The following is a 55477-nucleotide window of genomic DNA, read 5'->3' as shown; positions in this document are numbered from 1 at the left end:
GCGCGGCGACCTGGACGCCATCACCGGCTTCTCGTTCACGTCGATCCTGAACCTCAACGCGCGTGGCGTGAAGGATGAGGACATCGTCGTGCTGCCGTACCCGCAGTTCGGCGTGAAGCTGTACGGCAACGCCATCATCGCGTCCGAGCAGTTCCTGAAGAGCAACCCGGAGGCGGTCAAGGCGTTCCTGCGCGCGTTCTCCAAGTCCGCGCGCGACGTGATCGCGAGCCCCGAGGAGGGCATCAAGGCCGTGAAGGCCCGTGACGGCATCATCGACGAGAAGCTGGAAGTGCGCCGCCTTAAGATGGCGCTGGACAGCGTGGTGAAGTCGCCGGATGCCAGGGCCGAGGGCTTCGGCCGCGTGAGCAAGCCGCGCCTTTCGCTGATGGCGTCGCAGGTGGCCGACGCGTTCGGCACCAAGGGCCGGATCAACCCGGACACGCTCTGGACCGACGCCTACCTGCCTTCCGCTGCCGAACTGGACGTCCTGCGATGATGATGGCGCGAGACAACCTGTCTACCGCCTCGGGTGGGTCGGCTACCGGGGCCGCCGAGGCTCCCGAGGCTGCCCCCAAGCCGTTCGTCGATTTCAACCGCGTCTGGCTCGCCTATGACGACGAGCTGGCGCGGCGTGGCGAGTTTGCCGTGGAGGACATCTCGCTGCAGGCGGCGCCGGGCGAGTTCATCGCCATCGTCGGGCCGTCCGGCTGCGGCAAGTCCACGTTCATGAAGCTGGCCACCGGGCTGCGGCCCGCCACGCGCGGCTCGGTCAGCATCGCGGGCCAGAAGGTGAATGGGCCGCTCAAGCAAGTCGGCATGGCCTTCCAGGCGCCGACGCTGCTGCCGTGGCGCACCACGCTCGACAACGTGATGCTGCCGCTGGAGATCGTCGAGCCATACCGCTCCACCATGCGCGCCAGGCGCAAGGAGTACGAGGCCCGGGCGCGGGACCTGCTCAAGACCGTCGGCCTGGCCGGCTACGAGGACAAGTTCCCGTGGCAGCTGTCCGGCGGGATGCAGCAGCGCGCGTCGATCTGCCGCGCGCTGATCCACCAGCCGCGCATGCTGCTGCTGGACGAGCCGTTCGGCGCGCTCGACGCCTTCACGCGCGAGGAACTCTGGTGCGTGCTGCGCGACCTCTGGCAGGCCCAGCGCTTCAACGTCATCCTCGTCACGCACGACCTGCGGGAGGCCGTATTCCTCGCCGACACGGTCTACGTGATGAGCGCCCGCCCGGGTCGCATCCTGTTGCGCAAGGAGATCGACCTGCCGCGTCCGCGTCCGCTGGACGTCACGTATTCCGAACCGTTTGCCGAGCGCGTGCATGAACTGCGCGAGAAGATCGGCCACGTCCGCCAGCAATAAGAAGCGATCCACACCATGGCAACCATGACTTCCACCCAGGCAAAGCGCGTGCAGCGCGTGGCGCCGTGGCTCCTGCTGGGGGCTTTCCTGATGGTCTGGCAGGGCGCCTGCCTCGCCTTCCAGATTTCCGACTTCATCCTGCCGAGCCCGTCGGCCATCGTCGCTTCGCTGGCCGAGTACGGCGGCGTGATCGCCGGCCATGCCTGGCGCACGTTCTGGACCACGATGGTGGGTTTTGGGCTGGCGATTGGCGTGGGCGTGGTGCTGGGCCTGCTGATGGGCTCGTCGAAGCTGGCCTACGCGGCAACCTATCCGCTGATGACCGCCTTTAACGCGCTGCCCAAGGCCGCCTTCGTGCCGATCCTCGTGGTCTGGTTCGGGTTGGGCGCCGGGCCGGCCATCCTGACCGCGTTCCTGATCTCGTTCTTCCCAATCATGGTCAACATCGCCACCGGGCTGGCCACGCTGGAGCCGGAACTCGAAGATGTACTGCGCGTGCTCGGCGCCAAGCGCCGCGACGTGCTGCTCAAGGTGGGCCTGCCGCGCGCGATGCCGTTCTTCTTCGCCTCGCTGAAGGTGGCCATCACGCTGGCCTTCGTTGGCACCACGGTGTCCGAGATGAGCGCCGCCAACGAGGGTATCGGCTACCTGCTGGTCTCGGCCGGTTCGGCGATGAAGATGCCGCTGGCATTCGCGGGCCTGGTCGTCATCGCCGTGATGGCGATGGGGATGTACGAGCTGTTCGCGGTGCTGGAAAAGCGCATGACGGGCTGGGCGCACCGGGGCTGATGCGCGCTCGGATGGCGGTTAGGCGTAGTCCAGCGGCAGCGCCGTCGTGTACTTGATCTGTTCCATCGCGAAACTGGAGCTGACATCGGCCAGTTCCGCGCCCTGGATCAGCTTCTTGTACACGGCGTCGTAGGCGGCGATATCGGGCACCACCACGCGTAGCAGGTAGTCCGTGTCGCCGGCCATGCGGTAGAACTCGGTCACTTCCGGGATCGACGCCACCAGCCCGTGGAAGGCCTTGAGCCATTTCACGTTGTGCTGGTTGGTCCGGATCGACACGAACACGGTCACGCCCACATTGAGCTTGCCGGCATCCAGCAGCGCCACGCGCTTGCGGATCACGCCCGATTCCTCGAGCTTTTGCACCCGCCGCCAGCACGGCGTGGACGTGAGGCCGACCTGCTCGCCGATCTCGGCGACGGGTACGGTGGCGTCTTCCTGGAGGATCTCCAGGATCTGGCGGTCATAGCGGTCCATGAATCCTCAACTGACGATGGTATCCACCAGCAGGTTCACGCCGGTGGCGATGCGGTCCTGGTCCACGCCGTAGATATGCAGCGACACCGCCACGGCGTCGCTGGCATTGCCCAGCGCGTGGATGTGCTGCAGGCCGGCTGGCACGCTGAAGGTGTCGCCGGCCTCGCGCGTGACGGCGTTGACCTGCGTGGCGGTGCGGTCCTGCGGGTTCCAGCGGTAGTGGCGCTCGGCCAGCGTGCCGCGCAGCACGCGGTAGGCGCACCAGGTGCGATGGCCGTGGACCGGGCTGAACTGCCCCGGCCGCCAGACCAGCACCATCACCGAGAACCGTTCGAACGGATCGGCATGGACCAGATGCCGGGTGTAGCGGTCCGGACTGCCTTCGAGCGCGCCCGGGGGCAGGCTGGCGAGCAGGGTGTCGGCGTCCGGCAGGCTGGCCGCCACGTGCGTCGCTACCATCCGGGCGCTCTGGGCCAGCGTGGCCTCCATGCCAGTGGCGAGCAGGGAGAAGGACGAAGGGAGGACGGATGGCTGCATGGCGGGTGAGGGGGCAGGATGGGATCACATTCATCTTAGTCGGGCCTCCTGAGCAAGAATATCCAATCTGTCGTCCAAATTCCGCAGGAATTGTAATCCTGTTCCAATAATTCAAAAAAAATTGGAATGGATTTGCTTATCGTGCAGCCGGGCGGCCGGCAAGCGATAATCCGCGCCATGGAAATCAAATGGCTTGAAGACTTCGTCAGCCTGGCCGAGACGCACAGCTTCTCGCGCTCGGCGGAGCTGCGGCATGTCACGCAACCGGCGTTCTCGCGGCGTATCCAGTCGCTCGAGGCGTGGGTGGGCACCGAACTGATCGACCGCTCGAGCTACCCGACCACCCTGACCGACGCCGGCAAGGTGTTCTACGAGCAGGCGCTGGCCATGCTGGCCCAGGTCAGCGAGACCCGGGCCCTGATGCGCGGCCAGCGCTCGGCCAACGCCCAGGTGCTGGAATTCGCGGTGCCGCACACGCTGTCGCTGACCTTCTTCCCGGAATGGCTCAAGGGCGTGGAGCGCAAGGTCGGCACGCTGCCGTGCCGGCTGCGCGCGCTGAACGTCCACGATGCCGTGCTGATGCTGGTGGAGGGCGGCTGTGACCTGGTCATGGTCTACCACCACCCGCGCCAGGCCATCCAGCTCGATCCGGCCCACTACGACATGCTGGTGCTCGGCACCGAGCGGCTGTCGCCCTACAGCGTGCCCGACAGCGCCGGCCGGCCCGTGTTCCGGCTGCCCGGCACCGACAAGAAGCCGGTGCCGTTCCTCAGTTACACGCCCAATGCGTTCCTGGGGCGGATGGTGGACATGCTGCTGTCCGAGTCGGCGGACACCCTCAAGCTCGACAAATGCTACGAGACCGATATGGCCGAGGCGCTCAAGGTCATGGCGCTGGCCGGCCACGGCATGGCCTTCCTTCCCGAGAGCGCGGTCCGGGACGACGTGCACGCCGGCCGGCTGGTGCGGGCCGAGGCCGCGCGCGGGCTGCCGCAGTCCATCGACATGGAAATCCGGCTCTATCGCGAACGGCCCACCGATGCCGGCAACGACCGGCGCGGCGGCCAGAGCCGGCGCAAGCGCCAGCTGGTGGACAAGGTCTGGGCTTCGTTGACGACGCAAGCTTGAGGGCCGGGCCGCAAGGTTATGCAAGCCTTGCATAATGCTGCAGGGCGGGATGAGCAAACGGCATTGGATTCCGATATGGAGGCGCCGATATTCTGCGTGTCACCTTCACTCGGAACTCAACGATGTCTTCCGCAGCACCGTCCAAGCCGTCCATCGCCTCCCACACCCTGCCTTCGTACCTGAACGCCGACGCGCTCGGGCCCTGGGGCATCTACCTCCAGCAGGTCGACCGCGTCACGCCCTACCTGGGCTCGCTGGCCCGCTGGGTGGAAACGCTGAAGCGCCCCAAGCGTGCGCTGATCGTGGACGTGCCCATCGAGCTGGACAACGGCACCATCGCCCACTACGAGGGCTATCGCGTGCAGCACAACCTCTCGCGCGGCCCCGGCAAGGGCGGCGTGCGTTTCCACCAGGACGTGACGCTGTCCGAGGTGATGGCCCTGTCGGCGTGGATGTCGGTCAAGAACGCCGCCGTCAATGTGCCCTACGGTGGTGCAAAGGGCGGCATCCGCGTGGATCCGCGCACGCTCTCCACGGCCGAACTGGAACGCCTGACGCGCCGCTACACCAGTGAAATCAACCTGATCATCGGCCCGACCAAGGATATTCCGGCGCCGGACGTGAACACCAACGCCCAGGTCATGGCCTGGATGATGGATACCTACTCGATGAACTCGGGCAGCACGGCCACCGGCGTGGTGACCGGCAAGCCGATCTCGCTGGGCGGCTCGCTGGGCCGTCACGAGGCTACCGGCCGCGGCGTGTTCGTGGTCGGCTCGGAAGCCGCCCGCAACCTCGGCATGGACATCAAGGGCGCACGCGTGGCCGTGCAGGGCTTCGGCAATGTGGGCGCCGTGGCAGCCAAGCTGTTCCACGAGGCCGGTGCCAAGGTGGTGGCCGTGCAGGACCACCGTACCACGTTGTACAACCCGGCCGGCCTCGATGTGCCGGCGATGATGGAATACGCGTCGCACAGCGGCACGATCGACGGTTTCCAGGGCGAGGTCCTGACCACCGAGCGGTTCTGGGAAGTCGAGTGCGAGATCCTGATCCCGGCCGCGCTGGAAGGCCAGATCACGGCGGCCAACGCGCCCAAGATTACGGCCAAGCTGGTGATCGAGGGCGCCAACGGCCCGACCACGCCCCAGGCGGACGACATCCTGCGCGAGCGCAACATCCTGGTCTGCCCGGACGTCATCGCCAACGCCGGCGGCGTGACCGTGTCCTACTTCGAATGGGTGCAGGATTTCTCGAGCTTCTTCTGGACCGAGGAGGAGATTAACGAGCGCCTGGTACGAATCATGCAAGAGGCCTTCCGGGCGATCTGGCAGGTTGCCCAGGACAATAAGGTCACGCTGCGGACGGCTGCGTTTATCGTTGCCTGTACGCGAATCCTGCAGGCGCGCGAGATGCGCGGCCTGTATCCCTGATTGAAACGGGCAATGAAAGGGCATGGACATGCTGCGATGCAGCAATGATTCGTTCCCCGACATGAAAGGACGCGGCGGCCGGAGTTTTCCGGCAGCCGCGTTTTTTTGTTCTTGGAATCATTGCAGTTGTGTCGCATTTTGGCGCAATGCCGCGCAACCATGCCCGCACAGGCACCAGTTAGGGGAAAAACCCGTTGTCTTGGGTCACGAGCTAAGCAATACTGTTTCGCCGGTGGGGCGTTTTTTTGCTAGAGTCCCGCCTTTCTCTTCATGGTCAAGGAGATGTTATGAATGTAGCCAAGCTGGCTAGCCTGGCGGTTGCTGCGGGTATTCTGTGCGGTACCGCGCAGGCTGCAGAGCCGCTGACGGGCACGCTGCAGAAGATCAAGGACACGGGTGTTATTACGCTGGGTGTGCGGGATTCCTCGATTCCGTTCAACTACAACCTTGGCGGCGTGCGCCAGGTGGGCTATTCCTACGATATCAATATGAAGATCGTGGAAGCCGTGAAGGACCAGCTGAAGCTGCCGAACCTGCAGGTTAAGGAAATTCCGATTACCTCGCAGAACCGGATCACGCTGCTGCAGAACGGCACGATCGACATCGAGTGCGGTTCCACGACCAATAACCTGGAGCGCCAGAAGCAGGTCTCGTTCTCGACCAGCATCTTCATCATCGGCACCCGCATCATGGTGAAGAAGGATGGCGGCATCAAGGACTGGGCCGACCTGAAGGGCAAGAACGTGGTGACCACCGCTGGCACGACGTCCGAGCGCCTGCTGCGCAAGATGAACGACGAGCAGAAGCTGGGCGCCAACATCATCAGCACCAAGGACCATGGCCAGTCGTTCCTGACGCTGGAGTCGGGCCGTGCCGTGGCGTTCATGATGGACGACGCGCTGCTCTACGGCGAACGCGCCAAGGCCAAGAACCCGGCCGACTGGATCGTCGTTGGCAAGCCGCAATCGCGCGAGTCGTACGGCTGCATGATCCGCAAGGATGATGCCCCGTTCAAGAAGGTGACGGACACCGTGATCACCGGCCTGATGAAGGACGGCTCGATCAACACGATGTACACCAAGTGGTTCATGCAGCCGGTACCGCCGAAGGGCCTGAACCTGGACTTCCCGCTGTCCGAAGACATGAAGGCGCTCTTCAAGAACCCGAACGACAAGGCACTCGACTGATCCCTGTGATCAGAGCAGTGCGAAACGGAAGGAGAAGTCCTTCCGTTTCTTTTTGAAGGACGCACTATGGATTACATTTTTCACTGGGGAGTGTTCCTCGAGCAGGCCGCGCAGAACGAGACGTACCTGGACTGGATGATTTCCGGTCTCAAGGTGACGATCGCGCTGGGCCTCACCTCGTGGGCCATCGCCCTCGTCATCGGCTCGGTGCTCGGCGTGCTGCGCACGGTGCCGAACAAGCTGCTGTCGGGTATTGCCGCGACGTATGTCGAGATTTTCCGGAACATTCCGCTGCTGGTTCAGCTGTTCATCTGGTATTTCGTGATTCCCGAGCTGCTGCCGTTCGGCGACGCGATCAAGCAGATGAACCCATTCACCCAGCAGTTCCTGGCCGCCATGCTCTGCCTGGGCACGTTTACGGCCGCCCGGGTTTGCGAACAGGTGCGCTCGGGTATCAACTCGCTGCCGCCGGGCCAGCGCAACGCCGGCCTGGCGATGGGCTTCACGCTCGCGCAGACGTACCGCTTCGTGCTGTTGCCGATGTCCTTCCGCGTCATCGTGCCGCCGCTGACCTCCGAATTCCTGAACATCTTCAAGAACTCGGCGGTGGCCTCCACGATCGGCCTGCTGGAACTCGCCGCGCAGGGCCGCCAGCTGGTGGACTACACGGCGCGTCCGTATGAATCGTTCATCGCGGTCACAGTGATGTACATGCTGATCAATGTGACGGTCATGCTGATCATGCGCTGGGTGGAACGCCGGACCCGCGTGCCGGGCTTCATCGGCGGCAAGTAAAGGGGCGCACATGGCATACGAATTCGACTTCAGTTCCATCAACCCCGACACCCTGCGCGTGCTGGGCGAGGGCATGATGGTGTCGCTCAAGATCACCGTGACCGCGGTGGTGGTGGGCATTGTCTGGGGCACCATCCTCGCGATGATGCGCCTGTCCTCCTTCAGGGCGCTGAACTGGTTTGCCCAGGGGTACGTGACCATCTTCCGCTCCATCCCGCTGGTGATGGTGCTGTTGTGGTTCTTCCTGATCATCCCGCAGCTGCTGCAGAAGCTGTTCAACCTGTCGCCCGCGGCCGACCTGCGGATGACCTCGGCGCTCATCGCGTTCGCGCTGTTCGAGGCCGCTTACTACTCCGAGATCATCCGGGCCGGTATCCAGAGCGTGTCGCGCGGGCAGATGTTCGCCGCGCAGGCGCTGGGCATGACCTACGGCCAGACCATGCGGCTGGTGATCCTGCCGCAGGCGTTCCGCAACATGGTGCCGCTGCTGCTGACGCAGGGCATCATCCTGTTCCAGGATACGTCGCTGGTCTACGTGAGCGCGCTGGCTGACTTCTTCGGCCAGGCCTACGGCATTGGCGAGCGCGACGGCCGCATCGTCGAAATGCTGCTGTTCGCGGGCTTCGTGTACTTCGTTATCTGCTTCTCCGCTTCGCTGCTGGTCAAGCGTTATCAGAAAAAGGTGGCTGTATGATCGAAATTAATAACGTTTCCAAGTGGTATGGCACGTTCCAGGTGCTGACCGACTGCACCACCAAGGTTGCCAAGGGTGAAGTGGTGGTGGTGTGCGGCCCGTCCGGTTCGGGCAAGTCCACGCTGATCAAGACCGTGAACGCGCTGGAGCCGTTCCAGAAGGGCGACATCATGGTCGACGGTACCTCGGTGGGCAACCCCAAGACCAACCTGCCGAAGCTGCGCTCGCGCGTGGGCATGGTGTTCCAGAACTTCGAGCTGTTCCCGCACCTGTCGATCACCGAGAACCTGACCATCGCCCAGATGAAGGTGCTCGGCCGCTCGAAGGACGAGGCGATGGCCAAGGGCTTGAAGTACCTGGAGCGCGTGGGCCTGAAGAACCAGGCGTCCAAGTTCCCCGGCCAGCTGTCCGGCGGCCAGCAGCAGCGCGTGGCGATTGCCCGCGCGCTGTCGATGGACCCGATCTGCATGTTGTTCGACGAGCCGACCTCGGCGCTTGACCCGGAGATGGTCAACGAGGTGCTGGACGTGATGGTGCAGCTGGCTCAGGAAGGCATGACCATGATGTGCGTGACCCACGAAATGGGCTTCGCACGCAAGGTGGCCAACCGCGTGATCTTCATGGACGCCGGCAAGATCGTCGAGGACTGCCCGAAGGAAGAGTTCTTCGGCGATATCGCCGCCCGCTCGGAGCGCGCCCGCCAGTTCCTGTCGAAGATCCTGCAACACTGATCGGTGTAGCAGGTCGTCAGACCCCCTCTCCCCACGGGAGAGGGGCGCAGCATCCCTCCCGCTTCACCCCCCAAAGCCTAAAGCCTCAAGTACACGCCGTATTGGCCGCGTTCTTCGCCTGCACCTCGGGCGGGATCGGCACGGTCAGGGTCATCGTCGGCAGCCCATGTTCGAACATGATCAGCTCGCCCGGCATGAAGCGCGTCCAGGTCTCGTTGTCGGTCAGCGGCGCGGTGGCGATCACGGCCACGCGGTCGTCGGGCGTGGTCACCTGGGCGAAATCGATCGACAGGTCGGCATCGATCAGATGCGCCTTCGAGAACGGCCATTGCCGCACGATGTAGTACAGGTGCGTCGAGCAGTGCGCGAACAGTGCCTGCCCATTGCATAGTAGAAAGTTGAAAACGCCGTGCAGCGTGATGTCGCGCGTGATGTCAGCCAGCGCGTGGCCCAACTCGTTCAGCGGTGGCTGGGAGCCCGGGAACCGCTTGCGCAGCCCTTGCATCAGCGTGCAGAACGCGAGTTCGCTGTCGGTGTCGCCCACCGGCTGGTACACACCGGAGAGGAACGGCGCGAAGCCCTTCAGGTCGCCGTTATGGGCGAAGATCCAGTGCCGGCCCCAGAGCTCGCGCATGAACGGATGGCAGTTTTCCAGCAGCACCGTGCCCTGCGTTGCCTTGCGGATATGGGAAATGACGTTCTTCGACTTGATCGGATAACGCTTGATCAGCTCCGCCACCGGCGAGGTGCCGGCAGACTGGTTGTCGATGAACAGCCGGCAGGCCTTGTCCTCGAAGAACGCCACGCCGAAACCGTCGGCATGGTGGTCGGTCACGCCGCCACGGGCGGCAAAGCCCGTGAAGGAGAACGTCACGTCGGTTGGCGTGGCGCAGTTCATGCCTAGCAGCTGGCACATGGGGGCACCGGTGCGGCAAGGGGCTGCCGCTTTGCAATAGAATGCAGACATTATCCCGCGCGTGCGGGACGCTGCCAAGCGCGGCGCCCGGGCGCCCCCCAGTTGTTCAGCCCCAGCCCCTTCCCAGCTATGAGTCAATACAAGATCGCTGTCATTCCCGGAGACGGAATCGGAACGGAAGTGATGCCCGAAGGCATCCGTGCCATGGATGCCGCCGCGCGCCGCTTCGGCATCGACTTCCAATGGGACCACTTCGACTTCTCCAGCTACGACTACTACGCCCGCCACGGCAAGATGCTGCCGGACGACTGGTTCGACACGCTGGTCAAGTACGACGCCATCTACTTCGGCGCCGTGGGCTGGCCCGAGAAGATCCCGGACCACGTGTCCCTGTGGGGCTCGCTGCTCCAGTTCCGCCGCTCGTTCGACCAGTACGTGAACCTGCGCCCGGTGCGCCTGATGCCCGGCATCAAGAGCCCGCTGGCCGGCCGCCAGCCTGGCGATATCGACTTCTACGTGGTGCGCGAGAACACCGAGGGCGAGTATTCGAGCATCGGCGGGCGCATGTTCCCGGGCACCGAGCGCGAAATCGTGGTCCAGGAGACCGTGATGAGCCGCGTCGGCGTGGGCCGCATCCTGAAATTCGCGTTTGAACTGGCCCAGAAAAGGCCCAAGCAGCACCTGACCTCGGCCACCAAGTCGAACGGCATCTCCATCACCATGCCCTACTGGGACGAGCGCGTGGAGGCCATGGCCGCCAACTACCCCGGCCTGAAGGTGGACAAGTACCACATCGACATCCTGACCGCGCACTTCGTGCAGCATCCGGACTGGTTCGACGTGGTGGTGGCCAGCAACCTGTTCGGCGACATCCTGTCCGACCTCGGCCCGGCCTGCACCGGCACGATCGGCGTGGCCCCGTCGGGCAATATCAACCCGGACAAGACCTATCCGAGCTTGTTCGAGCCGGTGCATGGCTCGGCGCCGGACATCGCCGGGCGCGGCGTGGCCAACCCGATCGGCCAGATCTGGTGCGGCGCGATGATGCTGGAGCACCTCGGCCATGCCGATGCGGGCGCCGCCGTGCTGGCCGCCATCGAGAAGGTGCTGACCGCCGGGCCAGGCCACGCGCCGCTGACGCGCGACATTGGCGGCACCGCCGGAACGGCAGACCTGGGCCGTGCGATTGCGGAGGCGCTGTGAATACCGCGAACTCCCATATCGATCCCCGTACGCTGCTGCTGGAGAGCTTCCGGGCCGCCGTCGCCGCCGCAGACCCGCTCGAGATCGTCGCCGCCCACCTGCCGCCGCCCCACGCCGGCGGCCGCACGCTCGTGGTCGGGGCGGGCAAGGCTGCCGCATCGATGGCGCTGGCCGTGGAGCGTGCCTACGCGGGCCGCGCCACGCTCGACGGCATCGTCGTCACCCGCTATGCGCATGGCCTGCCGACCGACCATATCCGCGTGATCGAGGCCGGCCATCCCGTGCCCGACGAAGCTGGCGAACAGGCCGCGGCGGACATCCTCACCCGCGTGCAGGCGCTCGGGCCGGAAGACCGGCTGATCGTGCTGGTGTCTGGCGGCGGGTCGAGCCTGCTGTCGCTGCCGGCCGAAGGCATCGCCATGGCGGACCTCAAGGCCACCACGCGCGAACTGCTCCGGTGTGGCGCGCCGATCACAGAAATGAATGTCGTGCGCAAGCACCTGTCGCGCATCCAGGGCGGCCGGCTGGCGCAGGCGAGCAAGGCGCCCGTGACCACGCTGATCGTCTCGGACGTGGCCGGCGATGATCCCAGCGCCATCGCTTCCGGCCCCACCGTGCCCGATGCGAGCACTTATGCCGATGCGCTCGCCATCCTGCAACGCTATGGCGCGAAGGTGCCGGCCCCGGTGCAGTCGCACCTGGAACGCGGCGCGCGGGGCGAGATCGACGAGACGCCCAAACCGGGTGATCCGTTGTTCACCCGGGTCCAGAACCACATGATCGCCACCGCGCACGGCAGCCTGGAAGCCGCCGCCGCACTGTTCCGCAAGCAGGGCATCCAGCCCGTGGTCCTCGGCGACACCGTGACCGGCGAAGCCCAGGAAGTCGCGCGGGTCTATGCCGCGCTGGTGCGCGAGATTCGCGCGTACAATGCGCCGTTCGCGGCGCCGGTGGCACTGATTTCCGGTGGCGAATGCACGGTGACGCTGCCCGCCAGCGGCGCGGAACGGGCCCGGGGCGGTCGTTGCTCGGAGTTCCTGCTCTCGCTGGCGATCGAGCTGGGCGGGGCGGACAATATCCATGCGATTGCCGCCGATACGGACGGCATCGATGGCTCCGAGGACAACGCCGGCGCCCTGTGCTGCCCCGATTCGCTCCAGCGCGCCGAGGCCGCAGGGGTCTCCGCCCGCCAGCAACTCGACGCGCACGACGCCTGGGGCTTCTTCGATGCCATCGGCGACCTGGTCCATACCGGCCCCACGCGCACCAACGTGAACGATTACCGCGCCATCCTGATTCTTTGATTTTCCAGCTATGACCCAGACGCTCACCATCACCCGCCCGGACGACTGGCACCTGCACCTGCGCGATGGCGCGGCGCTGGCCGCCGTACTGCCGGACACCGCGCGCCAGTTCGGCCGCGCGATCATCATGCCGAACCTGAAGCCGCCCGTGACCACGGTGGAGCAGGCCGCCGCCTACCGGGCGCGCATCCTGGCCGCGCTGCCGTCCGGCATGGCGTTCGAGCCGCTGATGACGCTGTACCTGACCGACAACACGCCGGCCGAGGAAATCGTCGCCGCCAAGGCGAGCGGCTTCGTCCACGCGGTGAAGCTGTATCCGGCCGGTGCCACCACCAACAGCGATGCCGGCGTGACCGACATCCGCCGCTGCGCCGCCACGCTGGAGGCCATGCAGCGCGCCGGCCTGCCGCTGCTGGTGCACGGCGAAGTGACCGATGGCGACATCGACATCTTTGACCGCGAAGCCGTGTTCATCGACCGCGTGATGCGGCCGCTGCGCAAGGACTTCCCGGAGCTGAAGGTGGTGTTCGAGCACATCACCACCAAGGACGCGGCCGAGTACGTGGCCGAGGCCGAAGGCCCGGTTGGCGCGACGATCACCGCGCACCACCTGCTGTACAACCGCAACGCGATCTTCACCGGCGGCATCCGCCCGCATTACTACTGCCTGCCGGTGCTCAAGCGCGAGACCCATCGCGAGGCACTGGTCAAGGCGGCCACGTCGGGCAGCGCGCGGTTCTTCCTCGGCACGGATAGCGCGCCGCACGCCCGCGGCCTGAAGGAACACGCCTGCGGCTGCGCGGGCTGCTATACGGCACTGCATGCGATGGAGCTGTACGCCGAAGCGTTCGACGCTGCCGGCGCGCTCGACAAGCTGGAAGGCTTCGCCAGCTTCCACGGCCCGGCGTTCTATGGCCTGCCGCGCAACACCGGCACGCTCACGCTCTCGCGCGAAGACTGGGAACTGCCGGCTGAACTGCCGTACGGCGACACCACGCTGGTGCCGCTGCGCGCCGGCGAGACCCTGCGCTGGAAGGCGCAATAAGCGACTTGCCTGGCATCGACTGGACGCGGCCGTGGTTCCGGCCGTTCGCCGCGTCCGGGGTCGCGCTCTCCGCCGCCGCGCTTTCCGCCGCCGATTCGCGCGCGGCGCTCGACGAACAAGCCGCCGCTGCCGGGCTGGCGAACGCCAACGGCCAGCCGCTGCGCTTCGTGCCCCAATCCGATCTCCCCGATGGGGTGGCCTATGAGGCGCATATCCACGCCACGGGCCACGTCCCCACGCGCGACAATCTCCACGACGCGTTCAACGCGCTGATCTGGCTCCATTTCCCCGCGACCAAGGCCGTGCTGAACCGGCTCCAGTCCGAGGCCATCGCCCGTGACGGCGTGCTGCCCGTGCGCGGCGGCCTGCGCGATGCCGCAACGCTATTCGACGAAAACGCGGTGATTTTCCTGACCGAGGACGCCCGGCTGGCCCAGGCGCTACAAGGGTTTGCGTGGCGCACGCTGTTCGTGGAGGCGCGCGCCGCGTGGGGCAGCGCCTGCGCGGTCATCCCGTTCGGCCACGCCTTGCTGGAAAAGCTGGTGCAGCCTTACAAGGCGATCACGGCCCACGCGTGGTGGCTGCCGGTGCCGCCCGGCACGGCACTGCCGGTCATCGACCAGACCCTGGCCGCGTCGCTCGCCGAGGCAGCCGGGCAGGGCAGGCTGCGCGGTGGCCGCTGCTTCGCGCCGCTGCCGGTGCTGGGCATTCCTGGCTGGTGTGATGAGAACGCCGTGCCCTCGTTCTACGACGATACCCGCGTGTTCCGCCCCGGCCGCCAGATCCGCTGAGTTCGGTGGTAGACTGCGGGCCGCAAAGCAGGCCAGACAATCGCTGCTTGTCTCGCAAGGGGCAAGGGGAGGAAAGTCCGGACTCCACAGGGCAGGGTGTTGGCTAACAGCCATCCACGGCAACGTGCGGAATAGGGCCACAGAGACGAGTCTTGCCGCCGGGTTCGCCTGGCGGGAAGGGTGAAACGCGGTAACCTCCACCCGGAGCAATCCCAAATAGGCAGACGATGAAGCGGCCCGCTGAGTCTGCGGGTAGGGAGCTGGAGCCGGCCGGTAACGGTCGGCCTAGAGGAATGGTTGTCACGCGCAGCGCGCCGCAAGGCGGGCCGCGCGCACAGAATCCGGCTTATCGGCCTGCTTTGCTCCACCTTCCTGACGTCAGGGCGTTCAGCCCTCGACGATTTCCATCGTGTGCGTGATCTCGGCGGTCTTGGCCAGCATGATCGAGGCCGAGCAGTACTTGTCGTGCGACAGCGTGATCGCACGCTCCACCGTGGCCGGGTTCAGGTTGCGGCCCGTCACCGTGAAGTGGAAGTTGATGCGCGTGAAGACCTTCGGGTCCTCGCCGGCGCGCTCGGCCTCGAGCTTCACCGTGCAGCCGCGCACGTCCTGGCGGCCACGCTTGAGGATCAGCACCACGTCATAGGCCGTGCAGCCGCCGGTGCCGAGCAGCACCATCTCCATGGGGCGCGGCGCCAGGTTGTTGCCACCGCCATCGGGCGCGCCGTCCATCGCCACGATATGGCCGCTGCCGGTCTGGGCCACGAAGCTCATGCCTTCCGGGCCCATCCATGTCACTTTGCATTCCATTTTGTTCGTTCCTTGGTTTTACCAATGTGTTTTCGCGCTCACGTCCGCGCAATCACGAATCTTGCATTTCGTGAGTATATGGCATCGGCGCGCCGTGCCCGGGGCAAGGGATTTCCCTCGGGAATCTGAGGGAATCCTCTATTGTGGTGCCGATGACTCAGCATCACATCGACGCTAAGTCATTGATTTTTCAGAAAGGTAAACATCTATAAGCGTCGATTAAAGCATTGCGCAATGTGCAATGCGATTTCGTAGTGCAGATTTTCTTGCGTTGCGACAGCCGCTATGTATAATTCATTCCATTGAACGACGGCGCATCTGGCGCGCCAGAGTGCGAAAGCGAAAGCGCTCCGCACCGCCCGCCGCCCTGTCGATCTACCGGTGTCTCCTCCACCCTCCTCCTTTGGTGGATTCAAACCCAAGTCCAAACCGACTTGGGTTTTTTTTCGTCCCCTTTTTCGCCCTCATTTCGGCCCCAGCTCCCATGTGATGCAGGGGGCTTGACGAAAAGCCACGACTTTGCTTGTGCGCCATCGTATTCCCCGAGTATAATCGCAGGCTTTTCCGGTCATTGCCCCCGGAAAAAGAGTCAGGGAGAGCCTGCAAACACAAGCAGGAAGGTCAGGTCCCAAGGGCCGGCCGATCGACAGGACGCTAAAACGGCGACCGTCACCTCGGGCAGTATTCAATAGTCAGGAAAAATCATGAAGACCTTTTCCGCCAAGCCTCATGAGGTAAAGCGCGACTGGTACGTGATTGACGCGACGGACAAGGTCCTCGGCCGTGTTGCCAGCGAAGTGGCACGCCGACTGCGCGGCAAGCACAAGCCGGAATTCACTCCGCACGTCGACACGGGCGATTACATCGTCATCGTCAACGCAGCCAAGCTGCGTGTCACGGGTACCAAGGAAACGGACAAGAAGTACTATCGCCATTCGGGTTACCCGGGCGGTATCTACGAAACGACGTTCGGCAAGATGCAGCAGCGTTTCCCGGGCCGTGCCCTGGAAAAGGCTGTCAAGGGCATGCTGCCGAAGGGTCCGCTGGGCTATGCAATGATCAAGAAGCTGAAGGTTTACGCCGAAGCCGATCATCCGCATGAGGCACAGCAACCCAAGACGCTCGACATCTAAGGAGGCCAATCCATGATCGGTAACTGGAATTACGGTACTGGCCGCCGCAAGAGCGCTGTGGCTCGTGTCTTCATCAAGTCGGGCAAGGGTGAAATCGTCGTCAACGGCAAGCCCATCAACGAGTATTTCGCTCGCGAAACCTCGCTGATGATCGTGCGTCAGCCGCTGGAACTGACCACCCACGCCGAAACGTTCGACATCAAGGTCAACGTGACCGGCGGTGGCGAAACGGGCCAGGCCGGCGCAGTGCGCCACGGCATCACCCGCGCCCTGATCGACTACGACGCCACGCTGAAGCCGACGCTGTCGAAGGCCGGTTTCGTCACGCGCGATGCACGTGAAGTGGAACGTAAGAAGGTCGGTCTGCACAAGGCACGTCGCCGGAAGCAGTTCTCGAAGCGCTGATGCGCATTCGCAGGTCCGCTCACGCGGATCTGTCGAATCCGGAAAAACCGCACGCTCTGTCGTGCGGTTTTTTTTCGCCAGTGTGGTGTGGAATTAATCACTTTTTTGGCAAAGGTGTCTCAGATGTCATACATTGATCCGCACAATGGCGGCTCGGGGATACAATCACGGGCCTGCGAATGAGAGGACGAACGATGGTGCCATGGGCCTGAAGTACCGGCCGTTGCGGCCGCGCCGGGGATTGCGCGCTTCGCGGGCCGTGATTCGTGTGCACCGGCCCTGGCGCGTGTGGATCTGGGCACTGGTGCTGGCCATCGGGCTTGGACTGGCCGTGGCGTGGGCGATCGATGCCGGTCTTGGCGTGCGCCAGCCTGCCGGGCCGGCGGATACGACACTTGTGGCGGCCAATGCCGCGTTGCGTGAGCAACTGGCCGAGGTCACCGCCGAGCGCGACCGCCTGCGTACCAGTGCGAACACGCCGGAGGCCCGGCTGGAGATGGCCCGGGCCGAGCGAGAGCGCCTGGTGCAGCAACTGAAGTCGGCGGAGGCCGAGGTGAGCCAGCTCAAGGAAGACCTCGGCTTCTTCGAGGCGCTGCTGCCTGCCACCGGCGATACGTCAGGCATCCACGTGCGCAGTTTCCGCGTGGTCGTCGACGAAGCGCAGCCCCAGGCCGTGCACTATCGCCTGCTCGTGATGCAGGGCGGCTCGAAGGCGTTTGTCGAGCAGCCCGAATTCAAGGGTGATCTACAGTTCACAATTTCAGCGGTCCGGGCTGGGCAGCCGTTAACCATGACACTGCCGAATCCGAAGGAGGCGCCGCTACCGGCGGTGCGCCTCACGCATTACCAGCGTATCGAGGGCGACCTGGCGATTCCCAAGGGCGCCGAGGTACGTGCCGTATCGGTCCGTATCGTGCAGAACGGACAGGTCCGCGCGGCGCAGTCGGCAACGCCGTAGGACCCGAACAAGGAGAGGGATCATGTTGTTTTCGAAGAAGAAAGGCCTGTCGATCGACACCCTGATCGGCCAGGACGCCACCATCGAGGGCGATGTCACGTTCGCGGGCGGTCTGCGCCTGGATGGCCGCGTACGCGGCAACGTGCTGGCATCGGACGCGCAGCGCAGCATGCTCGTCATCAGCGAGAAGGGCGCGGTCGAGGGCGAAGTGCGCGTCGGGCACCTGATCCTCAACGGCACCGTGACCGGCCCGGTAAGCGCCAGCGAACTGCTCGAACTCCAGCCCCACGCGCGCGTCTACGGCGAAGTGCATTATGCGGCGCTGGAAATGCATCAGGGCGCCATCGTCGAAGGTCGCCTCGTGCCGATCGGGCAGGGCGAAGTGCGCGCACTGCCGAACCATGTGCCGGCCGCCGAGGTCAATCAAGCGGCGCCGGTGGAATCGAACACGTCCGAAGCCGAGGCTGGCGAGGTGTCGTCCAGGGCCGCGCCCGAGAACGCAGGCGCCACGGCCTGATCTTTTGCCGATGGATGTGACGTGAACGCCCAGAAGCCCTTGAAATTTAACGGGTTCGGCACGATTTCGAAGTAGCGCTTAGAATACGGCGTATCTAAACAGGAGAATCCCCATGAACGCAGTCGCTGAGGCACCCGTAACCGAGGACGTGCCGGCACCGTTCGTCTTTACCGACAGCGCCGCCGACAAGGTCAAGCAGTTGATCGAGGAGGAGGGCAATGCCGAGCTGAAGCTGCGCGTGTTCGTGCAGGGCGGCGGCTGCTCTGGCTTCCAGTACGGCTTCACGTTTGACGAAGACGTCAACGAAGACGACACCACGATGGTCAAGAACGGCGTGACGCTGCTGATCGACTCGATGAGCTACCAGTACCTGGTGGGCGCCGAGATCGACTACAAGGAAGACATCAACGGCGCGCAGTTCGTGATCAAGAACCCGAATGCCTCGACCACTTGCGGTTGCGGCTCGTCGTTCTCGGTCTGAACCCGGTTACGGTCGATAAAAAAGCGCACTTCGGTGCGCTTTTTTGTTGCCTTCGATTTTTGGAAATCAGCGCGGGAATCTAACGCGGATAGATCGCCCCGAGCACGCGCGGGCCGGCCGCGCCGGTGACCGTGGGCACGTTGCCGGGTGCGCGCCGCACGCATTGCCGCGCCAGCCAGGCGAAGGCGAGTGCCTCCACCTCCAGCACCGGCACGCCGAAATCATCGGTCGTCTCCACCGCCACGCCCGGCAGCAGCCGCGCGAGTTCGGCCATCACATAGCCATTGCGGGCGCCGCCTCCGCAGACGATAAGCCGGCGCGCATCGGCGGCGTGCGTCTGCACGTCACGCGCAATGGCGGAGGCCGTCAGCGTCGCCAGCGTGGCCTGCACGTCGGCGGCGGGCGGCTGGCGGTTGCCGCGCGTGGCCAGCAGCGCCTGCAGCCAGCCCGGGTGGAACAGGTCGCGGCCGGTGCTCTTGGGCGGCGGCGCGCTGAAATAGGGTTCGGTCAGGCATTGCGCCAGCAGCGCTGCATCCACCGTGCCGCTGGCGGCCCAGGCGCCGTTGTCGTCGTAGGGCAGGCCGCGATGGCGGTGAATCCAGTCGTCGAGCAGCGCGTTGCCGGGGCCGCAGTCGAACCCGGTGACCGGGCGCCCGCTGCCCGTTGCCGGCAGGATGCTGATGTTGGAGATGCCGCCGATATTGCAGACTACGCGGGTCTCGTCCGGCGCGCCGAACAGTGCCGCGTGCACGGCGGGCACGAGGGGGGCGCCCTGGCCGCCGGCGGCCACGTCGCGGCTGCGGAAGTCGGCAACCACGTCGATGCCAGTCAGCTCGGCCAGCAGCGCCGGATGCTGGCTCTGTCGCGTATAGCCCGTGCCGTCATAGAGGCCGGGACGATGGCGGATGGTCTGGCCGTGCGCGCCGATGGCCGCGATCGATGCCGGGCGGGCATCGGCGAGCCGCAGCAGCGTTGCCACGCACTCGGCATAGACGCCGGCGAGCGCGTTGGCGGCCAGTGCCTCGCGATGGATCTCGTCGTCGCCCGGTTGCTGCAAGGCGCCGAACGCCTCGCGCAATGGCTGGGGGAAGGGGGTGTGCGCCGCCGCCAGCACGACCGGGTGCGCGCCGGAAAAATCGACGAGCACGCCGTCCGCGCCATCCATGCTGGTGCCCGACATCAGGCCGATAAATCGCTCGCTGCTTGCCGGGGGCACGGACATGGTCAGTTGCTGGCGGTCAGGACGTTGTAGGTGCGCAGCATGTTGATGCGGCTCAACATCGCGCTGGTATAGGTCAGGAACTGCGTGCGCGACTTGCCGGTCAGCGCCGGCGCTTCCATCAGCGTGATGGTGAGCGGGTTCTGCGGCACGTCGTTGAAGCGGAACTCGTAGTGCAGGTGCGGCCCGGTGGCCCAGCCGGTAGCGCCGACATAGCCGATCACCTGGCCCTGGCTCACGTGCTGGCCCTGGCGCAGCCCGGCAAAGCCGGACAGGTGGGCGTAGTACGTGGAGTAGCCGCCCGCGTGCTGAAGCACCACGATATTGCCGTAGCCGTTCTGCTGGCCGACGAAGTCCACCGTGGCGTCGCCGGTGGCGATGACCTTGGTACCCTGCGGCGCGGCGAAGTCCACGCCCTTGTGCTGCGCCCACTGGTGGTGGAGCGGATGATCACGCCCGCCGAAACCGGACGACACGCGCGAGAACTCCACCGGCGAGCGCAGGAACGGCCGCTTCATGCTGCGCCCGTCGAAGGTGTAGTAGGCGCCGGCTGCGCTGTCTTCCGGCGCGTACCAGAGCGCCTGGTGCAATGTGTTGCGATTGATCAGCTCGATGGCCACCACGCGGCCGTTGCGCACGAAGGCGCCGTCGCGGAAACCGGCCTCGTAGACGATACGGAAGCGGTCGCCCTTGGCGATGTCGTGGTGGAAGTCGATCACGCCCGAGAAGATCGAAATCATCTGCTGGACGATCTCGTCCGGCACGTTGGCGCCGTCCATTGCCTTGAAGAAGCCGCCGGCCTCGATCGCGCCGGAGGCCATCTCGTAGTGCACGTCGTTGTCCACGGACTGGACGCGCGCCTTGTAGGTGTAGTCGCCGCCCTCGGCCTTTGGCGCCACGCGCTCGATCACGAGTTCGCGCGAGGCGGCGGCGTCGCCGCCCAGGTTGGCCTGCAGCGACACCAGCAGGTTGCGGTCGTCGATCTCGGCCTGCACGGCCTGGCCGGCGTCGAGGTTGAGCAGCCCGCGCGCGGTGGCGTTCTTGAGGATGAACGCCTGGGCGTCCGGGTCTTCCACGCCCAGCCGGCGCAGCAGCGTGGCCAGGGTGTCGCCGCGCTGCATGCGGTCTTCGCGCACATAGCGGTTCTCGGTGTCGCTCTCGGTGAGTTGCTCGAGCTGGGTGCGCAGGTCGGGCAGGCGAATGGCCTCCCGCACCTTCGGCGCCTGGGGGTCGTCATAGGCATTGCGCGGGGCGACGCCCATCGCGGCAGCCATGCCGAGCGTGAAAACGGTGCCGACAGCAACGGTGAGTTGCTTGCGGCGCCGGGCATGCTGGGGGTTGGTCGGGTCGACAAGCACCACCAGCTCGCGCGCGAAAACTTCGCGGAGACTGGACCACATCACGTAAAATTCAACCTTGATTCCGGGCTCCGCTGCCGCGACGATGTGTCTTCGTCTGCCTTCCTCCCCCGAGGTTGCGGCGCGGGCCAATGTTTGTCAGCCGCCTACAATGGCGGTTGCCGCCGGGCAGCCCCGGCAGACACAAAGCGCGGATTATACCAGAACGACTCCGGCTGTCCGTCGGCGATTCCTTAATTATTTCAACGACTTATCTCATGTCTGAAGTGACCCCGGCCGCCGCGGCCAAATATCCACTTACGCCGTCGGTGATGCATGCCCTGGAGATCACCAAGCGTGGCTGCGACGAGCTGTTGATCGAAGCCGAGTGGCTCCAGAAGCTCGCCCGCAGCGAGGCCACCGGCGTGCCGCTCCGTATCAAGCTGGGCCTGGACCCCACCGCGCCTGACATCCACCTGGGTCATACCGTGGTGCTGAACAAGCTGCGCCAGCTCCAGGACCTTGGCCACCAGGTGATCTTCCTGATTGGCGATTTCACCTCCACGATCGGCGATCCGTCGGGCCGCAATGCCACCCGGCCGCCGCTGACCCGGGAACAGATCGAGGCCAACGCCCAGACCTACTACCGCCAGGCCAGCCTGGTGCTCGACCCCGCCCGGACCGAGATCCGCTACAACAGCGAGTGGAGCGACCCGCTCGGCGCGCGCGGCATGATCCAGCTGGCGGCCAAGTACACCGTGGCCCGGATGATGGAGCGCGACGACTTCACCAAACGGTTCCGGTCTGGGATTCCGATTTCGGTCCATGAGTTCCTTTATCCGCTCATGCAGGGCTACGATTCCGTGGCGCTCAAGGCCGATATCGAGCTGGGCGGCACCGACCAGAAGTTCAACCTGCTGGTGGGCCGGGAGCTGCAGAAGGAATACGGCCAGGAGCCGCAGTGCATCCTGACCATGCCGCTGCTGGTGGGGCTGGACGGCGTCGAGAAGATGTCGAAGTCGAAAAACAACTACATCGGCGTGACCGAGGCTCCGAACGACATGTTCGGCAAGCTGATGAGCATCTCGGACGACCTGATGTGGCAGTACTTCACGCTGCTGTCGTTCCGGCCGATGAGCGAGATCGACCTGATGAAGCAGGAGATCTCGCTGGGCCGCAACCCGCGCGACTGCAAGGTGATGCTGGCGCAGGAGATCGTCACGCGCTTCCACAGCGCGGCCGATGCCGACAAGGCGCTCGAGGACTTCAACCACCGCGCGCGCGGTGGCGTGCCGGACGACATTCCGGCGGTGACGCTGGAAGGCGCGCCGCTGGGCATCGCCCAACTGCTGAAGCAGGCCAACCTGGTGCCGTCCACCTCGGAGGCCAACCGCAATATCGAGCAGGGCGGGGTCAAGATCGACGGCTCCGTGGTGAGCGACAAGGCCACCAAGGTGGCCGCCGGCACCTACGTGGTCCAGGTGGGCAAGCGCCGCTTCGCCCGCGTGACCCTGGCGTAAGGCGCGATGATCGCCCTGATCCAGCGTGTGGCGCAGGCCCGCGTGACCGTGGCGGGCCGCACCACGGGCGAAATCGGCGCCGGGCTGCTGGCGCTGGTTTGCGCCGAGCGCGGGGATACCGAGGCCCAGGCCGAACGCCTGCTGGCCAAACTGCTCGCCTACCGCGTGTTTTCAGACGCCGAGGGGAAGATGAACCTGCCAGTGCAGAACATGGACGGGCAGGGTAAGGCGGGCGGGCTGCTGGTGGTGTCGCAGTTCACGCTCGCCGCCGATACCAACAGCGGCACGCGGCCAAGCTTCACGCCGGCGGCGTCGCCCGAGGCGGGACGGCGATTGTATGAACATTTCGTGGCCCGCGCGCGCGCCGCGCATCCGTTGGTGGAAACCGGCGAGTTCGGCGCGATGATGCAGGTCAGCCTCGTCAATGACGGCCCTGTGACGTTCTGGCTGCGCGTGCCGCCGGCCGGCACGGCGTGACACATCCCAAGGAGATCCTCATGAAACTCTGGAGCAAGGCATTTGCCGACAACGCGCCCATTCCGGGCGAGTTTGCATTCTGCGTGCCTGATGCCGCCAATCATGTGGCGCTGTCGAGCAACCGCAATCCGGACCTGCATTGGGACGGGGCCCCCGCCGAGACGCGTTCGTTCGTGCTGGTCTGCCATGATCCCGATGTGCCGACCGTGGGCGACGACGTGAACCAGCCCGACCGCGAAGTGCCGGCGTCGCTGCCGCGCGCGGACTTCTTCCACTGGGTGCTGGTGGACATGCCGCCGGGCCTGAACACGATCTCGGCCGGCACGCACAGCGACGGCGTGATCGCACGCGGCAAGCCGGGCCCGGACACGCTGGTCGGCACGGCCGTGGCCGGTGGCCTGCGCCATGGCACCAACGACTACACGGCCTGGTTCTCCGGCGACGAGGACATGAAGGGCCACTACTTCGGCTATGACGGTCCCTGCCCGCCGTGGAACGATGCGCTCGTGCACCGTTACGTGTTCACCGTCTACGCGCTCGATATCGAACGCCTGCCGGTGGAAGGCCATTTCACGGGCGCCGATGTGCGCCAGGCCATCCAGGGCCACGTGCTGGCCGAAGCCTCGCTGACCGGCACCTACACGCTCAATCCGAAACTGATCCGGTAATCATCCGCGCGCAGGGCGCAGACCCCGCGCGCAACCGTCGCCCCCAAGGAACCGGCATGTCGCAAAGCACCGGGCCGCAGTCGCTGGCCTACACCCACCTGATCGTGATCCGTCATGGCGAGACGGCCTGGAACCGCGCGCGGCGGCTGCAGGGCCAGCTCGATATCCCGCTGAACGAGGTGGGGCGCGCCCAGGCCGCCGCACTGGCCGAGGCGCTGGCCGGCGAACCGATCGACGCGATCTATTCGAGCGACCTGGGCCGCGCCATGGAAACCGCCACGCCGCTGGCCGAGACGCTCGGCCTGCCGGTGCGCCCCGACAACCGCCTGCGCGAGCGCTGCTATGGCGACCTGGAAGGCATGACCTATGCCGAAGTGGCCGAGGCGCGCCCCGAGGACTTCGCGCGCTGGCAGGCGCGTGTGCCGGACTACGCGCCGCCCGAGGGCGAATCGCTGCTGGAATTCCACGAACGCGCGGTCGAGGCCGCGCTGGCGCTGTCGCGCCGGCATCCGGGCGAGCGCATCGCGCTGGTGGCGCACGGCGGCGTGCTCGACTGCCTGTATCGCGAGGCCACCGGCATGACGCTCGAGGCGCCGCGCCAGCACGAACTGCTGAACGCCAGCGTCAACCGCCTGCGCAGCGACAGCGCGCACCTGACCTTGCTGCAATGGGGCGATGTGAGCCACCTGGAGGCGCTGGCGCTCGACGAAGTCGACAAGCGCGTGCCCTAGCCGCGGGCCGGGGGCCGCCCCCGCCCCCTCAGACCTCGGACCTCGGACCTCAGACCTTGAGCCGGAACGGCGTGAAGTTCGTGTGCCGGTCGAACCAGTCCTCGTTCTCGGCCCGCTTCAGGAAGCCCACCACCTTGTAGGTGACCGGCGTCATCACCACTTCCCAGGCCGTCTTCAGCACGTACTGCGCCACGGCCACCTGGATCACCTTCTCCAGCGGCCAGATGCCGTAGAAGGCAATCACGTAGAACAGCGAGGAATCGACCAGCTCCCCGGCCAGCGTGGAGCCGATGGTGCGCGTCCACAGCCAGCGCCCGCCGCTCCACAGCTTCATCTTGGCCAGCACGTAGCTGTTGGTGAAGCTGCCGCAGCAGAACGCGATCAGCGACCCCAGCGCAATCCGCCATGTGTTGCCGAACACATCCTCCAGGCTCTTCTGGTAGTCCGCCATGAACGGCGCCACCGGCATCTTCAGTACCACCAGGCTCATGAACGTGGCGAAGGCCAGCGCGGTGAAGCCGGCCCAGACCACGCGGCGGTCGCGGCCATAGCCGTAGACCTCGGTCAGCACGTCGCCAAAGATGTAGGAAATCGGGAAGAACAGCACGCCGGCGCCGAAGGTGACCGGCCCGATCCACGGCAGCGTGACCTGCGCCGCCTTGGCCGCACCGATCAGGTTGGAGCAGAGCAGCACCGTGACGAAGGCCACCATGACGAAGTCGTAGTAGCGGTAGACGCGCCCGGTATGCGCGGCATCGACGGCCGGGAGGGGCGTGGCGTGAGACTCTGGCATGGGTGGGGGCATGGGGCGTGGGGCTTCCGGTGCGGGGTTCGCGCGATTATGCCAGCGCGGCGCCACACGTGTCGGCAAGCCGCCTGCGCCGGGCCCGCAAAAGAAAACTCCCGGCCGGAGCCGGGAGCCAACACACCCTGGAGGATGGAAAACCAGGCGATCAGAGCGACAGCTTGCTGATCTTGGAGCCGTCGAGCGAGGCATCGAACATCAGCCCCGCGTTGGTCTGCACGAAGCCGATCACCGGTTGCTGGCCCGTGACGGTATCCACCTTGCCGTTCGCGCCAATCTTGGCCAGCGCCACGCTGGCGTCCACGCCGGCCGTCCAGCCGCTGGACTGCACGAACTTGTTATAGGCCTCGGGCGTCATGAACATCATGATCACCGCCTTCGACTGGCCGCCGGCGGTGAAGCCGAACGAGGCCGAGATCGTGCGGTAGTAGCCCACCGTGGCGCCCTTCGAGCGCAGCGCGCCATCGCCATACTCGCCGGCCACGACCAGCCCGCCGCCGATCACGCGCGGGAACACCAGAATGCCCTGGGAGCGGTTGGCCAGCTCGCGCGAGCCGTCCACCGAGGCGTAGAGCCGGTTCAGCGCGCCGTCCACGCCGGCGTCGATTTCCTGTCTCTTGGCAGCGGCGTCCTCTGGCGTCTTGGGGCCCGTGGTGGTGCAGCCCGCGGCAAATGCCGTGGCCACGAGCAGGCCGGATCCGGTCACCCGCGTCACGAAATGGCGTCGATTCATATGCAACCTCCTGATGGGGAAAAGTACTGCATTCGACTCTTTCCGGTGGTTCGGACCGGATTTCAGCCGGCGTTAGGCGACTTCACGGTAATGGCGACAACCTCCCGCACAACGATCTTCGCCATCTGTCCCTGCTTGATCTTGGTGAGGTCGATGTTCGGATCACGGACCTTGACCGTGCGCAGCGTCTCGCGCGGGCCACGGAACGTCACGGTGCGATTGGCGGTATCGATCTTGGTGATCTGCGCCGTGATGGTGGTGGTGATCTCGCGCATCACGCCGGGCTTGCCGCCCTCCGGCGCGCGCGAGGTGCGCTCCACCTGCTCCATCAGCGCGGTGTCCTTGCTGTCGAGCGGCTCCAGCGCCGCCACCACGGCCGCCGCGCGGGTCAGCGTGACGATGTCGCCCTTGCGCACGTTGCCGATGTTCTTGGCCTCGTCGCCGCCCACGATCTCGACGAGATTGCCCTTTGGCCCCTGCACGAGTACCGCCTTCGAGTTGGCATCGATATCGACGACCTTGCCGCTGATAACGGCTTCCTCGGCGATGCCGACCGGCGCAGGCGTCTTCTGCGCATGCGCGGCGCCAGCGGCCAGGAGCAGGCTGGCAAGCACGGCAAGGGTCGGGATGGGTCGCTGGATCATGGCTCTGAGTCCTTTCTGGCGCAGTGGGCGCTGGGAGTGGAAACTGATGGAGCCATTGTGGACAACCGGCCATAAGCGGGCAATCCACTTCGAAAAAATTTGGAGCGGTGCGCGAAAACGTTTAACTGGCGGGGGAGGGCTGCAATGCGCGGTCGTTGCGCACCGCAGCAGGCCGGATTCGGCCGATTGGGTCTGGGAGAGGTCTGGGGAGAGGCTTAGTGGGCGCTCGGGGCGCTCGGGGCGCTCGGGGTGCTCGGGGTGCTCAGGGTGCTCAGGGTGCTCAGGGTGCCTCAAGCAGATCGCCGCCCGTGTCGCCCTGTGGCGTGGCGAGCCCGAAATGCCGGTACGCGGCCGCCGTCGCTACCCGTCCGCGCGGAGTGCGCTGCAGGTAACCCTGCTGGATCAGGTAGGGCTCCAGCACGTCCTCGATCGTGTCGCGCTCCTCGCCGATGGCCGCCGCCAGGTTGTCCACACCCACCGGGCCGCCGCCGAACTTGTGCAGCACGGCTTCCAGCAGCTTGCGGTCCATCAGGTCGAAGCCAACGCGGTCCACGTCGAGCATCGCCAGCGCGGCGTCGGCGGTCTCGCGGCTGATCGTGCCGTTGCCCTTTACCTCGGCGTAGTCGCGCACGCGCCGCAGCAGCCGGTTGGCGATCCGCGGCGTGCCGCGTGCACGGCGGGCAATCTCGAGCGCACCCTGGGGCTCGATCACCGCGTTGAGCAGCTGGGCGGAGCGCGTGACGATGCGCGCCAGCTCGTCGGCGGTATAGAACTCCAGCCGCGCCACAATGCCGAAGCGGTCGCGCAGCGGGTTGGTCAGCATGCCGGCGCGCGTGGTGGCACCCACCAGCGTGAACGGCTGCAGGTCCAGCTTGACCGAGCGGGCCGCCGGGCCCTCGCCGATCATGATGTCGATCTGGTAGTCCTCGAGCGCCGGGTACAGGATTTCCTCGACGACCGGCGAGAGCCGGTGGATTTCGTCGATGAACAGCACATCGTTGGCTTCGAGGTTGGTCAGAAGCGCGGCGAGGTCGCCCGGGCGCTCCAGCACCGGCCCGGAGGTCTGGCGCAGGCTCACACCCATCTCGCGCGCGATGATGTGGGCCAGCGTGGTCTTGCCGAGGCCCGGCGGGCCAAACAGCAGCACGTGGTCCAGGGCCTCGCGGCGGTTGCGGGCCGCGTGCATGAAGATGTCGAGCTGGCCACGGATCTTTTCCTGGCCGACGTACTCATCCAGCAGCTTGGGCCGCAGGGCGCGCTCGAAGGCCTCCTCGCGGGCGGAGGCGGGGGTGGCCGAGATAACCCGTTCGGGCTGGCGCTCGGCGCCGGTGAGCTTGTCGGTTTCGATCATGGCAGTGGAATGCAGAACAGCCGTCATTCTACGCCGGCTGCCTCTAGCGTTCGCCCTTCGCTAGCCCTTCGCTAACCCTTCGAGAGCGCCTTCAGCGCCAGCTTGATGCCGTCGGACACGCCTGTGCCGGCCGGCACCTGCTTGATGGCCAGCGCGGCCTCCTTCTCGGAGTAGCCCAGCGCCAGCAGGGCGTTGAGCACGTCCACGGCGTTGTCGGCCACGGGCGTGGCGCCGGGCGCGTGGCCCAGTTCGGCCCCCAGCTTGCCCTTGAGCTCCAGCAGCAGCCGCTCGGCGGTTTTCTTGCCGATGCCCGGAATCCGCGTCAGCCGGCCCGCCTCCTGCAGCGTGACGGCCTGCGCCAGTTCGGCGACGGACAGCCCCGACAGCACGGCCAGCGCCATGCGCGCGCCGATGCCGGTGATCTTGATCAGCTCGCGGAACGTGTTGCGCTCGGACGCCGAGCCGAAGCCGTAGAGCAGGTGGGCATCCTCGCGCACGATCTGCTGCGTCAGCAGCGTCACCGGTTGGCCCACGGCGGGCAGGTTGTAGAACGTGCTCATCGGCACGTCGATCTCATAACCCACGCCGTGGCAGTCGACCAACAGGTGCGGGGGATTCTTCTCAAGCAGGGTGCCGGCAATGCGACCGATCATGGTGGGCAGGGTGGGGTGACGAAATTGCCGGCAAGTGTAGCGCGAGCGGGTGGCGCGCTGGCGGTTATCGCGCCGTGCTACCGCTCCGGCGTGCTGTCCACCGCGCGGCGGCCCAGCGCCGGGTCGTCCGTGAAGACGCCGTCCACGCCGGCGGCCAGGAAGGCCTGGATCTCGCGCACCAGGCCGTTGGGGCTGCGCGTGGCGTCATCGCCGGCCACCCGGAAAGGCTTCGGCAGGAAGCCGTTCTCGGGCCGGAACGTGTACGGGTGGACGGTCAGCCCCGCCGCGTGGGCGTTGGTCACCAGCGCGGTGGGGGCGGCCAGCGCGCCCTGGGCGTCGCGCGGCACCACGTTGCTCTTCTCGGGGCCGATGCCGTTGGCGTAGGTGGCCACCTCGCGCAGGCCCAGCGGCGTGAGCATCTCGGCGTAATTGCGCGTGTCGCCGGCCAGGCGCCAGTCGGCGGGGCGGCCGGACGGGCTGCCAATCAGCTGCACGATCTTCACGTTCGGCATCGACGTACCCAGCAGTCGCTTCATCGTGCGCAGCGGGCCCACTTCGAACGACTGGACGTAGACCGGCGCGCTGCGGGCGTAGGCGTTGCCCTGCAGCGCGGCGGCGAGCTTCTCCTCGAGCGGCAGGCCGATGCCCCGGAAATAGCTCGGGTGCTTCAGCTCGGGGTACAGGCCCACCGGGCGGCCGCGCTTGAGGGCGGCCTGCGAGGCCAGCCGCAGGATTTCGTCGAAGGTGGGAATCTCGAACTGGTCGTTCAGCTTGGCGTTGAGCGGGCGCAGCTTCGGAATCCGCTCGCGCGCGCGCAGCGTCTTCAGTTCGGCCAGCGTGAAGTCCTCGGTGAACCAGCCGGTCAGGCGTTCTCCGTCGATGACCTTGATGCGCTTGCGGTCGGCGAACCCGGCCACTTCGGCCACGTTGGTGGTGCCGGTGATGTCGTTCTCGTGGCGGGCCACCAGCACGCCGTCGCGGGTCATGACGAGGTCTGGCTCGATCACGTCGGCGCCGTCCTCGATGGCCTTGGCGTAGGACGCCAGCGTGTGCTCCGGCCGCAGCGCGCTGGCACCACGATGGGCGATGACCAGCGCCTTCGGGGCCGGCGGCGCGGCCTGGGCGGGGGCCGGGGCTGATGCGGCCGCAGCCTTGTCCTTGTGCGCGTGGTGCGGCGGCGTGGCGCAGCCCGCGATCAGCGTGGCGGTGGCAAAGGCAAGGGTCAGGCGGGGAAGGAAGGACATCGCGCGGCGTTCATGGGAGGGGGCGGAACGCCGATTGTACGAGCAGAGGCCGGGGTTGGCCTGTCCGGCGCCCGCCGACGCGGCAGGGTCCGGGTTTGTTGAGGTATGCCGAGGTGTGCCGGCCTAGCCGACCAGGCGCCCGCGGCGCACGCGCAGCCCCTTGCGGGCGAGGTCGGGCGCCATGCCGGCCAGCGTGCCAAGCGTATCGCCGCCGTTGGCATGGCAGATGGCCACGCCGAGGGCATCGGCCGCATCGGAACTGGGCCGGCCGGACAGCGCCAGCAGCCGCATCACCATCTCCTGCACCTGCTCCTTGTTGGCCCGGCCATAGCCGACCACGGCCACCTTGAGCTGGAGCGCGGTGTATTCGAACACGGGCAGGCCATGGCCGACCAGGCCGCAGATGGCGGCCCCGCGCGCCTGGCCGAGCATCAGCGTGGACTGCGGATTGACGTTGACGAAGACCTTCTCGATGGCCGCGCAGTCGGGCGCATAGGTGCGGGCGACTTCGGCGATGCCGTCGTAAAGGGTCTTGAGCCGCTCCGGGAGGCTGGAATTCCCGTCGCTCTTGATGGTGCCGGAGGCCACGTAGGCCAGCTTGTTGCCGTGTTTTTCCAACACGCCAAAGCCGGTGGTGCGGAGGCCGGGATCGATGCCGAGGATGCGCATGAAAGCGGGAGAAGCCGGAGAGATGCGCGTAGTGTAGTGGAATTGCGGGTTGGCGCCTGCGCCGATGGGCGCGGGGCCCTGGGGATCGAAGCGGGCGCCCCGGTCCCCAGCGGGACACATCAGTGCCGGAAGTGGCGCGTGCCGGTCAGCACCATGGCGATGTTGCGCTCGTCGGCGGCGGCGATCACCTCGTCGTCGCGCATCGAGCCGCCCGGCTGGATCACGCAGGTTGCGCCGGCGTCCACCACCACGTCCAGGCCATCACGGAACGGGAAGAAGGCGTCGCTGGCCACGGCGGAGCCGGCCAGGGTCAGGCCGGCGTTCTGCGCCTTGATGCTGGCGATGCGGGCCGAATCCACGCGGCTCATCTGGCCCGCGCCCACGCCCAGCGTCATGCCGCCGCCGCAGAACACGATGGCGTTCGACTTCACGAACTTGGCCACGCGCCAGGCGAACATCAGATCGTCCATTTCCTTCGGGGTGGGGTGACGGCGCGTCACCACGCGCAGCTCGGACGGCTGCACGTTGCGCGCATCGGGGCCCTGCACCAGCAGGCCGCCGCCCACGCGCTTGAGGTCGTACTGGTTCACGCCCTTGCCCAGCCGAATCTCCAGCAGGCGCACGTTCTGCTTGGCCGCGAACACGTTGCGGGCCGCCGTGCTGAACGACGGGGCGATCAGCACTTCCACGAACTGCTTCGCCACGGCCTGCGCGGCGGCTTCGTCCAGCTCCACGTTGAAGGCGATGATGCCGCCGAAGGCCGAGGTCGAGTCGGTCTTGAAGGCCTTGTCGTAGGCTTCCAGCGCGTTCACGCCCACGGCCACGCCGCACGGGTTGGCGTGCTTGATGATCACGCAGGCGGCGCCGTTGGCAGCGTCGAACGACTTCACGCACTCCCACGCGGCGTCCGCGTCGGCGATGTTGTTGTACGACAGCTCCTTGCCCTGCAGCTGCACGTAGTTGGCCAGCGCGCCGTCCACGGCCTTCAGGTCGCGGTAGAACGCGGCCGACTGGTGCGGGTTCTCGCCGTAGCGCATCTCCTGCACCTTCTCGAAGGCCAGGTTCAGCGTCTGCGGATAGGCGCTGCGGGCCCGGTGCGACTTGTCGGCGCCGAGGCTGGTCAGGTAATTTGTGATCGCACCGTCATATTGAGCGGTATGCGCGAAGACCTTGGTCGCCAGGCGGAAGTTGGTGTCGTAGCCGACGCTGTTGGCGTTGGCGCGCATCTCGTCCAGCACCACGGCGTAGTCGGCCGGGTCCACGATCACGGTCACGTCGCGGTGGTTCTTGGCCGCCGAGCGCAGCATGGTCGGGCCGCCGATGTCGATGTTCTCGATGGCGTCCGGCAGGGTGCAGTCGTCCTTGGCCACGGTCTGCTGGAACGGGTACAGGTTCACCACCAGCAGGTCGATGGTGGGGATCTGGTGCTCGGCCAGCGCGGCCATGTGCTCGGGCAGGTCGCGGCGGGCCAGGATGCCGCCGTGCACCTTCGGGTGCAGCGTCTTCACGCGGCCGTCCAGCATTTCCGGAAAGCCGGTGTAGTCGGCCACCTCCGTCACGGGCAGGCCGGCTTCGGCCAGCAGTTTGGCGGTGCCGCCGGTGGAAAGCAGCACCACGCCGAGCGCGTTCAGGTCGCGCGCGAAATCGACGATGCCGGTCTTGTCGGAAACGGAGAGTAGGGCTTGCTTGATCATGGCTTGGGGGAACGCTTCAAAGTAAACCGTGTTGCTGCAGCTTCTTGCGCAGCGTGTTGCGATTGATGCCGAGATAGGCGGCCGCCAGCGACTGGTTGCGCTCGGCGCGCACCATCACGGCTTCCAGCAGGGGCCGCTCCACGGCCTCCAGCACCATGTTGTACATATTGGACGGCTCTTCGCCGTCCAGGTCGCGAAAGTACGTATCCAGGCTGTCCCGGATACATTGATCGATGGCGTTGCGGCTCATGCGGCAAGCAATTCCTTGTTCTTGTTGTTGTCGGCGTTCTTATTTTCACCTTCGGCCGTGGCGTCGCCGTCTTCCACGTAGACCAGGCGGTCGGAAATCGCCGCCTGCTCGTCGAAGAAGGCATTCACGGCCTCCAGCTGCGCCGTGGTGGACTCCAGCGTGTTCATCCGGTGCCGGAACAGGTTCGCGCCCTTGAGGCCGCGCGTGTACCAGGCAATGTGCTTGCGCGCGGTGCGCACGCCGGTGAACTCGCCGTAAAACGCATAGTGGTCGGCCAGGTGATGGTTCATGATCGCGCGGATCTCGGCCACCTCGGGCGACGGCAGCATCTCGCCGGTCGCCAGGAAGTGTTCGATCTCGCGGAACAGCCACGGCCGGCCCTGCGCCGCGCGGCCGATCATGATCGCGTCCGCGCCGGTGGCGGCCAGCACCTGGCGCGCCTTCTGCGGCGACGTGATGTCGCCGTTGGCCACCACGGGAATCCGGATCGACTGCTTGACCGCCGCAATCGTCTCGTACTCGGCCTCGCCGTGATACAGGTCCGCGCGCGTGCGCCCGTGGATCGTCAGCATGCTGATGCCAGCGTCTTCCACCAGGCGCGCCACGCGCAGCGCGTTCTTGTGCTCGCGGTCCCAGCCGGTGCGGATCTTCAGCGTCACGGGCACGCGGTCGCCCACGGCGGCCACCACGGCCTCGACGATGCGCACCACCAGCGGCTCGTTCTGCAGCAGCGCCGACCCGGCCGCCACATTGCAGACCTTCTTGGCCGGGCAACCCATGTTGATGTCGATGATCTGCGCGCCCCGGTCCACGTTGTAGCGGGCCGCCTCGGCCATCATCCCCGGCTCGGCGCCGGCGATCTGCACCGAGATTGGCTCCACCTCGCCCGCGTGGTTGGCGCGGCGCATGGTCTTCTCGCTCTTCCACAGCTGGGCGTTGGACGCCACCATCTCGGACACCGCGTAGCCCGCGCCCAGCTGCTTGCACAGCTGCCGGAACGGCCGGTCCGTCACCCCGGCCATGGGGGCGACGAACAGGTTGTTGCGAAGACGATGCGGACCGATCTGCACGATAGGAATAGCGAAGGGAACAGGCGCGCGGAGACGGGTTTGCGTCACACGGCGCGTTCGGTAAACAGGTACTGGGGGAAGGCGCGAGGGCGGGATTTTACCGCCAAACGGACCGGGTTGCCCAAGAAATGAGCAAATATCATGGGTGACGGGGGCGGGCCATGCCTGCGTGGCACGGCCGCGCCGCCCGCCGCGACTGGGATGTCAGCCGCGTGCGCCGTACATCATGTGCCGCGCCAGCGCGTCCTTGAGCGGCGCCACGCAGGCCAGCGCCGCCAGCGACGCCCCGCGCGCATGGGCCGCCAGCGGCCCGCCGACGCCAAAGACGCGCGGCAGCAGGTCGGTCACGCCGATGGTCATCGCCCGGTCCACGCGGTGGCGGCTGGCGAAGGCCAGCAACGCCTGCGGCGTGCAGCCGGCGCGCAGCGAGTCGGCCAGCGCGAAGGCATCGCGCAGGCCCAGGTTCAGTCCTTGTCCGGCCACCGGATGCAGCGTCTGCGCGGCGTTGCCGACCGCCGCGATGCGGCCATCGACGGTCACCGGCGCCGCGTTCAGCCCCAGCGGGAACGCGTGACGCTTGCCCACCAGCGTGAAACGGCCCATGCGCGAGCCGAACGCCTCGCCCAGTTCTTCGGCGAATTCGGCCTCGGAAAGCGCCAGCCGCCGCATGGCCGTATCGGGCGGGCAGCACCAGACCAGCGCGTAGCCGGCAGTGCCGTGTTCGTCATGCGGCAGCAGCGCGAGCGGCCCTTCCTCGGTGAAGCGCTCCCACGCCCAGCCGGGGCGCGGTTGCGTACACGTCACATGTCCGATGATGGCCGTCTGCTGGTAGTCGCGCCGCCGCGAGGTGTCGGCGCCGCGCGCCAGCCGCTGCGTGCGCTGGTGGAACAGTCCGCCTTCGGCCTGCACGGCGATGCGCGCCGTGAGCGCCATGGGCAGGCCGACCTGATCGGCATGCGAGGTGCCGCTCAGCCGCACCAGCGCCGCATCTTCCTGCCGATCGGCCTTGGTGTCCTTGGTGTCCTGCGCGATGTCGTCGATGCGCGTCTCGAACTGGCGCGCCAGACGGCCCGGCGCAGCGTCAGCGGCGCGTGCCAGCGCGCGTTCCAGCGTCTGGCACAGGTCGCCATAGCGCACCACATAGCCAAGCGCCGGCACGCCGTAATCGTCATGATGCAGTTTCACGTGGCCAAAGCGCCCGCGCTGCGACACATGAATGTGCTCGATGGGTTGCACCGGCATCGGCCACGCGCCAATCTGCTCGAGCAGCTGGCGGCTGCCGTGCGACAGCGCAATCGCCCGGGGGTCCCGTGCGGCGCGTGCCGGCGTGGCCGCATCGATCAGCACGATCCGCCACGGCGTGGTGCGCAAGAGCTGGGCCGCCAGCGCCAGGCCGACCGGCCCGCCGCCGACGATGGCGATGTCGAACGGCTCAGGGCTGGGCGCCGGACTGTGGCTGGGACTGGTGTTGGTGCTGGTGCTGGGCGTCGGGGTCACGGTGCTTGTCATCAGGAGCTTCCTCGCCGGATTGGGCAGTCTCGGCCGCGTTTGCCGCGTTTGCTGCATTGGCCGCGGCGCGCTTCCACAGCACCGCATCCGTGCGCGACTTGCCGGCGGCGGCGTCGCGCAGCGCGTTGTCGAGCTTCTGCTGGCTGAAGCCGGGCAGGGCCTGCAGGTGCGCCACCAGCGCATCGCCGTTGGCGGCGTCCAGCGGGGCCACGCAGCCCTGCTTGCTCTCGGCGTCGCCGGCCAGGATCAGCCACGCGGCGCCGGCCCACGGAGCGCGGTCGGAAACGCGCACGATCACACGTTCCAGCGCCGCCCAGGCGAGTTCCTCGCGCTGGCCGTCAGGACGATGCACGACCAGGCGGTCGTCATACAGATTGATCACGAACGGCTCGCCCGGCACCACTTGCCGCGCTGCTGCGGGCTTGCTGGAATGCGTGTGTTGCGTGCCGCCACCGCTGAACAGCTTGCGGAGCAGGGTCCTCATCGTGCGATGTCTCCCAGGTTGTCGCGCATCAGCGCTTCGATGTCATCGGCCTTGACCGGCACGCCGCGCGTGAGCAGGTCGCAGTCGCCGGTGGTGACGACGGCGTCGTCCTCGATCCGGATGCCGATATGCCAGTAGCGCTCCGGCACGTCTTCGGCCGGGCGCACGTAAATGCCGGGTTCGATGGTCAGCACCATGCCGGGTTCCAGCGGCCGCCACGGCCGCTCGCCCTCATGGCCAGCGGGCAGCGGTCCCGGCGTGCGGTACTCGCCCACGTCGTGCACGTCCATGCCCAGCCAGTGGCCGGTGCGGTGCATATAGAAGCGGCGATAGCTGCCGCTGGCCAGCACGTCGTCCAGCGTGCCTTCCTTGTTGCGGTCGAGCAGGCCGGTGTCGAGCATGCCCTGCGCCAGCACTTTCACGGCGGCGTCGTGCGGCACGTTGTACGGCACGCCGGCGCGCGTCTCGGCGATGGCGGCTTCCTGCGCGGCCAGCACCAGGTCGTACAGCTCGCGCTGGGCGGGCGAGAAGCGGCCCGAGACCGGGAAGGTGCGGGTGATGTCCGAGGCATAGCCGTCGAGTTCGCAGCCGGCGTCGATCAGGCACAGGTCGCCATCGCGCAATTCGGCCGGACCGGCGCGGTAGTGCAGCACGCAGGCGTTCGGGCCGGCGGCCACGATGGAGTTGTAGGCCACGCTCTGCGCGCCATGGCGGCGGAATTCGTAGAGCAGTTCGGCCTCGAGGTGATATTCCTTGAGCCCGGCGCGCGAGGCGCGCATGGCCCGCACGTGCGCCTGTGCCGAGATCTCGCCCGCACGGCGCATGATCGCCACCTCGCCGGCGTCCTTGAACAGCCGCATTTCGTCGAGGAGGGTGCGCACGTCGAGCGCGGCGGACGGCGCGGCCACGCCGGCGCGGCCCTGCATGCGCACGGCGTCTAGCCAGCCGCGCACCTTCAGGTCGGTCTCGGCCGAGGCGGCCAGCGGATACGCCACCTGGGCGCGGTTGGCCAGCAGCGGCGGCAGCAGCGTGTCGATTTCCTCCACGGAGTGCGCCTCGTCCAGGCCGAACGCGGCGCGCGCGCCTTCCGGACCATGGCGGAAGCCGTCCCAGATCTCGCGCTCCTCGTGCTTGGGGCGGCAGAACAGGATGCTGCGGTCCGCGCCGGGGCCTTCCCCGGGTGCGCCGGCCACCAGCACCAGCACGGCCTCGGGCTCGGTGAAGCCGGTCAGGTAATAGAAATAGCTGTCGTGACGGTAGGGATAGTCGCTGTCACGGTTGCGCATGGCCTCGGGCGCGGTGGGCACGATGGCCACGCCGCCGCCGCCGGCGCGCAGGTGTTGCAGCACGCGGGCGCGGCGGTCGCGGCAGGCGCCAAGCAGGGCGGAGTCGGGTGCGGACATGGAGTGGGTGGCGAGGTGGCGAGGTGGGGAATGATGCCGATTCTAAACCCGTCGGCGTGCGGGTGGCCCCGCTGGGAGCCTGGCCGGTGGCGCGGGCGGCTCAGGCGCCGCCGGTGCCCGTGGCCGGCGCGCCCGGTTCGGCGCCCAGTTCGGCGCCTGGTCCGGCGCGCAGTTCCATATCCAGCGCGGCCAACTGCGCCGGCGTGCCCACGTTCTCCCAGCGGCCGTCGAAACGTTCGCCGGTGGCATCGCCGCTGGCAATCGCGGCGCGGTAATAAGGCGTCATCGCCACTTTCTGGCCCGGCGCGATTTCGCGGAACAGGCGCGTGTCGTACAGGCCGATATTGCCGAAGGTCAGCGATTCGCCGTCCCCTGCCTCATCGGGCAGTCGCAGCAGGCCATCGCCAGCCAGCGCGAAGTCGCCGCGCGGGTGGAAGGGCGGATTCGGCACCATCACCAGGTGCATCATCGGGCGCATCGCGCCGGCCATGGCGCGGGCGCGCGGCAGCAGCGTGGCGTAGTCGAAGTCGCAGAAGATGTCGCCCGACACGGCCAGGAAGATCTCGCTGGCGTCAGGGCTGGTCGTCAGCAGCGGCAGGGCCTTGGCGATGCCGCCGGCGGTCTCCAGCGCGCTGCCTTCGGCCGACCAGTGCAGGCGCACGCCGAAGCGCGAGCCGTCGCCGAGCGCCGCTTCCAGCTGCTCGCCCAGCCAGGCATGGTTGATGACGATGTCGGTCAGGCCGGCGCGCGCCAGCGCCTCGATCTTCCAGACGATCAGCGGCTTGCCGCCCACACGCAGCAGCGGCTTGGGGCAGGTATCGGTCAGCGGACGCATGCGGTCGCCGCGTCCCGCCGCGAAGATCATCGCTTTCAGGGTGTTCACAACCAATACTCCAGAGCGATCAGCGTGGCCATGCCGCCGGCAATCGTCCAGCCCACGCTGCTCGTGTACGCGGCGATGACGATGGCCACCAGCCCGGCCGCGAGCCGGGTGTTATAGGGGCTCAGGTAGAGCGCGCCGTCGTGCATCAGCAGGTCCGGGGCGATCAGCGCCGAGAGCATCGCCGCCGGCACGAACTGGAGCGCGGTGCGGAACCAGGACGGCAGCCGCACGCGGCCTTCCACGGCGATGAACGACAGCCGGATCAGGTAGGTGGCCAGCCCGGCGCCCAGGAACACCCACAGCAAGGTCATCGGATTCATGCCGCCGGCTCCTTGCGCGGGCTGTGGCCCGGCGTGGGATGCCCGCGCCCGAGCAGCAGCATGCCCGCCGCGATGCCGCCCAGCGCGGCCACCATCAGGCCCAACTTGTGCGGCAGGCCGAAGCAGGTCACTGCCAGCGCCGTGGCCACCAGCGCGGCAGCCACGTGGGCGCGGTGCTTCAGGTTCGGCACGATGATGGCGATGAAGGTCAGCGGCAGGAAGAAATCGAGCGGCCAGTCCTGCGGCACCTGCGCGCCGACCAGCACGCCGGCCAGCGTGGAGAGCTGCCAGCTGGACCACAGCGAGAAGCCGGCGCCGAAGTAGAACCAGTGGCGGTAGCGCGCCCGCGCGCCGGTATCGGCCAGGCGGCGCGTCATGGCGGCAAAGGCTTCATCGGTCAGCAGGTAGGCCACCAGCGCCTTCCAGCGGCGCGGCAGCGGTGCCAGCGAGGGGGCGATGGTGGCCGAATAGAGCGCATGGCGCAGGTTGACCATCGCCACGGTAAAGGCGATGACCAGCGCCGGCGTGCCGGCGGACCAGAGCTGGGTCAGGATCATCTGGGAGGCGCCGCCGAACACGATCGCGCTCATCGCGCAGGCCAGCCAGGCGGGCATGCCGGCATTGACCGCCAGCACGCCATAGATCAGGCCGAACGGCACCACGCCGAGCAGCATCGGCGCCAGCGCGCGCACGCCGGCCCACCATTCCCCGCCACGGGTGACCGGCGCGGGGCTGGGCGATGCAGGATCGGGGGTGGCGCTCAAAACGTGAACCCGGCGGGGCGCTCGGTGCCTTCCAGGGCATCGAGCAGCCGCACCAGCTTGCGCAACTCGGTGTAGCGGCCGGCCACGTTGCGCGTGTACTTGAGCACCAGCGGCAGGTTGGCGAGGTAGCCGTCCTTGCCATCGCGGTGGTACAGGCGGGCGAAGATGCCGAGCACCTTCAGGTGGCGCTGCAGGCCCATCCACTCGAAATCACGGTAAAAGTCACCGAAATCGGCGGTCAGCGGCAGCCCGGCCTTGCGCGCGCGTTCCCAGTAGCGGATCAGCCAGTCGAGCTGCTGCTCTTCGTCCCATTCTATATAGGCGTCGCGCCAGAGCGAGACCGCGTCATAGGTGGCCGGGCCGATCACGGCGTCCTGGAAGTCCAGGATGCCGGGGTTGGCGCCATCGTCCAGGACCATCAGGTTGCGCGAGTGATAGTCGCGGTGCACGTAGACCTGCGGCTGGGCCAGGTTGTTGGCCAGCACGGCGTCGAAGACTTCGCGCAGGTCGGCCTGCTGGGCGTCGGTCAGCGTGGCGCCCAGGTGGCGGCCCACGTACCACTCGGGGAACAGGTCCAGCTCGCGCTGGAGCAGGGCGCGGTCGTAGGCGGGCAGCGTGCCGGGGCGGGTGGCCAGCTGGATTTTGACCAGCGCGGCGGCGGCGTCGTCATAGAGGCCGCGCGCGGACGAGGCGTCCAGCTTCGACAGGTAGGTCTGGCTGCCGAGGTCGGCCAGCAGCAGGAAGCCCTGCGTGAGGTCCTGGGCCAGCACGGTGGGCACGGTCACGCCGGCCTCGCCGAACAGCCCGGCCACGTGGATGAACGGCCGGCAGTCCTCGTGCGCGGGCGGGGCGTCCATGACAATGGCCGTCGGATGGGCGGCATGGCCGGTGCGCACGCGGAAGTAGCGGCGGAAGCTGGCGTCGGCGGATGCCGGGGCACAGGAGTCGGGGTCGATCGACCATGCGGCGCCGAGCCCGGCGACCCAACTCTTGAGCTGGGCGATGCGCGGGTCGGAGGTTGGGTCGTGAATAAGTGCTGCCATGCCGGATTGGGTGGATACGATGCCCCGTATAATACCCGACCAGACCCGGGCGCCGGGTGGCCCCCGGGAGGGGCCTTTGTTGCCCCGCAGCCTGCTCCGGCAAGGGTTGGCGGGAAGTACGGAACCGTTCGCGGGGCCGCACCGCAGCCCGGCGCCGAGCCGACCGATAACCGTCCGCATGACCGAACAACAACGATCACCGCATCATCCGGCCACCCGACCGCCCGCGCTGCGCGGCCTGCCGCGGCGCATGCGTGCCGCTTTGCCGGCCAGCACCCTGCGTCCGCTCGTGCTGGCCATGGCGGGCCTGTCGGTGAGCGTGCACGCGCAATATGGCGCGGGCTCGGCCATCCCGAACATCGACATCGCCGAGCCGGTGGTCACCCAGACCCCCGAGCCGCCGCCGCCCGCGCCGGAAGCGGGCGCGCTGGTGCCGCGCCTGGACGAGGCGCCGCCGAAGGCGGCCACGGCCAACAGCATGAACATCGCGCCGAGTTCGACCCCGTCGAACCCCAACGCCCCGGCCTATGTCTCGGGCGACAGCCTGACCGGCTTCAGCGAGAAAGGGGTGGCGCTCGAGGGCAATGCCGAGCTGCGCCGCGACGGCGCCGTGGTCAAGGGCGACAAGGTGACCTATGACCAGGACACCGACGAGGCCCATGCCACGGGCAACGTGCGCCTGTCCAAGAGCGGCACGCTGGCGGTCGGCCCCGAGGCCAGGCTGCGCGTGGAGGCCAACGAGGGCTACATGCTCTCGCCCGACTACTATTTCAAGCAGACCGGCGGCGCGGGCAGCGCGGAGCGCATCGACTTCATCGACCCGGACCGCAGCACGATGAAGAAGGCGTCGTACACGACCTGTTCGCCGGATAACGCCGACTGGTACTTCAGCGCGAACCGCATCGAGATCGACAACGACCGCCAGGTGGGCACCGCCTACGGCGGCGTGCTGCGCTTCTTCAACGTGCCGATCGCCGGCGCGCCGGCGTTCTCGTTCCCGCTGAACGACGAGCGCCGCAGCGGGGTGCTGGCGCCGCTGTTTGGCTATAGCTCCAAGTCGGGCCTCGACCTGACGGTGCCGTACTACTTCAACCTGGCGCCGAACCGCGACCTGACGATCTATCCGCGCCTGCTGAGCTCGCGCGGTGTGCAGCTGGGCGGCGACTACCGCTACCTCGGCGACGGGTATTCCGGCCGCCTGCGGGCTGAATTCCTGCCGGACGACCGGAAGGCCGAGCGCGACCGCTGGGCGTATTCGTTCCAGCACACCCAGCGGATCATCCCGGGCATGACGGCGTATGCCAACGTCAGCAAGGTGTCCGACGACCAGTACCCGGACGACCTGACGCGCTCGGTCTCGCAGTCCACCCTGCGCCAGTACACGCAGGAAGGTGGCGTGATCTACAACTGGCAGGACTTCACGTTCATGGCGCGGGTGCAGAAGTTCCAGACGCTGCGCCCGAGCGAGCCGTCCTACGAGCGCGAACCGCAGTTGAACGGCCGCTACACGCGTTATGACTTCGGCGGCTTCGATATCTCGGTGGAAGCCGACTACACCCGTTTCCGGATCCCGCTGACCTCCACCGGCTTCCAGCAGCCCGAGGGCAACCGCGCCTTCATCCAGCCGGTGATCAGCTACCCGATCATCCGCCCGGGCTGGTTCGTGACGCCGAAGGTGATCTTCAACGCCGCGCAGTACAACATGGACACCGGCACCAACACCACCGGTGCGCAGAACTCGTTCGGCCGTGCCATTCCCACGGTGAGCCTGGACTCGGGCATGGTGTTCGACCGCGCGGCGCCCGGCGTGAGCAAACTGTTCGGGGTGAACTACACCCAGACGCTGGAACCGCGCCTGTTCTACGTCTACACGCCGTTCCGCGACCAGAGCCAGTTCCCGCTGTTCGATACTGTCCAGTCAGACTTTGGCTACGGGCAGATTTTCAGCGAGAACGCGTTCACCGGTAATGACCGCATCGCCGACAACAACAAGCTCACGGCGGGCGTGACCACGCGCCTGATCGAGTCCGAGACCGGCATCGAGCGCTTCCGCGGCACGCTGGCGCAGCGCGTGGACTTCACCGGCCAGCGTGTGCAGCTGACCGGCACGTCCACAGATACCAAGCCGAGCTATTCTGACTTGCTCGCGGCTACCACGATCCAGCTGTTCCGCGGCTACTATCTCGATGCGGGTATCCAGTACAGCCCCGAGGACAACCGCGTGAACTACTCGAACGTGGCGTTCGCCTGGCGGCCGGAGTCGCGCAAGCTGGTCAACGTGGGCTACCGCTACCGCCGGCCGACCTCGGTGACCGACAACTCGGCCATCGACCAGTTCGAACTGTCGAGCCAGTGGCCGATCACGCGCCGCACCTACGGCATTGGCCGGGTGGCGTTCGACCAGACCGCCAACCAGCTGGTGGATGCGCTGGCCGGCATCGAGTACGCCGCCGACTGCTGGGTGGGACGCGTGGTATACCAGCGCTTCCGCAACACCACACAGGGCTACACCGGCCGGTTCTTCCTGCAGGTGGAATTCCGCGGGTTGTCCAAGATCGGTTCCAACCCGCTGGACATGCTGCGCCTGAACGTGCCGGGCTACGAGCCTGTTACCGCACGTCCGGTGCCCACGTCCCAGTACGATCACTATGAATGACGGACCAAGATGAAACGTCGAGCTCTTAACGCGCTGTCCCGCATGAATCGCCAGAACGCCTGCCAGCACCTGCTGCTGTCCGTGATGCTCGCCACGCTTGCCGCGCCGGCGGTGGCCCAGCTCAAGGCGCCGGGTGGCCGCACCTCGGGCATCTTCCTGCCGCAGTCTGGCCAGCAAACCGCCGCGCCGCCGAGCCAGCCGCAGATGGGCGTGCCGCAGCCGGGCCAGAAGCGCTCGCAGCTTGTCGATGAAGTGGTGGCGGTGGTCAACAACAGCGTGATCACGCGGCGCGAGCTGCTGGACCGTGCCGACGAGATCGAGAGCCAGCTGCGCGCCGCGCAGCGCGAGGTGCCGCCGCGTGCGGACCTGCTCGGCGAAGTGCTCGAACGCCTGGTGATGGAGCGCGTGCAGACGCAGGCCGCGCAGGACGCCGGCATCCGCGTGACGGACCAGGAAGTGGACCGCGCCATCGAGTCGGTGGCGCAGCAGAACAAGCTGTCCGCCACCGAGCTGCGCAGCCGCGTGGAAGCCAGCGGCATGAGCTGGACCAAGTATCGTGACGAACTCCGCAAGCAGGTGCAGGTGATTCGCCTGCGCGAGCGCGAGGTCGACTCCAAGGTGCAGGTCTACGACGGCGAGATCGACAATTACCTCGCCGCGCGCAAGGGCGGCGCCGCGCCGGCCGGCCCGACCGAGTACAACGTGGCCCAGATCCTGATCCGCGTGCCCGAGAACGCGTCCGACGCCCAGAAGGCCGAGCTGAAGACCAAGGCCGAGGGCCTGCTGAAGCAGGCACAGGGCGGGGCGGACTTCGCCGCGCTGGCCAAGGCCAACTCGGAAGCGCCCGAAGCGGCGCAGGGCGGCGCGCTCGGTTTCCGCGAGATCGGCCGCCTGCCGGCGCTGCTTGCCAACGCCGTGGTGGACCTCCAGCCCGGCGCGCTGGTGCCCGAGGTGGTGGAGTCGGCCAACGGCTTCCACGTGATCCGCCTGACCGCCAAGCGCGCCGCGCCGGCTGCCGGCCAGCCGCAGGCCAGCGAGCGCATCACGCAGACCCAGGTGCGCCACATCCTCGTGCGCACCGGCCCGAACATGCCCGAGGCCGAGGCACGTCGCCAGATGATGACGATGCGTGACCGCCTCACGCACGGCGGCGACTTTGCCGACTTCGCGCGGCGCTTCTCGCAGGACGGCTCGGCCCAGCAGGGCGGCGACCTGGGATGGGTCTCGTCGGGCGAGCTGGTGCCCGAGTTCGAGCAGGCCATGAACCGGCTGCGTCCGGGCGAGATCTCCGAACCCGTGGTCACCCAGTTCGGCGTGCACCTGATCCAGGTGATGGATCGCCGCGAGACCGAGGTGTCGGCGGAGAAGCAGCGCGACTTCGCCCGTGCGGAAGTCCGGGAGCAGAAGCTGCGCGCAGCCTATGATGACTGGGTGCGCCAGCTTCGCAGCGCGGCGTACGTGGAATACCGCATCAACCGCCAGCGCTGATCCGCGGAAACCGCCGGCACCGCCCCCGACCCCACCGCCCATCCATGCCCGACCCGCTTGCGCTAGCCATCACCACCGGAGAACCTGCCGGCATCGGCCCCGACATCACGATCGGGGCGCTGCTGCAGCTTGCCGGCAGCAATGGCAACCGCAACGGGCACTACCGCTTCCATGTGCTGGGGGATGCCCGTCTGCTGGCCAGCCGGGCCGCGGCGCTGGGCGTCGGGCATGCCTGGGCGCGCCAGATCGGGGAGGGCGGGGTGGTGGTGGAGGATGTGCCGCTCGGCGTGCAGAGCGAGCCGGGCAGGCTCGACGCCCGCAACGGCCGCTACGTGCTGGCGCTGCTCGATGCCGCCGTCGACGGCCTGCAGGCCGGCAAATACGCGGCGATGATCACCGCGCCGGTGCAAAAGAGCACGATCAACGACGCGGGCGTGCCGTTCACCGGCCACACCGAATACCTGGCCGAGCGCGCCGCCGTGCCGCGCGTGGTGATGATGCTGGCCGGGCCGCAGCCCGCCCACGACAACGCCATGCTGCGCGTGGCGCTGGCCACTACCCACCTGCCGCTGCGCGCGGTGCCGGACGCACTCGACATCCCGATGCTGGTGGAGACGCTGACCATCGTCGATACCGACCTGCGCCGCCACTTCGGCATCGCCCGGCCGCGCATCCTGGTGACGGGCCTCAACCCGCACGCGGGCGAGAGCGGCCACATGGGGCGCGAGGAAATCGACGTGATTGCCCCCGCGCTGGCCCAGGCCTGCGATGCCGGCATCGACGCCCGCGGCCCTTATCCGGCCGACACGCTGTTCCAGCCGCGCCATCTGCGCGACGCGGACTGCGTGCTGGCGATGTACCATGACCAGGGACTGGCGCCGCTCAAGTACGGTACCTTCGGGCACGGCGTGAACATCACGCTGGGCCTGCCCTTTATCCGCACCTCGGTGGACCACGGCACCGCGCTCGACCTGGCCGGCACCGGCCGCGCCGAGCACGGCAGCATGATCGAGGCCATCCGCAGTGCCATTACCATGGCTGGCCACGCCAACGGGCGCCATCACGACGGCAATGCCGGCGTGTGGCCCGCCACCCGCTGACGGCCAGCCGCAGACACCATGCGTTCAAACGTGCACCAGGGCCATGTGGCCCGCAAACGATTCGGACAGAACTTTCTGGTCGACGACGGCATCATCCACGGCATCGTCGGCGCGATCGATCCGCAACCAAATGACATCGTGGTCGAGATCGGCCCGGGCCTCGGCGCGCTGACCGACCCGCTGCTCGAGCGCCTGCCGCAGATGCAGGTGGTGGAGCTGGACCGCGATCTCGTGGACCGCCTGCGCCGCCGCTACAACGACCGGCTGATCGTGCATGCCGGCGACGCCCTGGCGTTCGACTTCGGCAAGCTGCACGAGGCCGGCCGCCCGCTGCGCATCGTCGGCAACCTGCCGTACAACATTTCCAGCCCGCTGCTGTTCCACCTGATGGACTACGCGGACCAGGTGCGCGACCAGCACTTCATGCTCCAGAAGGAAGTGGTGGAGCGCATGGTGGCGGAGCCGGGCAGCAAGGCCTTCGGGCGGCTGTCGATCATGCTCCAGGTGCGCTATCACATGGAGCATGTGCTAGATGTGCCACCTGGATCGTTCAATCCGCCGCCCAAGGTCGATTCCGCCGTGGTGCGCATGATCCCGTGGCCGCGCGGCGAGGATGGCCGGCTGCGCTCGCCTTACCGCCCCTGTGACGCGGGCGTGCTCGGCGACGTGGTGACTGCCGCGTTTTCGCAGCGCCGCAAGGTGCTGCGCAATACGCTCTCGTTCCTGCGCGACCAGGTGGACTTCGACAAGCTCGGCTTTGACCTCGGCCGCCGCGCCGAGGAAGTGCCCGTGGCCGAGTATGTCGAGCTGGCGTGCACCGTCGGCGACAGCGCCGCGCCGGGCGCGCGCGGCGTGGCCTGAATCCCCCGCAGTTTTCCGAATTTTCCGAATTTTCCGAATATCTCGAAGTTCCAGCGACGCTTATGACCGCCAACACGCCAACCGCGAAAACCGACCCGCGTCCCGTCATCCTGACCGGTGACCGTCCCACCGGCCCGCTGCACCTGGGCCATTTCGTCGGCTCCCTCAAGAGCCGCGTCGCCCTGCAGGACTCGCACAAGCAGTACGTGCTGCTGGCGGACACGCAGGCCATGACCGACAACGCGCACGATCCGGACAAGGTGCGCCGCAACGTGCTGGAGGTGGCGCTGGACTACCTGGCCGTCGGCATCGACCCGGCCAAGACCACGATCACGGTGCAGTCCCACCTGCCCGCGCTGGCCGAACTGACGCTGATGTATCTGAATTTCGTCACGGTGGCACGGCTCGAGCGCAACCCGACGATCAAGGAAGAGATCCAGGCGCGCGGGTTTGGCCGCGACATCCCGGCCGGCTTCCTGTGCTATCCGGCCTCGCAGGCCGCGGACATCACCGGCTTCAAGGCCGTGCTGGTGCCGGTGGGCGAGGATCAGGCGCCGCTGATCGAGCAGACCAACGAGATCGTGCGCCGCATCAACCATCAGGTGGGCCGCGACGTGCTGCCCGAGGCCGCCGCGCTGATCCCCAAGCATGGCCGCCTGCCGGGGGTCGATGGCAAGGCCAAGATGAGCAAGTCGATGGGCAACGCGATTCCGCTGGGCGCCTCGCCCGAGCAGATCAAGGAAGCGGTGCACCGCATGTACACCGACCCGAACCACCTGAAGGTGTCCGATCCGGGCCAGGTGGAGGGCAATGTCGTGTTCACCTACCTCGACGCGTTCGACCCGAACGTGGAGGAAGTGGCCGAGCTGAAGGACCACTATCGCCGTGGCGGCCTGGGCGACATGGTGCTCAAGCGCCGTGTGGAAGGCATCCTGCAGGAGATGCTGCGGCCGATCCGCGAGCGTCGCGAAGCACTGGCCAAGGACCCGGGCTACGTGTTCGAGATCCTGCGCAAGGGCACCGCCGAAGCGCGCGAACTGACCCAGCAGACGCTGGACCAGGTGCGCGACGCGCTGGGCATGTTCTCGTTCCCACGCTAAGTCGTTCGAAGGCAGGCGCCGGGCATCAGGCCGGGTGCCTGCTGGCGCCTCACCCCTTCCGGTTCACCAGCACGATCCCCAGCAGCACCAGCACCGCCGCCGCGCCGAAGCGCAGTCCCACGGCGTCGTGCATCAGCAGCACCCCGAAGGCCACGCCGAACAGCGGTGTCAGGAACGAGAACACCGACAGCCGCGACGCCAGGTACTGCCTGAGCAGCCAGAACCAGGTCAGGTAGCTCGCAAACGCGATCAGCACCGACTGGTAGAACAGACTCGCCACCACCATCCCGTTGACTTCCACCCGCCCGGCCTGACCCGCCGCGAGCGCCATCGCCAGCAGCAGCACCGCCGAGACCGCCAGCTGGTACAGCAGCGTCTTGCTGGCCGGGGCGCTGGAGAGCGAACTGGCGCGCACGACGATGGTCGTGGCCGCCCAGAGCGCGCCGGCTACCACGCCCAGCGCGTCGCCGAGCAGCGTGCTGGCGTGCGCCGAGGTGGCCGCAATGCCGTCGACAAAGGCCAGTACCATGCCGCAGAACGCCATCACCACGCCCAGCCACTGGCCGCGGCGCAGGTGCTCGCCCGGCACGAAGAGATGCAGGCCCAGCGCGGTGAAGATCGGCGCGGTGTAGAGAAACACGGCCATGCGCGAGGCGGTGGTGTGGCCCAGCCCGACGAAGATGCAGAAGAATTCGGCGCCGAACAGCAGCCCGGCCACCAGCCCCGGGCGCAGCGTGCCGTCGCGCTGCCACAGCGGCGTGCCGCGCCAGGACGCGAAGGCGAACACCAGCAGCGCCGCAATCGCCGAGCGCACGCCGGCCTGGAGCACGGCGCCCATCAGCGGCGCCGTCACCTTGATCACCACCTGTTGCAGGCCCCAGGCGGCGCACAGCAACACCATCAGGCCGATGGCCGTGCCGTCCAGCGGGCGCCGCAGGGCTTGCGTGCTCATCGCGCCGGCTTACGGGCGCGACGCGTCGCGCGTCGAATGCCGCTCGATCAGCTCGATCTTGTAGCCGTCCGGGTCCTCGACGAAGGCGATCACCGTGGTGCCGCCCTTGACCGGACCGGCCTCGCGCGTGACCTTGCCGCCCGCTGCGCGGATGCGCTCGCAGGCCGCCGCCGCGTCCGGGGTTTCCAGCGCGATGTGGCCGTAGGCGGTGCCCAGGTCGTACTGGTCCACGCCGTAGTTGTAGGTCAACTCCAGCACGGCCGTCTCGCTCTCGGGGCCGTAGCCGACGAACGCCAGGCGGTACTTGTATTCGGGGTTGTCGCTCTCGCGCAGCAGCTGCATGCCGAGCACGCGCGTGTAGAAGTCGATGGAGCGCTGGTAGTCGCCAACGCGGAGCATGGTGTGGAGGAGTCGCATGGGGAGCCCCTTTCTGGAATTCGTAGGATGGCGAGGCCGTATTTTAGTCCGGATGGCGCGGCCTCGCCGGCGGCTCCCCGTCTCGCCGGGCGTCAGAACGTCGGCAGCAGCTCGGGCGGATGCGCGCGCAGCTGGGCGCGGGCGTCGCGGAACTCGGGAAAGATCGATTCCACGGTCTCCCAGAAACGCGGGCCGTGGTTCATTTCCTTGAGGTGCGCCAGTTCGTGCGCGGCCACGTAGTCGATCATCGACAGCGGGAAATGCATGAGCCGCCAGTTCAGGCGGATCTTGCCGTCGGCGGTGCAGCTGCCCCAGCGCGTGGCGGCCGAGGTCAGCGCGAAGCCGGTGTGGCGCACACCGAGCTTGTCGGCGTAGATCTCCAGCCGCTCCACCAGCAGGCGGCGCGCCTGGTGCTGGAGCCAGCCCTGCACGCGGTCCTTGATCTGCTGCTCGTCGGCATGCGTGGGCAGGGCCAGGTGCAGCACGCGCGTGTCGGCGTTGAACAGCAGCGCGCCGGCCGGCGAATCGAGCTGGAGCGTGATCGGCTTGCCCAGGAACGGCAGGCTCGCGCCCTCGCGCCATTGCACCGTGGGCAGCACGCGGCGGGCCTCGCGGTGGCGCCACTCGCCCAGCTTGTTGAAGATCCAGCGCTGCTTTTCGAGGATGGCGGACTCGATATCGGTGAGCGTGACCCAGCGCGGCGCCGTGATCGACAGCCCGCGGTCATCCACCGTAAAGCCGATGGTGCGCCGCGACGAGCGCTTGAGCGAGTAGTGGAGCATGCGCTCGCCCACGTGCAGCGTGCGGCCGTTGGGCGGGGCGGGCGGCCAGGTGTCGGCCGGGGGCGTGTCCAGCGAGGGCGCCAGCAGCGCGGCATCCGACGGCGATGCGGGCGGGGCAGCCTCCGCGAGCGGCAGTTCGAGCTGCGCGCCGGGGTTGTCGGGAGTGGGACGCAGCAGCTTCATGCGGCGGCTTCGCTGGCGTTGCGGCGATAGCTCTCGGGATCGATCCGGCGCATCTCGGCCTCGATCCATGCTTCCACTTCCTGGTTCAGCACGTCGGCGGTCTTGTTGGCCGACGGGATCGGCATGCCGATCGAGATCGTGATCAGGCCGGGGTACTTCAGGAAGGAGTTACGCGGCCAGACGCGGCCGGAGTTGACCGCCATCGGGATCACCCAGGCGCCGGTCTCCACGGCCAGCCGGGCGCCGCCGCTCTTGTAGCGCGGGTTCTCCTGGCCGGCGCGCGTGCGCGTGCCTTCAGGGAACATGATGATCCAGGCGCCCTCGGAGAGCCGCTCGCGGCCCTGGCGCGCGGCCGAGGCGAACGCGCGCGTGCCTTCCTTGCGGTTGATGTGGACCATCTTGAGCATGCCCAGCGCCCAGCCGAAGAACGGCACGAACAGCAGCTCGCGCTTGAACACGAAGCACAACGGCTTGGGCATCAGCGCCACGTAGGCCACGGTTTCCCAGGCGGACTGGTGCTTGGAGAGCAGCACCACGGGCTTGTCGAGCATGGCGTGCATGCGCTCCATGCCCTCGATGCGGTAGCGGATGCCGCAGATCAGCCGGGCGGCCCAGATCACCAGCAGGGGCCAGCCGCGCACGAAGCGGAAGCGCCGGTCGGCGTTCATGAACGGGAAGGCGATGAAGCAGGCGCACGCGTAGGGCGGCGTGAGCACGATCAGGTACAGCGCGAACAGCAGGGAACGGATAAAGGTCATCAGTGTGGCCGGAATTCAGGGGGCGCTGGGCGCGGGTGACGAAGACGCCTTGTGGGCGCCGTCGCCGGCAATCAGCCAGCGGGCGAACGCGGCCAGGTCGTCGTGGATGCGCGTGCCAGCGGGCAGCGTGCCCTTGTCGCGCGTCTTCACGCCCTTGCCGGTCAGGACCAGATGGGGGATGCAGCCAACCGCCACGCCGGCTTCGAGGTCGCGCAGGGAGTCGCCCACCACGGGCACGCCGCGCAGCTCCAGGCCGAAGCGCTCGCCAATCTGCTCGAACAGGCCCGACTTGGGCTTGCGGCAGTCGCAGTTGTCGGCGGCCGTGTGCGGGCAGAAGAACACCGCCTCCACGCGCCCGCCCAGGTTGGCCAGCCCCTTGTACAGCTTCTCGTGCATGGCATTCAGCGCGCTCATCTCGAACAGGCCGCGCCCGATGCCGGACTGGTTGCTCGCGATCACCACGCGGTAGCCGGCCTGGTTCAGCGCGGCGATGGCCTCCAGGCTGCCCGCGATCGGCACCCATTCGTCGGGCGTCTTGATGAAGTGGTCGCTGTCGAGGTTGACCACGCCGTCGCGGTCGAGGATCACAAAGCGGGGCTGGGACTGTGGCATCGCAGGGCTCCGGTCAGGCGGCCAGCTTGGAGATGTCCGCCACGCGGTTGGCCAGCGTGTGCAGCGTGGCCAGCAGCGCAAGCCGGTTTGCGCGCAGGCGCGCGTCCTCGGCCATCACCATCACGTCGTTGAAGAAGCGGTCCACGGCGTCGCGGAGGTGGGCCAGGTCACGCAGCGCGCCGGTGAAGTCGCCGCTGGCGAAGGCCGCTTCCACGCCCGGGCGCACGCGTTCGATGGCGGCGTGCAGCGCGCCCTCGGCGTCTTCCTGGAACAGCGCCGTGTCGACGGTGCCGATGGCTTCGTCGGTCTTGCGCAGGATGTTGGTGATGCGCTTGTTGGCGGCGGCCAGCGCCTCGGCCTCGGGCAGCGCGGCGAAGGTGCGCACGGCTTCCATGCGGCCCAGCACGTCATGCAGCTGCTGCGGGCGCAGGCTCACCACGGCTTCCACCTCGTTGGTGGTGTAGCCCTTGTCCTTGAGGTAGCCGCGCACGCGGTCGAACAGGAAATCGGTGATGGCCTCGCGCGCCGGCTTGACGGCGGCGATGCCCGCGAACGCCTGCTCGGTCAGCGCCAGCAGGGTGTCCAGCGGCACCGCCAGCGGACGCTCGATCAGCATGCGCAGGATGCCCAGCGCGTGGCGGCGCAGCGCGAACGGGTCCTTCTCGCCGGTGGGCTGGAGGCCGATGCCCCAGATGCCGACCAGCGTCTCTAGCTTGTCGGCCAGCGCCACGGCGGTGCTGACGGCACCCTCGGGCAGCGCGTCGCCGGCAAAGCGCGGGCGATAGTGTTCCGAGCACGCCAGCGCCACCTCGTCGGCCTCGTCGTCATGACGCGCGTAGTAGGTGCCCATCGTGCCCTGGAGTTCGGGGAACTCGCCGACCATGTCGGTCAGCAGGTCGGCCTTGGCCAGTTCGGCGCCGCGCATGGCGGCGGCCTTGTCCACGGCCACGCCGTGGGCGTTCATCGCGTCGGCAATATGGCCGGCGATCTGCTGCAGGCGCTGCACGCGGTCCAGCTGGCTGCCGATCTTGTTGTGATAGACCACATTGCCGAGCTGCGCCACGCGCGAGGCCAGCGTCTTCTTGCGATCCTGGTCGAAGAAGAACTTGGCGTCCGCCAGGCGCGGACGCACCACGCGCTCGTTGCCGGTGATGATCGACTCGGGCGTCTCGGTGGCCAGGTTCGACACGATCAGGAAGCGGTTGCGCAGGTGGCCGGCAGCGTCGGTCAGCGCGAAGTACTTCTGGTTGGTCTGCATGGTCAGGATCAGGCATTCCTGCGGCACGGCCAGGAAGGCTTCCTCGAAGTGGCAGGGATAGACCACTGGCCATTCGACCAGCGAATTCACTTCGTCCAGCAGCGCGTCCGGCATGACTACCTGGTCGGCGCCGGCTGCCTTGAGCAGGGCGGTGCGGATGCGCTCGCGGCGGTCGGCATAGCCCGCCACCACGCGGCCCTTGTTCTCCAGCAGCGTGGCGTACTCCGCCGCGTGCGGGATCTCGATGCTGCCCGCCGACAGGAACCGGTGGCCCTGCGTGACATTGCTGGCCGCCAGGCCGAGCACGGACACCGGCACGATCTCGGCGCCGAACAGCGCGATCAGGCTGTGCGCGGGGCGCACGAAGTGCACCGTGGTGCCGTCCGGGCGCTGGTAGCTCATCAGCTTTGGAATCGGCAGCTTGCCTAGGGCCTCGTCCAGCGCGGCCTGGAGGCCGTCGGCCAGCGTGGCCCCCTTGGCGGTGTAGCGGTAGAACAGCGCCTCGGCCTTGCCGTCGGAGGCGCGTTCCAGCGTCTGCCAGTCGATCTCGGCCACGCCGACGGACTTGGCCAGCGCGGCCAGCTTCTTGCCGAGCGGGGCGGTGGGGGCGCCGTTGGCGTCCAGCGCCACGGAGACGGGCAGGACCTTCTCGCGCTGCTCGCGGTCGGGGGCGCCGCGGCGCACGCCGGTCACCAGTGCGGCCAGGCGGCGCGGCGTGGCGAACGGGGTCACGCTGGCGCCGGCCTCGAGTAGGTCGCGCGCGCGCAGGCCGTCAGTCAGGCCTTGCGCGAAGGCATCGCCCAGGCGGGCGAGCGCCTTGGGCGGCAGCTCTTCGGTGAACAGTTCGATCAGCAGCGAATCGGTCATGGGTTGCGACATGAATCGTATCCAACGGGTATGAAAGGCGCGCGCTGTCAGCAGCGCGGCGCGAGATTGGGTTCCACGCCAGACAGCAGCCACAGGCCGTTCTGCTGGCGGAATTGCAGCGTGGTGTAGGCGCACTGCGCCACCACGCCGGAGGCGCCACGGGCGCCGGCGGCCGGGAAGCGTGCGTCGATGCGCTGCTGGCGGCGGTCATAGCGGATCTCGTCGATCCGTCCGCCCACCCAGAAATCGATCTTCTGCGGCAACTGCGCCGCTGAATAATAATTGCGGACGGTGCGGCGCGAGCGGCCGTTGCGCTCTTCCCACGTGGCCCACTGCAGCGGGTAGCGGATGGCGCTCTCGTAGGTGCGCAGCGGCACGCGGTGCCAGCCGAGGTCGCGCGAGCCGGACAGGTCGCACGAGAACGAGCGCACCAGCTGCGTCCACTGGTCGATGCTCGCCAGCGACGGCGTCCAGTGCCGGGCGATAGCCTGCTGGAGCGCCTGCGGGTCGGCCTCGCAGATATTGGTGAGGTCGGCCGGCAGGTACAGCGCCTGCGGCACCGGGGTGGCGGCCGCGCGGGCGGCTGCCTGCGCGGCGCCGGACGCCGCCAGCAGCCCGCCCAGCGACACCAGTGCCGCCAGCAGCGTCAGGAAGCCCGGCGCGGCGGGCATGCGTGCGCCGCGCACGCGCGAGGTCATGCGCGGGCCCCGTTGCCGCACATCGGGAAGCCGAGCGCTTCGCGCGAGTCGTAGTAGGCCTGCGCCACCTGACGCGACAGATTGCGGATCCGGCCGATGTAGGCCGCGCGCTCGGTCACGGAAATCGCGCCCCGGGCGTCGAGCAGGTTGAAGGTGTGTGCTGCCTTGAGCACCTGTTCGTAGGCCGGCAGCGCCAGACGCACGCCGGAATCCTTCTTCTGGCCGTCTTCGGTGGTCTCGCCGCGGCTGTCACCCACCTCGCCCATCAGCCGGCGGGCCTCGCCCTCGTGCTCGGAGAAATGGCGGAACAGGATCTCGGTGTTGCTGTGCTCGAAGTTGTAGGTGGACTGCTCCACCTCGTTCTGGTGATAGACGTCGCCATAGGTCAGGCGGCGCGTCTCGCCGTTCTCGACCCACTCGGTCCAGACCAGGTCATAGACGTTCTCCACCTTCTGGAGGTACATCGCCAGCCGTTCGATGCCGTAGGTGATCTCGCCGGTGATCGGCTTGCAGTCGATGCCGCCCACCTGCTGGAAGTAGGTGAACTGGGTCACTTCCATGCCGTTGAGCCAGACTTCCCAGCCCAGGCCCCAGGCGCCGAGCGTGGGGTTCTCCCAGTCGTCCTCGACGAAGCGGATGTCGTTCTGCTTGAGGTCCAGCCCCAGCGCCTCCAGCGAGCCCAGGTACAGGTCGAGGATGTTCTCGGGCGCGGGCTTCAGCACCACCTGGTACTGGTAGTAGTGCTGCAGGCGGTTCGGGTTCTCGCCATAGCGGCCATCCTTGGGGCGCCGCGACGGCTGCACGTAGGCCGCGCGCCAGGGCTCGGGGCCGATCGCGCGCAGGAACGTGTGCACATGCGACGTCCCGGCGCCGACCTCCAGATCGATCGGTTGCAGCAACGCGCAACCCTGCCGGTCCCAGTAGGCCTGCAGGGTAAGAATCATTTGTTGGAAGGTCAGCATAGGAAGACGAAAAAAGAAAGCCGTCGGCAAGTGCACGAGCGGTCTCGTGCCAGGATTGCCAAACCCTGAATTCTATCGGGTTTTGGCCACAAGCCGACCGGAACAGGGGGCAATCCCGTACGTTGTGTCACGAAACGGGCCCCGGCGGCGGTGTCGGGCTTTCGCAACGGGTCGGGTAAATCCTGACACGCCATTCAGAACCCGCCGATAGGTGCCGATACTATTTTTGTATACAGTAGAACTACGCAGCCGCTTCAAAGCGCGCGGCTCCCGGGCAGCCTCCTCAGGGGGACAACCGCTCACAAAAGGTGTCCGGGCAACGATAACTTTTGGGGATTGGTCATGACGCTGCTTTCTCGCAAGCCATATATTGTCGCCCTGGCCGTGATGGCCGCCGCAGCTGCGGTATCGGTAGCGACCTCGGTCCTGGGCTGATCCGCCCCGGGCCGTAAAGAAAACGGGCCCAGCTGAACTGACCCCCTAAAGTTGGACGGGTAAGTTAGGCCGCGGCCAAGGGCTGGGTCCTGTATTGCACAGGACTCAGCCCTTTTAGCTTGAGCTTGATGCGGTCGTGATTGTAGTACCGGATGTATTCGGCTATGCCACGACGCAACTG

Annotated in this window: 59 protein-coding genes and 1 other RNA gene (1 of these 60 cut by a window edge); 28 read left to right on the top strand and 32 right to left on the bottom strand. The window is 67.3% G+C overall.

Annotated features, from left to right (window positions below; translation table 11 throughout):
* The 3 genes in view from AB4120_RS25305 to AB4120_RS25295 are tightly spaced (at most 15 nt apart) and all read left to right on the top strand, a layout consistent with a single transcriptional unit that may run on beyond the window.
* Positions 1-496: the final stretch of an ABC transporter substrate-binding protein gene (locus AB4120_RS25305; RefSeq protein ID WP_149136718.1), read on the top strand. It extends 563 nt beyond the left edge of the window; the window shows 496 of its 1059 coding nt (coding positions 564-1059); the start codon falls outside the window, past its left edge; its stop codon occupies positions 494-496.
* Complete coding sequence (locus AB4120_RS25300) at positions 496-1365, top strand: ABC transporter ATP-binding protein (RefSeq protein WP_149137586.1); 870 nt, start codon at positions 496-498, stop codon at positions 1363-1365. Before AB4120_RS25305 ends, AB4120_RS25300 begins: the two co-directional genes overlap by 1 nt.
* A 15-nt stretch (positions 1366-1380) precedes the next feature.
* A complete protein-coding gene (locus AB4120_RS25295; protein WP_149136717.1) occupies positions 1381-2154 on the top strand; it encodes an ABC transporter permease in 774 nt (257 codons plus the stop codon).
* 18 nt (positions 2155-2172) lie between these two features.
* Here AB4120_RS25295 and AB4120_RS25290 read toward each other — a convergent pair whose 3' ends face one another.
* Positions 2173-2631 (bottom strand): Lrp/AsnC family transcriptional regulator, encoded by a 459-nt coding sequence (locus AB4120_RS25290; RefSeq protein WP_144197197.1) that lies wholly within the window; start codon positions 2629-2631, stop codon positions 2173-2175.
* Positions 2632-2637: 6 nt separating this feature from the next.
* Complete coding sequence (locus AB4120_RS25285) at positions 2638-3168, bottom strand: cysteine dioxygenase family protein (protein WP_144197198.1); 531 nt, start codon at positions 3166-3168, stop codon at positions 2638-2640.
* Positions 3169-3345: 177 nt separating this feature from the next.
* Between AB4120_RS25285 and AB4120_RS25280 the strand changes: the two genes are divergently transcribed.
* The 6 genes from AB4120_RS25280 (at position 3346) to AB4120_RS25255 (ending at position 9133) form a co-directional block, all read left to right on the top strand.
* On the top strand, positions 3346-4296 hold the full coding sequence (locus AB4120_RS25280) for a LysR family transcriptional regulator (protein ID WP_144197199.1): 951 nt from the start codon (positions 3346-3348) through the stop codon (positions 4294-4296).
* Positions 4297-4418: 122 nt separating this feature from the next.
* Entirely contained in the window at positions 4419-5726 is a 1308-nt protein-coding gene (locus AB4120_RS25275) for a Glu/Leu/Phe/Val family dehydrogenase (RefSeq protein WP_149136716.1), read from the top strand.
* A gap of 287 nt (positions 5727-6013) precedes the next feature.
* Positions 6014-6913, top strand: a complete 900-nt coding sequence (locus AB4120_RS25270; protein WP_144197201.1) for a glutamate/aspartate ABC transporter substrate-binding protein — start codon at positions 6014-6016, stop codon at positions 6911-6913.
* Positions 6914-6979: 66 nt separating this feature from the next.
* Positions 6980-7708: an amino acid ABC transporter permease gene (locus AB4120_RS25265; protein ID WP_144197202.1), complete on the top strand. Its 729-nt coding sequence runs from the start codon at positions 6980-6982 to the stop codon at positions 7706-7708.
* Positions 7709-7718: 10 nt separating this feature from the next.
* On the top strand, positions 7719-8402 hold the full coding sequence (gene gltK, locus AB4120_RS25260) for a glutamate/aspartate ABC transporter permease GltK (protein WP_144197203.1): 684 nt from the start codon (positions 7719-7721) through the stop codon (positions 8400-8402).
* Positions 8399-9133: an amino acid ABC transporter ATP-binding protein gene (locus AB4120_RS25255; RefSeq protein WP_149136715.1), complete on the top strand. Its 735-nt coding sequence runs from the start codon at positions 8399-8401 to the stop codon at positions 9131-9133. The genes gltK and AB4120_RS25255 overlap by 4 nt, the downstream gene beginning before the upstream one ends.
* An 85-nt stretch (positions 9134-9218) precedes the next feature.
* Here the strand turns inward: AB4120_RS25255 and AB4120_RS25250 are convergent, their stop codons facing one another.
* The gene (locus tag AB4120_RS25250; protein WP_144197205.1) at positions 9219-10049 is read right to left on the bottom strand and encodes a class II glutamine amidotransferase; all 831 of its coding nucleotides are present in this window, start codon (positions 10047-10049) and stop codon (positions 9219-9221) included.
* 129 nt (positions 10050-10178) lie between these two features.
* On the opposite strand from AB4120_RS25250, the gene AB4120_RS25245 reads away from it, so the two are divergent.
* From AB4120_RS25245 to rnpB, 5 genes are all read left to right on the top strand, one after another.
* Positions 10179-11252 (top strand): tartrate dehydrogenase, encoded by a 1074-nt coding sequence (locus tag AB4120_RS25245; RefSeq protein WP_441642990.1) that lies wholly within the window; start codon positions 10179-10181, stop codon positions 11250-11252.
* Complete coding sequence (locus AB4120_RS25240; protein WP_149136713.1) at positions 11249-12556, top strand: glycerate kinase type-2 family protein; 1308 nt, start codon at positions 11249-11251, stop codon at positions 12554-12556. The genes AB4120_RS25245 and AB4120_RS25240 overlap by 4 nt, the downstream gene beginning before the upstream one ends.
* Before the next feature lie 10 nt (positions 12557-12566).
* Positions 12567-13601, top strand: coding sequence for a dihydroorotase (pyrC, locus tag AB4120_RS25235; RefSeq protein WP_144197207.1), 1035 nt, complete (start codon positions 12567-12569; stop codon positions 13599-13601).
* Positions 13602-13606: 5 nt separating this feature from the next.
* Positions 13607-14392, top strand: coding sequence for a DUF3025 domain-containing protein (locus AB4120_RS25230; RefSeq protein WP_392388460.1), 786 nt, complete (start codon positions 13607-13609; stop codon positions 14390-14392).
* Positions 14393-14416: 24 nt separating this feature from the next.
* An RNA gene (rnpB, locus tag AB4120_RS25225) (RNase P RNA component class A) lies at positions 14417-14757 on the top strand.
* 22 nt (positions 14758-14779) lie between these two features.
* Here the strand turns inward: rnpB and AB4120_RS25220 are convergent.
* A complete protein-coding gene (locus AB4120_RS25220) occupies positions 14780-15202 on the bottom strand; it encodes an OsmC family protein (protein WP_149136711.1) in 423 nt (140 codons plus the stop codon).
* 704 nt (positions 15203-15906) lie between these two features.
* Between AB4120_RS25220 and rplM the strand changes: the two genes are divergently transcribed.
* From rplM to erpA, 5 genes are all read left to right on the top strand, one after another.
* On the top strand, positions 15907-16335 hold the full coding sequence (rplM, locus tag AB4120_RS25215; RefSeq protein ID WP_092291883.1) for a 50S ribosomal protein L13: 429 nt from the start codon (positions 15907-15909) through the stop codon (positions 16333-16335).
* A 12-nt stretch (positions 16336-16347) separates the two neighbouring features.
* A complete protein-coding gene (gene rpsI, locus AB4120_RS25210; protein WP_092291885.1) occupies positions 16348-16740 on the top strand; it encodes a 30S ribosomal protein S9 in 393 nt (130 codons plus the stop codon).
* A gap of 202 nt (positions 16741-16942) precedes the next feature.
* Positions 16943-17698 carry a DUF6776 family protein gene (locus AB4120_RS25205; RefSeq protein ID WP_149136710.1) on the top strand — a complete coding sequence of 252 codons (756 nt, stop codon included), beginning with the start codon at positions 16943-16945 and terminating at the stop codon, positions 17696-17698.
* Between the two features lie 22 nt (positions 17699-17720).
* Positions 17721-18215 (top strand): bactofilin family protein, encoded by a 495-nt coding sequence (locus AB4120_RS25200; RefSeq protein ID WP_441642989.1) that lies wholly within the window; start codon positions 17721-17723, stop codon positions 18213-18215.
* A 112-nt stretch (positions 18216-18327) separates the two neighbouring features.
* Positions 18328-18696, top strand: coding sequence for an iron-sulfur cluster insertion protein ErpA (gene erpA, locus AB4120_RS25195; RefSeq protein WP_092135946.1), 369 nt, complete (start codon positions 18328-18330; stop codon positions 18694-18696).
* Between the two features lie 79 nt (positions 18697-18775).
* Here the strand turns inward: erpA and AB4120_RS25190 are convergent, their stop codons facing one another.
* Positions 18776-19918, bottom strand: a complete 1143-nt coding sequence (locus AB4120_RS25190) for an anhydro-N-acetylmuramic acid kinase (RefSeq protein ID WP_149136708.1) — start codon at positions 19916-19918, stop codon at positions 18776-18778.
* Between the two features lie 2 nt (positions 19919-19920).
* Positions 19921-21315: a M23 family metallopeptidase gene (locus AB4120_RS25185; RefSeq protein WP_144197213.1), complete on the bottom strand. Its 1395-nt coding sequence runs from the start codon at positions 21313-21315 to the stop codon at positions 19921-19923.
* A 215-nt stretch (positions 21316-21530) separates the two neighbouring features.
* Between AB4120_RS25185 and tyrS the strand changes: the two genes are divergently transcribed.
* The 4 genes from tyrS to AB4120_RS25165 are packed head-to-tail and all read left to right on the top strand — an operon-like array spanning position 21531 to position 24648.
* Positions 21531-22772, top strand: coding sequence for a tyrosine--tRNA ligase (gene tyrS, locus AB4120_RS25180; protein ID WP_149136707.1), 1242 nt, complete (start codon positions 21531-21533; stop codon positions 22770-22772).
* A gap of 6 nt (positions 22773-22778) precedes the next feature.
* Complete coding sequence (gene dtd / locus AB4120_RS25175) at positions 22779-23249, top strand: D-aminoacyl-tRNA deacylase (protein ID WP_149136706.1); 471 nt, start codon at positions 22779-22781, stop codon at positions 23247-23249.
* Positions 23250-23269: 20 nt separating this feature from the next.
* The gene (locus tag AB4120_RS25170) at positions 23270-23917 is read left to right on the top strand and encodes a YbhB/YbcL family Raf kinase inhibitor-like protein (RefSeq protein WP_144197216.1); all 648 of its coding nucleotides are present in this window, start codon (positions 23270-23272) and stop codon (positions 23915-23917) included.
* Positions 23918-23973: 56 nt separating this feature from the next.
* Positions 23974-24648 carry a histidine phosphatase family protein gene (locus AB4120_RS25165; protein WP_149136705.1) on the top strand — a complete coding sequence of 225 codons (675 nt, stop codon included), beginning with the start codon at positions 23974-23976 and terminating at the stop codon, positions 24646-24648.
* Positions 24649-24697: 49 nt separating this feature from the next.
* On the opposite strand, the gene AB4120_RS25160 is transcribed toward AB4120_RS25165, so the two are convergent.
* From AB4120_RS25160 to AB4120_RS25080, 17 genes are all read right to left on the bottom strand, one after another.
* The gene (locus AB4120_RS25160) at positions 24698-25441 is read right to left on the bottom strand and encodes a queuosine precursor transporter (protein ID WP_144197218.1); all 744 of its coding nucleotides are present in this window, start codon (positions 25439-25441) and stop codon (positions 24698-24700) included.
* A gap of 160 nt (positions 25442-25601) precedes the next feature.
* Entirely contained in the window at positions 25602-26186 is a 585-nt protein-coding gene (locus AB4120_RS25155; RefSeq protein ID WP_149136704.1) for a BPSL1445 family SYLF domain-containing lipoprotein, read from the bottom strand.
* Positions 26187-26248: 62 nt separating this feature from the next.
* A complete protein-coding gene (locus AB4120_RS25150) occupies positions 26249-26830 on the bottom strand; it encodes a hypothetical protein (RefSeq protein ID WP_149136703.1) in 582 nt (193 codons plus the stop codon).
* Positions 26831-27110: 280 nt separating this feature from the next.
* On the bottom strand, positions 27111-28181 hold the full coding sequence (ruvB, locus tag AB4120_RS25145) for a Holliday junction branch migration DNA helicase RuvB (protein WP_149136701.1): 1071 nt from the start codon (positions 28179-28181) through the stop codon (positions 27111-27113).
* Positions 28182-28252: 71 nt separating this feature from the next.
* Positions 28253-28834, bottom strand: a complete 582-nt coding sequence (gene ruvA, locus AB4120_RS25140; protein WP_144197222.1) for a Holliday junction branch migration protein RuvA — start codon at positions 28832-28834, stop codon at positions 28253-28255.
* Positions 28835-28911: 77 nt separating this feature from the next.
* Positions 28912-30078, bottom strand: a complete 1167-nt coding sequence (locus AB4120_RS25135) for a glycerophosphodiester phosphodiesterase (RefSeq protein ID WP_149136700.1) — start codon at positions 30076-30078, stop codon at positions 28912-28914.
* 123 nt (positions 30079-30201) lie between these two features.
* Complete coding sequence (gene ruvC, locus AB4120_RS25130; protein WP_144197512.1) at positions 30202-30747, bottom strand: crossover junction endodeoxyribonuclease RuvC; 546 nt, start codon at positions 30745-30747, stop codon at positions 30202-30204.
* A 119-nt stretch (positions 30748-30866) separates the two neighbouring features.
* Positions 30867-32441 carry a bifunctional phosphoribosylaminoimidazolecarboxamide formyltransferase/IMP cyclohydrolase gene (gene purH / locus AB4120_RS25125; RefSeq protein ID WP_441642988.1) on the bottom strand — a complete coding sequence of 525 codons (1575 nt, stop codon included), beginning with the start codon at positions 32439-32441 and terminating at the stop codon, positions 30867-30869.
* Between the two features lie 16 nt (positions 32442-32457).
* Positions 32458-32691 carry a Fis family transcriptional regulator gene (locus AB4120_RS25120; protein WP_019447044.1) on the bottom strand — a complete coding sequence of 78 codons (234 nt, stop codon included), beginning with the start codon at positions 32689-32691 and terminating at the stop codon, positions 32458-32460.
* Entirely contained in the window at positions 32688-33761 is a 1074-nt protein-coding gene (gene dusB, locus AB4120_RS25115) for a tRNA dihydrouridine synthase DusB (RefSeq protein ID WP_144197225.1), read from the bottom strand. The genes AB4120_RS25120 and dusB overlap by 4 nt, the downstream gene beginning before the upstream one ends.
* 204 nt (positions 33762-33965) lie before the next feature.
* Positions 33966-35270 (bottom strand): UbiH/UbiF/VisC/COQ6 family ubiquinone biosynthesis hydroxylase, encoded by a 1305-nt coding sequence (locus AB4120_RS25110; protein ID WP_149136698.1) that lies wholly within the window; start codon positions 35268-35270, stop codon positions 33966-33968.
* Entirely contained in the window at positions 35194-35754 is a 561-nt protein-coding gene (locus AB4120_RS25105) for a hypothetical protein (protein ID WP_262389483.1), read from the bottom strand. Before AB4120_RS25105 ends, AB4120_RS25110 begins: the two co-directional genes overlap by 77 nt.
* Entirely contained in the window at positions 35751-37157 is a 1407-nt protein-coding gene (locus tag AB4120_RS25100; protein ID WP_149136697.1) for an aminopeptidase P N-terminal domain-containing protein, read from the bottom strand. Before AB4120_RS25100 ends, AB4120_RS25105 begins: the two co-directional genes overlap by 4 nt.
* A gap of 100 nt (positions 37158-37257) precedes the next feature.
* Complete coding sequence (murU, locus tag AB4120_RS25095; protein WP_441642994.1) at positions 37258-38031, bottom strand: N-acetylmuramate alpha-1-phosphate uridylyltransferase MurU; 774 nt, start codon at positions 38029-38031, stop codon at positions 37258-37260.
* Positions 38032-38036: 5 nt separating this feature from the next.
* The gene (locus AB4120_RS25090; RefSeq protein ID WP_441642987.1) at positions 38037-38360 is read right to left on the bottom strand and encodes an AzlD domain-containing protein; all 324 of its coding nucleotides are present in this window, start codon (positions 38358-38360) and stop codon (positions 38037-38039) included.
* Positions 38357-39034: an AzlC family ABC transporter permease gene (locus AB4120_RS25085; RefSeq protein ID WP_441642993.1), complete on the bottom strand. Its 678-nt coding sequence runs from the start codon at positions 39032-39034 to the stop codon at positions 38357-38359. The genes AB4120_RS25090 and AB4120_RS25085 overlap by 4 nt, the downstream gene beginning before the upstream one ends.
* Before the next feature lie 86 nt (positions 39035-39120).
* Entirely contained in the window at positions 39121-40167 is a 1047-nt protein-coding gene (locus AB4120_RS25080) for an aminoglycoside phosphotransferase family protein (protein WP_149136695.1), read from the bottom strand.
* Between the two features lie 178 nt (positions 40168-40345).
* Here AB4120_RS25080 and AB4120_RS25075 point away from each other — a divergent pair, with 178 nt between their 5' ends.
* The 5 genes from AB4120_RS25075 to trpS all read left to right on the top strand — a co-directional run bounded on the left by AB4120_RS25075 (position 40346) and on the right by trpS (position 47372).
* The gene (locus AB4120_RS25075; protein ID WP_149136694.1) at positions 40346-42823 is read left to right on the top strand and encodes an LPS-assembly protein LptD; all 2478 of its coding nucleotides are present in this window, start codon (positions 40346-40348) and stop codon (positions 42821-42823) included.
* Between the two features lie 9 nt (positions 42824-42832).
* The gene (locus AB4120_RS25070; RefSeq protein WP_149136693.1) at positions 42833-44311 is read left to right on the top strand and encodes a peptidylprolyl isomerase; all 1479 of its coding nucleotides are present in this window, start codon (positions 42833-42835) and stop codon (positions 44309-44311) included.
* Positions 44312-44355: 44 nt separating this feature from the next.
* Complete coding sequence (gene pdxA / locus AB4120_RS25065) at positions 44356-45411, top strand: 4-hydroxythreonine-4-phosphate dehydrogenase PdxA (protein WP_149136692.1); 1056 nt, start codon at positions 44356-44358, stop codon at positions 45409-45411.
* An 18-nt stretch (positions 45412-45429) separates the two neighbouring features.
* Positions 45430-46272: a 16S rRNA (adenine(1518)-N(6)/adenine(1519)-N(6))-dimethyltransferase RsmA gene (rsmA, locus tag AB4120_RS25060; RefSeq protein WP_149136691.1), complete on the top strand. Its 843-nt coding sequence runs from the start codon at positions 45430-45432 to the stop codon at positions 46270-46272.
* 62 nt (positions 46273-46334) lie between these two features.
* Positions 46335-47372: a tryptophan--tRNA ligase gene (gene trpS, locus AB4120_RS25055; RefSeq protein ID WP_441642986.1), complete on the top strand. Its 1038-nt coding sequence runs from the start codon at positions 46335-46337 to the stop codon at positions 47370-47372.
* Between the two features lie 49 nt (positions 47373-47421).
* Here trpS and AB4120_RS25050 read toward each other — a convergent pair whose 3' ends face one another.
* The 9 genes from AB4120_RS25050 to AB4120_RS25010 form a co-directional block, all read right to left on the bottom strand.
* On the bottom strand, positions 47422-48324 hold the full coding sequence (locus AB4120_RS25050) for a DMT family transporter (RefSeq protein ID WP_149136689.1): 903 nt from the start codon (positions 48322-48324) through the stop codon (positions 47422-47424).
* A gap of 9 nt (positions 48325-48333) precedes the next feature.
* Entirely contained in the window at positions 48334-48741 is a 408-nt protein-coding gene (gene gloA, locus AB4120_RS25045; RefSeq protein WP_092291943.1) for a lactoylglutathione lyase, read from the bottom strand.
* A 92-nt stretch (positions 48742-48833) separates the two neighbouring features.
* Positions 48834-49706, bottom strand: a complete 873-nt coding sequence (locus AB4120_RS25040) for a M48 family metallopeptidase (protein ID WP_149136688.1) — start codon at positions 49704-49706, stop codon at positions 48834-48836.
* On the bottom strand, positions 49703-50464 hold the full coding sequence (locus AB4120_RS25035; protein WP_149136687.1) for a lysophospholipid acyltransferase family protein: 762 nt from the start codon (positions 50462-50464) through the stop codon (positions 49703-49705). Before AB4120_RS25035 ends, AB4120_RS25040 begins: the two co-directional genes overlap by 4 nt.
* A gap of 15 nt (positions 50465-50479) precedes the next feature.
* Positions 50480-51076 carry a D-glycero-beta-D-manno-heptose 1,7-bisphosphate 7-phosphatase gene (gene gmhB / locus AB4120_RS25030; RefSeq protein ID WP_149136686.1) on the bottom strand — a complete coding sequence of 199 codons (597 nt, stop codon included), beginning with the start codon at positions 51074-51076 and terminating at the stop codon, positions 50480-50482.
* Positions 51077-51089: 13 nt separating this feature from the next.
* Positions 51090-53213, bottom strand: a complete 2124-nt coding sequence (gene glyS / locus AB4120_RS25025; protein WP_149136685.1) for a glycine--tRNA ligase subunit beta — start codon at positions 53211-53213, stop codon at positions 51090-51092.
* 35 nt (positions 53214-53248) lie between these two features.
* Complete coding sequence (locus AB4120_RS25020; RefSeq protein ID WP_149137584.1) at positions 53249-53872, bottom strand: hypothetical protein; 624 nt, start codon at positions 53870-53872, stop codon at positions 53249-53251.
* A 23-nt stretch (positions 53873-53895) separates the two neighbouring features.
* On the bottom strand, positions 53896-54861 hold the full coding sequence (gene glyQ / locus AB4120_RS25015; protein ID WP_149136684.1) for a glycine--tRNA ligase subunit alpha: 966 nt from the start codon (positions 54859-54861) through the stop codon (positions 53896-53898).
* Between the two features lie 499 nt (positions 54862-55360).
* On the bottom strand, positions 55361-55477 hold a 117-nt coding region (locus AB4120_RS25010; protein ID WP_441641843.1), incomplete at its 5' end, for an IS3 family transposase.

It is taken from the genome of Cupriavidus sp. 2KB_3, from assembly GCF_052115685.1.
GTDB lineage: Bacteria > Pseudomonadota > Gammaproteobacteria > Burkholderiales > Burkholderiaceae > Cupriavidus > Cupriavidus campinensis.
This window is presented reverse-complemented; position numbering and strand designations above follow the sequence as displayed.

Bases quoted from the DNA above. Each gene is read 5' to 3' on its own strand.
- AB4120_RS25300 (WP_149137586.1), top strand. From the start codon at position 496: ATGATGGCGCGAGACAACCTGTCTACCGCCTCGGGTGGGTCGGCTACC.
- AB4120_RS25295 (WP_149136717.1), top strand. From the start codon at position 1,381: ATGGCAACCATGACTTCCACCCAGGCAAAGCGCGTGCAGCGCGTGGCG.
- AB4120_RS25290 (WP_144197197.1), bottom strand. From the start codon at position 2,631: ATGGACCGCTATGACCGCCAGATCCTGGAGATCCTCCAGGAAGACGCC.
- AB4120_RS25285 (WP_144197198.1), bottom strand. From the start codon at position 3,168: ATGCAGCCATCCGTCCTCCCTTCGTCCTTCTCCCTGCTCGCCACTGGC.
- AB4120_RS25280 (WP_144197199.1), top strand. From the start codon at position 3,346: ATGGAAATCAAATGGCTTGAAGACTTCGTCAGCCTGGCCGAGACGCAC.
- AB4120_RS25275 (WP_149136716.1), top strand. From the start codon at position 4,419: ATGTCTTCCGCAGCACCGTCCAAGCCGTCCATCGCCTCCCACACCCTG.
- AB4120_RS25270 (WP_144197201.1), top strand. From the start codon at position 6,014: ATGAATGTAGCCAAGCTGGCTAGCCTGGCGGTTGCTGCGGGTATTCTG.
- AB4120_RS25265 (WP_144197202.1), top strand. From the start codon at position 6,980: ATGGATTACATTTTTCACTGGGGAGTGTTCCTCGAGCAGGCCGCGCAG.
- gltK (WP_144197203.1), top strand. From the start codon at position 7,719: ATGGCATACGAATTCGACTTCAGTTCCATCAACCCCGACACCCTGCGC.
- AB4120_RS25255 (WP_149136715.1), top strand. From the start codon at position 8,399: ATGATCGAAATTAATAACGTTTCCAAGTGGTATGGCACGTTCCAGGTG.
- AB4120_RS25250 (WP_144197205.1), bottom strand. From the start codon at position 10,049: ATGTGCCAGCTGCTAGGCATGAACTGCGCCACGCCAACCGACGTGACG.
- AB4120_RS25245 (WP_441642990.1), top strand. From the start codon at position 10,179: ATGAGTCAATACAAGATCGCTGTCATTCCCGGAGACGGAATCGGAACG.
- pyrC (WP_144197207.1), top strand. From the start codon at position 12,567: ATGACCCAGACGCTCACCATCACCCGCCCGGACGACTGGCACCTGCAC.
- AB4120_RS25220 (WP_149136711.1), bottom strand. From the start codon at position 15,202: ATGGAATGCAAAGTGACATGGATGGGCCCGGAAGGCATGAGCTTCGTG.
- rplM (WP_092291883.1), top strand. From the start codon at position 15,907: ATGAAGACCTTTTCCGCCAAGCCTCATGAGGTAAAGCGCGACTGGTAC.
- rpsI (WP_092291885.1), top strand. From the start codon at position 16,348: ATGATCGGTAACTGGAATTACGGTACTGGCCGCCGCAAGAGCGCTGTG.
- AB4120_RS25205 (WP_149136710.1), top strand. From the start codon at position 16,943: ATGGGCCTGAAGTACCGGCCGTTGCGGCCGCGCCGGGGATTGCGCGCT.
- AB4120_RS25200 (WP_441642989.1), top strand. From the start codon at position 17,721: ATGTTGTTTTCGAAGAAGAAAGGCCTGTCGATCGACACCCTGATCGGC.
- erpA (WP_092135946.1), top strand. From the start codon at position 18,328: ATGAACGCAGTCGCTGAGGCACCCGTAACCGAGGACGTGCCGGCACCG.
- AB4120_RS25190 (WP_149136708.1), bottom strand. From the start codon at position 19,918: ATGTCCGTGCCCCCGGCAAGCAGCGAGCGATTTATCGGCCTGATGTCG.
- AB4120_RS25185 (WP_144197213.1), bottom strand. From the start codon at position 21,315: ATGTGGTCCAGTCTCCGCGAAGTTTTCGCGCGCGAGCTGGTGGTGCTT.
- tyrS (WP_149136707.1), top strand. From the start codon at position 21,531: ATGTCTGAAGTGACCCCGGCCGCCGCGGCCAAATATCCACTTACGCCG.
- dtd (WP_149136706.1), top strand. From the start codon at position 22,779: ATGATCGCCCTGATCCAGCGTGTGGCGCAGGCCCGCGTGACCGTGGCG.
- AB4120_RS25170 (WP_144197216.1), top strand. From the start codon at position 23,270: ATGAAACTCTGGAGCAAGGCATTTGCCGACAACGCGCCCATTCCGGGC.
- AB4120_RS25165 (WP_149136705.1), top strand. From the start codon at position 23,974: ATGTCGCAAAGCACCGGGCCGCAGTCGCTGGCCTACACCCACCTGATC.
- AB4120_RS25160 (WP_144197218.1), bottom strand. From the start codon at position 25,441: ATGCCAGAGTCTCACGCCACGCCCCTCCCGGCCGTCGATGCCGCGCAT.
- AB4120_RS25155 (WP_149136704.1), bottom strand. From the start codon at position 26,186: ATGAATCGACGCCATTTCGTGACGCGGGTGACCGGATCCGGCCTGCTC.
- AB4120_RS25150 (WP_149136703.1), bottom strand. From the start codon at position 26,830: ATGATCCAGCGACCCATCCCGACCCTTGCCGTGCTTGCCAGCCTGCTC.
- ruvB (WP_149136701.1), bottom strand. From the start codon at position 28,181: ATGATCGAAACCGACAAGCTCACCGGCGCCGAGCGCCAGCCCGAACGG.
- ruvA (WP_144197222.1), bottom strand. From the start codon at position 28,834: ATGATCGGTCGCATTGCCGGCACCCTGCTTGAGAAGAATCCCCCGCAC.
- AB4120_RS25135 (WP_149136700.1), bottom strand. From the start codon at position 30,078: ATGTCCTTCCTTCCCCGCCTGACCCTTGCCTTTGCCACCGCCACGCTG.
- ruvC (WP_144197512.1), bottom strand. From the start codon at position 30,747: ATGCGCATCCTCGGCATCGATCCCGGCCTCCGCACCACCGGCTTTGGC.
- purH (WP_441642988.1), bottom strand. From the start codon at position 32,441: ATGATCAAGCAAGCCCTACTCTCCGTTTCCGACAAGACCGGCATCGTC.
- AB4120_RS25120 (WP_019447044.1), bottom strand. From the start codon at position 32,691: ATGAGCCGCAACGCCATCGATCAATGTATCCGGGACAGCCTGGATACG.
- AB4120_RS25110 (WP_149136698.1), bottom strand. From the start codon at position 35,270: ATGACAAGCACCGTGACCCCGACGCCCAGCACCAGCACCAACACCAGT.
- AB4120_RS25105 (WP_262389483.1), bottom strand. From the start codon at position 35,754: ATGAGGACCCTGCTCCGCAAGCTGTTCAGCGGTGGCGGCACGCAACAC.
- AB4120_RS25100 (WP_149136697.1), bottom strand. From the start codon at position 37,157: ATGTCCGCACCCGACTCCGCCCTGCTTGGCGCCTGCCGCGACCGCCGC.
- AB4120_RS25090 (WP_441642987.1), bottom strand. From the start codon at position 38,360: ATGAATCCGATGACCTTGCTGTGGGTGTTCCTGGGCGCCGGGCTGGCC.
- AB4120_RS25085 (WP_441642993.1), bottom strand. From the start codon at position 39,034: ATGCTGCTCGGCGTGGTGCCGTTCGGCCTGATCTATGGCGTGCTGGCG.
- AB4120_RS25080 (WP_149136695.1), bottom strand. From the start codon at position 40,167: ATGGCAGCACTTATTCACGACCCAACCTCCGACCCGCGCATCGCCCAG.
- AB4120_RS25075 (WP_149136694.1), top strand. From the start codon at position 40,346: ATGACCGAACAACAACGATCACCGCATCATCCGGCCACCCGACCGCCC.
- AB4120_RS25070 (WP_149136693.1), top strand. From the start codon at position 42,833: ATGAAACGTCGAGCTCTTAACGCGCTGTCCCGCATGAATCGCCAGAAC.
- pdxA (WP_149136692.1), top strand. From the start codon at position 44,356: ATGCCCGACCCGCTTGCGCTAGCCATCACCACCGGAGAACCTGCCGGC.
- rsmA (WP_149136691.1), top strand. From the start codon at position 45,430: ATGCGTTCAAACGTGCACCAGGGCCATGTGGCCCGCAAACGATTCGGA.
- trpS (WP_441642986.1), top strand. From the start codon at position 46,335: ATGACCGCCAACACGCCAACCGCGAAAACCGACCCGCGTCCCGTCATC.
- AB4120_RS25050 (WP_149136689.1), bottom strand. From the start codon at position 48,324: ATGAGCACGCAAGCCCTGCGGCGCCCGCTGGACGGCACGGCCATCGGC.
- gloA (WP_092291943.1), bottom strand. From the start codon at position 48,741: ATGCGACTCCTCCACACCATGCTCCGCGTTGGCGACTACCAGCGCTCC.
- AB4120_RS25040 (WP_149136688.1), bottom strand. From the start codon at position 49,706: ATGAAGCTGCTGCGTCCCACTCCCGACAACCCCGGCGCGCAGCTCGAA.
- AB4120_RS25035 (WP_149136687.1), bottom strand. From the start codon at position 50,464: ATGACCTTTATCCGTTCCCTGCTGTTCGCGCTGTACCTGATCGTGCTC.
- gmhB (WP_149136686.1), bottom strand. From the start codon at position 51,076: ATGCCACAGTCCCAGCCCCGCTTTGTGATCCTCGACCGCGACGGCGTG.
- glyS (WP_149136685.1), bottom strand. From the start codon at position 53,213: ATGTCGCAACCCATGACCGATTCGCTGCTGATCGAACTGTTCACCGAA.
- AB4120_RS25020 (WP_149137584.1), bottom strand. From the start codon at position 53,872: ATGCCCGCCGCGCCGGGCTTCCTGACGCTGCTGGCGGCACTGGTGTCG.
- glyQ (WP_149136684.1), bottom strand. From the start codon at position 54,861: ATGCTGACCTTCCAACAAATGATTCTTACCCTGCAGGCCTACTGGGAC.